The 53,070-nt window shown below is 62.9% G+C and carries 65 protein-coding genes (1 of these 65 only partly in view); 38 read left to right on the top strand and 27 right to left on the bottom strand.

Annotation, left to right across the window (positions count from 1 at the left end):
• The 5 genes from ACE3PR_RS18015 to ACE3PR_RS17995 all read right to left on the bottom strand — a co-directional run.
• Positions 1-1,123: the 5' portion of a terminase large subunit domain-containing protein gene (locus ACE3PR_RS18015; protein WP_374374809.1), read on the bottom strand. The gene continues 182 nt to the left of window position 1, outside the view; 1,123 of the gene's 1,305 nt are visible here — the first part of the coding sequence; the start codon lies at positions 1,121-1,123; its stop codon lies beyond the left edge, outside the window.
• A gap of 123 nt (positions 1,124-1,246) precedes the next feature.
• The gene (locus ACE3PR_RS18010; RefSeq protein WP_374374806.1) at positions 1,247-1,483 is read right to left on the bottom strand and encodes a hypothetical protein; all 237 of its coding nucleotides are present in this window, start codon (positions 1,481-1,483) and stop codon (positions 1,247-1,249) included.
• Positions 1,480-2,013, bottom strand: coding sequence for a hypothetical protein (locus ACE3PR_RS18005; protein ID WP_374374804.1), 534 nt, complete (start codon positions 2,011-2,013; stop codon positions 1,480-1,482). Before ACE3PR_RS18005 ends, ACE3PR_RS18010 begins: the two co-directional genes overlap by 4 nt.
• Positions 2,010-2,231: a hypothetical protein gene (locus ACE3PR_RS18000; RefSeq protein WP_374374801.1), complete on the bottom strand. Its 222-nt coding sequence runs from the start codon at positions 2,229-2,231 to the stop codon at positions 2,010-2,012. Before ACE3PR_RS18000 ends, ACE3PR_RS18005 begins: the two co-directional genes overlap by 4 nt.
• 13 nt (positions 2,232-2,244) lie before the next feature.
• On the bottom strand, positions 2,245-2,442 hold the full coding sequence (locus ACE3PR_RS17995; RefSeq protein ID WP_374374798.1) for a hypothetical protein: 198 nt from the start codon (positions 2,440-2,442) through the stop codon (positions 2,245-2,247).
• A gap of 190 nt (positions 2,443-2,632) precedes the next feature.
• On the opposite strand from ACE3PR_RS17995, the gene ACE3PR_RS17990 reads away from it, so the two are divergent.
• From ACE3PR_RS17990 to ACE3PR_RS17960, 7 genes are all read left to right on the top strand, one after another.
• A complete protein-coding gene (locus tag ACE3PR_RS17990; RefSeq protein WP_374374796.1) occupies positions 2,633-3,319 on the top strand; it encodes a helix-turn-helix transcriptional regulator in 687 nt (228 codons plus the stop codon).
• A gap of 142 nt (positions 3,320-3,461) precedes the next feature.
• Positions 3,462-3,743 (top strand): hypothetical protein, encoded by a 282-nt coding sequence (locus ACE3PR_RS17985; protein WP_374374793.1) that lies wholly within the window; start codon positions 3,462-3,464, stop codon positions 3,741-3,743.
• A gap of 158 nt (positions 3,744-3,901) precedes the next feature.
• Positions 3,902-6,364 carry a TonB-dependent siderophore receptor gene (locus ACE3PR_RS17980; protein ID WP_374374791.1) on the top strand — a complete coding sequence of 821 codons (2,463 nt, stop codon included), beginning with the start codon at positions 3,902-3,904 and terminating at the stop codon, positions 6,362-6,364.
• Between the two features lie 18 nt (positions 6,365-6,382).
• Entirely contained in the window at positions 6,383-7,678 is a 1,296-nt protein-coding gene (locus ACE3PR_RS17975; protein ID WP_374374788.1) for a PepSY-associated TM helix domain-containing protein, read from the top strand.
• Positions 7,679-7,801: 123 nt separating this feature from the next.
• Positions 7,802-8,473, top strand: coding sequence for a hypothetical protein (locus tag ACE3PR_RS17970; protein ID WP_374374786.1), 672 nt, complete (start codon positions 7,802-7,804; stop codon positions 8,471-8,473).
• Between the two features lie 6 nt (positions 8,474-8,479).
• Entirely contained in the window at positions 8,480-8,722 is a 243-nt protein-coding gene (locus tag ACE3PR_RS17965) for a hypothetical protein (RefSeq protein WP_374374783.1), read from the top strand.
• A gap of 175 nt (positions 8,723-8,897) precedes the next feature.
• Entirely contained in the window at positions 8,898-9,224 is a 327-nt protein-coding gene (locus tag ACE3PR_RS17960; protein ID WP_374374781.1) for a hypothetical protein, read from the top strand.
• 12 nt (positions 9,225-9,236) lie between these two features.
• Here the strand turns inward: ACE3PR_RS17960 and ACE3PR_RS17955 are convergent, their stop codons facing one another.
• Both ACE3PR_RS17955 and ACE3PR_RS17950 read right to left on the bottom strand, forming a co-directional pair.
• Positions 9,237-10,223 carry an MDR family oxidoreductase gene (locus ACE3PR_RS17955; RefSeq protein WP_374374778.1) on the bottom strand — a complete coding sequence of 329 codons (987 nt, stop codon included), beginning with the start codon at positions 10,221-10,223 and terminating at the stop codon, positions 9,237-9,239.
• A 32-nt stretch (positions 10,224-10,255) separates the two neighbouring features.
• The gene (locus ACE3PR_RS17950) at positions 10,256-11,599 is read right to left on the bottom strand and encodes a dihydroorotase (RefSeq protein WP_374374776.1); all 1,344 of its coding nucleotides are present in this window, start codon (positions 11,597-11,599) and stop codon (positions 10,256-10,258) included.
• A 248-nt stretch (positions 11,600-11,847) separates the two neighbouring features.
• On the opposite strand from ACE3PR_RS17950, the gene ACE3PR_RS17945 reads away from it, so the two are divergent.
• Positions 11,848-12,048 (top strand): YdcH family protein, encoded by a 201-nt coding sequence (locus ACE3PR_RS17945; protein WP_374374774.1) that lies wholly within the window; start codon positions 11,848-11,850, stop codon positions 12,046-12,048.
• A 19-nt stretch (positions 12,049-12,067) separates the two neighbouring features.
• On the opposite strand, the gene ACE3PR_RS17940 is transcribed toward ACE3PR_RS17945, so the two are convergent.
• The 3 genes from ACE3PR_RS17940 to ACE3PR_RS17930 all read right to left on the bottom strand — a co-directional run bounded on the left by ACE3PR_RS17940 (position 12,068) and on the right by ACE3PR_RS17930 (position 13,852).
• A complete protein-coding gene (locus ACE3PR_RS17940; protein WP_374374773.1) occupies positions 12,068-12,901 on the bottom strand; it encodes a sterol desaturase family protein in 834 nt (277 codons plus the stop codon).
• 127 nt (positions 12,902-13,028) lie between these two features.
• Positions 13,029-13,529: a hypothetical protein gene (locus ACE3PR_RS17935; RefSeq protein ID WP_374374770.1), complete on the bottom strand. Its 501-nt coding sequence runs from the start codon at positions 13,527-13,529 to the stop codon at positions 13,029-13,031.
• 14 nt (positions 13,530-13,543) lie between these two features.
• On the bottom strand, positions 13,544-13,852 hold the full coding sequence (locus tag ACE3PR_RS17930) for a hypothetical protein (RefSeq protein ID WP_374374769.1): 309 nt from the start codon (positions 13,850-13,852) through the stop codon (positions 13,544-13,546).
• 159 nt (positions 13,853-14,011) lie between these two features.
• Between ACE3PR_RS17930 and ACE3PR_RS17925 the strand changes: the two genes are divergently transcribed.
• Together ACE3PR_RS17925 and ACE3PR_RS17920 are read left to right on the top strand one after the other, a co-directional pair.
• Entirely contained in the window at positions 14,012-14,725 is a 714-nt protein-coding gene (locus ACE3PR_RS17925) for a response regulator (RefSeq protein WP_374374767.1), read from the top strand.
• A 4-nt stretch (positions 14,726-14,729) separates the two neighbouring features.
• Positions 14,730-16,070: an ATP-binding protein gene (locus ACE3PR_RS17920; protein ID WP_374374766.1), complete on the top strand. Its 1,341-nt coding sequence runs from the start codon at positions 14,730-14,732 to the stop codon at positions 16,068-16,070.
• Here ACE3PR_RS17920 and ACE3PR_RS17915 read toward each other — a convergent pair.
• The 7 genes from ACE3PR_RS17915 to fabD form a co-directional block, all read right to left on the bottom strand.
• On the bottom strand, positions 16,057-17,571 hold the full coding sequence (locus tag ACE3PR_RS17915) for an endonuclease/exonuclease/phosphatase family protein (RefSeq protein WP_374374763.1): 1,515 nt from the start codon (positions 17,569-17,571) through the stop codon (positions 16,057-16,059). The genes ACE3PR_RS17920 and ACE3PR_RS17915 overlap by 14 nt on opposite strands.
• Positions 17,572-17,727: 156 nt before the next feature.
• On the bottom strand, positions 17,728-18,174 hold the full coding sequence (locus ACE3PR_RS17910; RefSeq protein WP_374374762.1) for a hypothetical protein: 447 nt from the start codon (positions 18,172-18,174) through the stop codon (positions 17,728-17,730).
• 28 nt (positions 18,175-18,202) lie between these two features.
• On the bottom strand, positions 18,203-19,201 hold the full coding sequence (gene mltG, locus ACE3PR_RS17905) for an endolytic transglycosylase MltG (RefSeq protein ID WP_374374761.1): 999 nt from the start codon (positions 19,199-19,201) through the stop codon (positions 18,203-18,205).
• Between the two features lie 26 nt (positions 19,202-19,227).
• Positions 19,228-20,490, bottom strand: a complete 1,263-nt coding sequence (fabF, locus tag ACE3PR_RS17900) for a beta-ketoacyl-ACP synthase II (protein ID WP_374374922.1) — start codon at positions 20,488-20,490, stop codon at positions 19,228-19,230.
• A gap of 204 nt (positions 20,491-20,694) precedes the next feature.
• Complete coding sequence (locus ACE3PR_RS17895) at positions 20,695-20,931, bottom strand: acyl carrier protein (RefSeq protein WP_133613758.1); 237 nt, start codon at positions 20,929-20,931, stop codon at positions 20,695-20,697.
• Positions 20,932-21,156: 225 nt separating this feature from the next.
• On the bottom strand, positions 21,157-21,894 hold the full coding sequence (gene fabG, locus ACE3PR_RS17890) for a 3-oxoacyl-[acyl-carrier-protein] reductase (protein WP_374374920.1): 738 nt from the start codon (positions 21,892-21,894) through the stop codon (positions 21,157-21,159).
• 14 nt (positions 21,895-21,908) lie between these two features.
• Positions 21,909-22,856, bottom strand: a complete 948-nt coding sequence (gene fabD, locus ACE3PR_RS17885) for an ACP S-malonyltransferase (RefSeq protein ID WP_374374758.1) — start codon at positions 22,854-22,856, stop codon at positions 21,909-21,911.
• A gap of 191 nt (positions 22,857-23,047) precedes the next feature.
• Between fabD and ACE3PR_RS17880 the strand changes: the two genes are divergently transcribed.
• From ACE3PR_RS17880 to ACE3PR_RS17825, 12 genes are all read left to right on the top strand, one after another.
• On the top strand, positions 23,048-23,512 hold the full coding sequence (locus ACE3PR_RS17880) for a DUF1348 family protein (RefSeq protein WP_374374756.1): 465 nt from the start codon (positions 23,048-23,050) through the stop codon (positions 23,510-23,512).
• 23 nt (positions 23,513-23,535) lie between these two features.
• Positions 23,536-23,880 (top strand): GFA family protein, encoded by a 345-nt coding sequence (locus tag ACE3PR_RS17875; protein WP_374374754.1) that lies wholly within the window; start codon positions 23,536-23,538, stop codon positions 23,878-23,880.
• Between the two features lie 230 nt (positions 23,881-24,110).
• Positions 24,111-24,620 (top strand): 30S ribosomal protein S6, encoded by a 510-nt coding sequence (gene rpsF / locus ACE3PR_RS17870; protein ID WP_374374752.1) that lies wholly within the window; start codon positions 24,111-24,113, stop codon positions 24,618-24,620.
• Positions 24,617-24,937 carry a 30S ribosomal protein S18 gene (rpsR, locus tag ACE3PR_RS17865; RefSeq protein ID WP_374374750.1) on the top strand — a complete coding sequence of 107 codons (321 nt, stop codon included), beginning with the start codon at positions 24,617-24,619 and terminating at the stop codon, positions 24,935-24,937. The genes rpsF and rpsR overlap by 4 nt, the downstream gene beginning before the upstream one ends.
• A 13-nt stretch (positions 24,938-24,950) precedes the next feature.
• Entirely contained in the window at positions 24,951-25,529 is a 579-nt protein-coding gene (rplI, locus tag ACE3PR_RS17860) for a 50S ribosomal protein L9 (protein WP_374374748.1), read from the top strand.
• A 329-nt stretch (positions 25,530-25,858) separates the two neighbouring features.
• A complete protein-coding gene (locus ACE3PR_RS17855) occupies positions 25,859-26,986 on the top strand; it encodes a hypothetical protein (RefSeq protein ID WP_374374746.1) in 1,128 nt (375 codons plus the stop codon).
• A 54-nt stretch (positions 26,987-27,040) separates the two neighbouring features.
• Positions 27,041-27,322 carry a hypothetical protein gene (locus ACE3PR_RS17850; RefSeq protein WP_374374744.1) on the top strand — a complete coding sequence of 94 codons (282 nt, stop codon included), beginning with the start codon at positions 27,041-27,043 and terminating at the stop codon, positions 27,320-27,322.
• 7 nt (positions 27,323-27,329) lie between these two features.
• Positions 27,330-27,887 carry a chloramphenicol phosphotransferase CPT family protein gene (locus ACE3PR_RS17845; RefSeq protein WP_374374742.1) on the top strand — a complete coding sequence of 186 codons (558 nt, stop codon included), beginning with the start codon at positions 27,330-27,332 and terminating at the stop codon, positions 27,885-27,887.
• Between the two features lie 67 nt (positions 27,888-27,954).
• Entirely contained in the window at positions 27,955-28,347 is a 393-nt protein-coding gene (locus ACE3PR_RS17840; protein ID WP_374374740.1) for a hypothetical protein, read from the top strand.
• A 64-nt stretch (positions 28,348-28,411) separates the two neighbouring features.
• Complete coding sequence (locus ACE3PR_RS17835; protein ID WP_374374737.1) at positions 28,412-28,987, top strand: SCO family protein; 576 nt, start codon at positions 28,412-28,414, stop codon at positions 28,985-28,987.
• Positions 28,988-28,998: 11 nt separating this feature from the next.
• Positions 28,999-29,502 (top strand): copper chaperone PCu(A)C, encoded by a 504-nt coding sequence (locus tag ACE3PR_RS17830; protein WP_374374734.1) that lies wholly within the window; start codon positions 28,999-29,001, stop codon positions 29,500-29,502.
• A gap of 13 nt (positions 29,503-29,515) precedes the next feature.
• On the top strand, positions 29,516-30,082 hold the full coding sequence (locus ACE3PR_RS17825; protein WP_374374731.1) for a cytochrome c: 567 nt from the start codon (positions 29,516-29,518) through the stop codon (positions 30,080-30,082).
• Here the strand turns inward: ACE3PR_RS17825 and ACE3PR_RS17820 are convergent.
• Together ACE3PR_RS17820 and mutY are read right to left on the bottom strand one after the other, a co-directional pair.
• A complete protein-coding gene (locus tag ACE3PR_RS17820) occupies positions 30,071-30,910 on the bottom strand; it encodes a hypothetical protein (RefSeq protein WP_374374728.1) in 840 nt (279 codons plus the stop codon). The two genes, ACE3PR_RS17825 and ACE3PR_RS17820, sit on opposite strands and share 12 nt — an antisense overlap.
• Before the next feature lie 8 nt (positions 30,911-30,918).
• Positions 30,919-32,001 (bottom strand): A/G-specific adenine glycosylase, encoded by a 1,083-nt coding sequence (gene mutY / locus ACE3PR_RS17815; RefSeq protein ID WP_374374726.1) that lies wholly within the window; start codon positions 31,999-32,001, stop codon positions 30,919-30,921.
• A 25-nt stretch (positions 32,002-32,026) separates the two neighbouring features.
• Between mutY and ACE3PR_RS17810 the strand changes: the two genes are divergently transcribed.
• The 3 genes from ACE3PR_RS17810 to smc all read left to right on the top strand — a co-directional run bounded on the left by ACE3PR_RS17810 (position 32,027) and on the right by smc (position 36,983).
• A complete protein-coding gene (locus ACE3PR_RS17810) occupies positions 32,027-32,590 on the top strand; it encodes a DUF721 domain-containing protein (RefSeq protein WP_374374723.1) in 564 nt (187 codons plus the stop codon).
• A 226-nt stretch (positions 32,591-32,816) separates the two neighbouring features.
• Complete coding sequence (locus ACE3PR_RS17805; protein ID WP_374374721.1) at positions 32,817-33,485, top strand: DsbA family protein; 669 nt, start codon at positions 32,817-32,819, stop codon at positions 33,483-33,485.
• 33 nt (positions 33,486-33,518) lie between these two features.
• On the top strand, positions 33,519-36,983 hold the full coding sequence (gene smc / locus ACE3PR_RS17800) for a chromosome segregation protein SMC (RefSeq protein ID WP_374374718.1): 3,465 nt from the start codon (positions 33,519-33,521) through the stop codon (positions 36,981-36,983).
• Between the two features lie 13 nt (positions 36,984-36,996).
• Here smc and ACE3PR_RS17795 read toward each other — a convergent pair whose 3' ends face one another.
• A complete protein-coding gene (locus ACE3PR_RS17795; protein WP_374374716.1) occupies positions 36,997-37,314 on the bottom strand; it encodes a hypothetical protein in 318 nt (105 codons plus the stop codon).
• Between the two features lie 377 nt (positions 37,315-37,691).
• Here ACE3PR_RS17795 and ACE3PR_RS17790 point away from each other — a divergent pair, with 377 nt between their 5' ends.
• The 5 genes from ACE3PR_RS17790 (at position 37,692) to ACE3PR_RS17770 (ending at position 40,181) form a co-directional block, all read left to right on the top strand.
• Positions 37,692-38,015: an AtpZ/AtpI family protein gene (locus ACE3PR_RS17790; RefSeq protein ID WP_374374713.1), complete on the top strand. Its 324-nt coding sequence runs from the start codon at positions 37,692-37,694 to the stop codon at positions 38,013-38,015.
• 60 nt (positions 38,016-38,075) lie between these two features.
• A complete protein-coding gene (locus ACE3PR_RS17785; protein WP_374374710.1) occupies positions 38,076-38,822 on the top strand; it encodes a F0F1 ATP synthase subunit A in 747 nt (248 codons plus the stop codon).
• Positions 38,823-38,884: 62 nt separating this feature from the next.
• Positions 38,885-39,109 (top strand): ATP F0F1 synthase subunit C, encoded by a 225-nt coding sequence (locus tag ACE3PR_RS17780; RefSeq protein WP_374374708.1) that lies wholly within the window; start codon positions 38,885-38,887, stop codon positions 39,107-39,109.
• Between the two features lie 80 nt (positions 39,110-39,189).
• Positions 39,190-39,681: a F0F1 ATP synthase subunit B' gene (locus tag ACE3PR_RS17775; RefSeq protein ID WP_374374706.1), complete on the top strand. Its 492-nt coding sequence runs from the start codon at positions 39,190-39,192 to the stop codon at positions 39,679-39,681.
• A complete protein-coding gene (locus tag ACE3PR_RS17770) occupies positions 39,681-40,181 on the top strand; it encodes a F0F1 ATP synthase subunit B (RefSeq protein ID WP_374374704.1) in 501 nt (166 codons plus the stop codon). The genes ACE3PR_RS17775 and ACE3PR_RS17770 overlap by 1 nt, the downstream gene beginning before the upstream one ends.
• 678 nt (positions 40,182-40,859) lie before the next feature.
• On the opposite strand, the gene ACE3PR_RS17765 is transcribed toward ACE3PR_RS17770, so the two are convergent.
• Entirely contained in the window at positions 40,860-41,366 is a 507-nt protein-coding gene (locus ACE3PR_RS17765) for a phasin family protein (protein WP_374374702.1), read from the bottom strand.
• A gap of 440 nt (positions 41,367-41,806) precedes the next feature.
• Between ACE3PR_RS17765 and ACE3PR_RS17760 the strand changes: the two genes are divergently transcribed.
• The 3 genes from ACE3PR_RS17760 (at position 41,807) to ACE3PR_RS17750 (ending at position 45,474) form a co-directional block, all read left to right on the top strand.
• The gene (locus ACE3PR_RS17760; RefSeq protein WP_374374700.1) at positions 41,807-43,369 is read left to right on the top strand and encodes a D-aminopeptidase; all 1,563 of its coding nucleotides are present in this window, start codon (positions 41,807-41,809) and stop codon (positions 43,367-43,369) included.
• A gap of 70 nt (positions 43,370-43,439) precedes the next feature.
• Positions 43,440-44,417, top strand: a complete 978-nt coding sequence (gene gcvA / locus ACE3PR_RS17755; RefSeq protein ID WP_374374698.1) for a transcriptional regulator GcvA — start codon at positions 43,440-43,442, stop codon at positions 44,415-44,417.
• Between the two features lie 58 nt (positions 44,418-44,475).
• Positions 44,476-45,474: a succinylglutamate desuccinylase/aspartoacylase family protein gene (locus tag ACE3PR_RS17750; protein WP_374374696.1), complete on the top strand. Its 999-nt coding sequence runs from the start codon at positions 44,476-44,478 to the stop codon at positions 45,472-45,474.
• Between the two features lie 74 nt (positions 45,475-45,548).
• On the opposite strand, the gene pspC is transcribed toward ACE3PR_RS17750, so the two are convergent.
• Genes pspC through ACE3PR_RS17730 form a run of 4 tightly spaced genes read right to left on the bottom strand, consistent with a single transcriptional unit; the run spans position 45,549 to position 47,081 of the window.
• Positions 45,549-45,944: an envelope stress response membrane protein PspC gene (gene pspC, locus ACE3PR_RS17745; protein ID WP_374374693.1), complete on the bottom strand. Its 396-nt coding sequence runs from the start codon at positions 45,942-45,944 to the stop codon at positions 45,549-45,551.
• Positions 45,945-45,949: 5 nt separating this feature from the next.
• Positions 45,950-46,174, bottom strand: coding sequence for an envelope stress response membrane protein PspB (gene pspB / locus ACE3PR_RS17740; protein ID WP_374374690.1), 225 nt, complete (start codon positions 46,172-46,174; stop codon positions 45,950-45,952).
• A 41-nt stretch (positions 46,175-46,215) separates the two neighbouring features.
• On the bottom strand, positions 46,216-46,881 hold the full coding sequence (gene pspA / locus ACE3PR_RS17735) for a phage shock protein PspA (protein ID WP_374374688.1): 666 nt from the start codon (positions 46,879-46,881) through the stop codon (positions 46,216-46,218).
• Positions 46,882-46,901: 20 nt separating this feature from the next.
• The gene (locus ACE3PR_RS17730) at positions 46,902-47,081 is read right to left on the bottom strand and encodes a hypothetical protein (RefSeq protein ID WP_374374685.1); all 180 of its coding nucleotides are present in this window, start codon (positions 47,079-47,081) and stop codon (positions 46,902-46,904) included.
• 192 nt (positions 47,082-47,273) lie between these two features.
• Here ACE3PR_RS17730 and pspF point away from each other — a divergent pair, with 192 nt between their 5' ends.
• Positions 47,274-48,263 (top strand): phage shock protein operon transcriptional activator, encoded by a 990-nt coding sequence (gene pspF / locus ACE3PR_RS17725; RefSeq protein ID WP_374374682.1) that lies wholly within the window; start codon positions 47,274-47,276, stop codon positions 48,261-48,263.
• Here the strand turns inward: pspF and ACE3PR_RS17720 are convergent.
• Positions 48,260-48,811 carry a GNAT family N-acetyltransferase gene (locus ACE3PR_RS17720; RefSeq protein WP_374374680.1) on the bottom strand — a complete coding sequence of 184 codons (552 nt, stop codon included), beginning with the start codon at positions 48,809-48,811 and terminating at the stop codon, positions 48,260-48,262. The genes pspF and ACE3PR_RS17720 overlap by 4 nt on opposite strands.
• Before the next feature lie 301 nt (positions 48,812-49,112).
• Here ACE3PR_RS17720 and ACE3PR_RS17715 point away from each other — a divergent pair, with 301 nt between their 5' ends.
• From ACE3PR_RS17715 to ACE3PR_RS17700, 4 genes are all read left to right on the top strand, one after another.
• Positions 49,113-50,468 carry an ammonium transporter gene (locus ACE3PR_RS17715; RefSeq protein WP_374374678.1) on the top strand — a complete coding sequence of 452 codons (1,356 nt, stop codon included), beginning with the start codon at positions 49,113-49,115 and terminating at the stop codon, positions 50,466-50,468.
• Between the two features lie 33 nt (positions 50,469-50,501).
• Positions 50,502-50,675 (top strand): hypothetical protein, encoded by a 174-nt coding sequence (locus ACE3PR_RS17710; RefSeq protein ID WP_374374676.1) that lies wholly within the window; start codon positions 50,502-50,504, stop codon positions 50,673-50,675.
• A gap of 131 nt (positions 50,676-50,806) precedes the next feature.
• Positions 50,807-51,418, top strand: coding sequence for a LysE family translocator (locus ACE3PR_RS17705; RefSeq protein ID WP_374374674.1), 612 nt, complete (start codon positions 50,807-50,809; stop codon positions 51,416-51,418).
• Between the two features lie 38 nt (positions 51,419-51,456).
• Positions 51,457-52,152, top strand: a complete 696-nt coding sequence (locus tag ACE3PR_RS17700; RefSeq protein ID WP_374374672.1) for a dienelactone hydrolase family protein — start codon at positions 51,457-51,459, stop codon at positions 52,150-52,152.
• Here ACE3PR_RS17700 and ACE3PR_RS17695 read toward each other — a convergent pair.
• Entirely contained in the window at positions 52,149-52,979 is an 831-nt protein-coding gene (locus ACE3PR_RS17695; RefSeq protein ID WP_374374670.1) for a sulfite exporter TauE/SafE family protein, read from the bottom strand. The two genes, ACE3PR_RS17700 and ACE3PR_RS17695, sit on opposite strands and share 4 nt — an antisense overlap.
• Positions 52,980-53,070: the final 91 nt, after the last annotated feature.

The following is a 53,070-nucleotide window of genomic DNA, read 5'->3' as shown; positions in this document are numbered from 1 at the left end:
CGTCGAGCCCCCGTGCGCATTTCTCCGCGTCGAACCAGCAGCGCGGCAGGAGAGCTCGCACCGCCTCGATTCCATCCTCCAGGGCGGATGCTTTCAACACCTTCGCCCGGACTCCCAATTGCCGCAGCGTCTCCAACCGTGTGGTCCCGGTACCGAGTTCGCGGACCGCGACGTCATGGGGCAGCAGATGCTCGCCATAGACATAGGGCAGCGAATCCAGATGCTTCACGTAATGGCCCAGGGCCACGCCACTCGCCTCGAAATAGTCGATGATGCGGATCTCGCTGCCGACCAATTGCGCGAACCAGATTGCCGTCGCATCGCCGATGCCCAGATCCCAGGCCGTGATGACGGGAAGCCGCGGCTCCCAGGGCACGCGGGAGAGGCGCCCATCTCGTTCCGCGACATCGAGCAAAGTGGCGTAATAGGCACCCGGCACGCCGGCGGAGAAGCTGCATTCGAATTCCTGCGCGAATTGCTCCGGTGACATGGCGCGCTGCGCTGCCGCCAACTCCACCTCCGGCAGGATTCTTGTGCTGCTCGCCGGAAAGCGCGCCGCCAGCCAATCGTCGTCGCGTGTCGCCCGGTCATAGAGCGCATGGAAATGATTGCGCCCCATCGGCGTGCCGATGAAAAGCGCCCAGCCAGCGCGGTCGGCCAGCATCGGCCGCACGATCTCCGGCCAGACATGCGGACTCATCTGCGCATATTCGTCCAGCACCACGCCGTCGAAATAGAGCCCGCGCAGCCGGTCCGGATTATCTGCACCATAGAGCCTGATGCGCGCGCCGTTCGGCAATTCGACCCACAATTCGGTCTCGCTCACGGTGATTTTCGGAATGGGTGCCGTGAAGCGCTTCAGATAGGTCCAGGCGATGTCCTTGGCCTGTGTCAGCAGGGGCGCCACATAACCATAGCGCGGTTCGCGCGCCTTGCTGGCAGCGGCGCGGGCAATGAGTTCATTGATGCAGAAGACCGTCTTGCCGAAACGCCGATGCGCCACCAGCACGTTGAAGCGCTTCAGCTTGCCATGGAGCTCAGCCTGCGCCGGTCGCGGCGCATAGAGATGCACCTGCCGCACCGACCGTTTTTTGGTCGGTCTCGGCAGAGGCGTCTGCTGCATTGATCCCGGTTCTCCTAAAAGAAAACCCCGCGATCCAGTACCTGGGCCGCGGGGCGCAATATCGCATTCTATATTTAAAGATTAGCAAATTATTCCTATTTTGTCAAGCTCTTTTTTTGAGGCTTATTCATTTCCCCAGCAGAGCCGCACGATCTGCTCGCTCTTCTCCGCCGGCGCATCTTCTTTCTGCCCCGCATTCGGCTTACCGAAGCCCCATTGCAGCAGCGTGTTCGCCGCGGTGATGCGGGCTGCCGGCGGCGCGCTCTCATCCGCCATCACTGCGGCCAGCGCGGCGATGGCCGCCCGGGATTGCTGCTGCGCGAGTCGCTCCAGGCTCTTCCGCGCATCCTTCACCGTCATGCGTGCGCCGCGAAGCTGTCATTGAGCGCCGCCAACCCGGCACGCAGGCGATGGCAATCGCCATCCTCTTGTCCCGCCGCGTCGAAGATCCAGCCTGGCCAGATGCCGAAGACGCTCACCCGCTCGGTGACCAGCACCACCTTGAGCCCGGCGCGAAGCAGATCCCGTTTCGCCCGCTGGAAACGTACTTCGACCACAGCCAGGTCCTCCTCATCCATTGCAGCGGTAACCGAGCGCCCGCTTGTTCCGGCAAGACCGTCATAGAAGCGCCCATAGCTTACATCGGTCCGTCCGATGACACGGCGATAGAGAGCGGCGTAGCGGAAGCCGGCGCGTTGTTCGGCGGTCGTCAGCCAGCCCTTTGCCAGCAGCAGATCCAGCGGATGCGCGCTGGCCACGGGGTCAAGACCGCGTGCCAACTGCGCCCGCTTCATCTGCAGTTCCGCCGTGCCCGGATCCAGCTTCTGGTTGTCGTTGGCGGCGGCGCCTTTCGGGCGGCCACGTTTCACCGCGGCAAAGGCCCGCATCATTCGCTCTCCACTTCATCGAGCCCCATCGCCCAGCGCTCGGCCCATTTCACCAGCCACAGCGCGCGCTCGGCGGTCATGTCGCTGTTGACCACTTCGAACTCGCCCTCTTCGGTAATGCCGATCCCTAAGAACTGGCTCCAGCGAGTCTTCTGGCAGGTACCGACCGCCTGCTCGGGGCGCAGATTTGGGCTTGGCGGAAAATCGACGATCTCACCCATGGAATCCTCCTCGTCAGAATGCGTCATTGTCATTGGCGGCGATCGGGTGAAGAGCGATGTCGCAATCGCCGCTCTGCCATTCCTCGCTTTCCTTACAGAGCGGACAGACCCGCAGGAACGGAGTCTCGGCGATGAAATCCTGGCCGCAGGCCAGGCATTTCACCGCACGCGGCCGCCAACGCGCCTTTCTTTTGTTGCCTTTTTGTTCCATAATTCGCCTCCCTTGCGGCATTGCGCGTTATATCATTAGGCGATTATACGCAAATTTTTGTTACGCTGTCAAGCTTTAAAAACGTATTCTGCGGCTATATCTGTCAGGTCGCCGCCAGACGAGCCGCCCATCGGCCCGAACAACACCGCGTCCAGCCAACGGACGCGCGGCGAGATAAGGAGTGTTCCGCATGACTGAAATTTCCGAAGCCGCCCGACGCCTGAAGGAATTGCGCGAACAGGCCGGCCTCACCATGCGGTCGGTCTCCGAGGCGCTGGGCTGGAGCCTCACCCGCTACCAGCATTACGAAGACCGCTACAAGCGCCGCTTCCTGCCCTTCGAACTGGCCCGCGAACTGGATCAGCTTTTCAGCCAGCACGGCACCGAGCCGGGCGCGGTGCTGCAATTGGCGGGTATTGAGCAGGGCCAGGGCGTCACCCATCGCCGCGAACCCGTGCCGACTCGTCCCAGCAACACCAATCTGGGCCAAAGCCAACGCGATCTGCCCGTTCTCGGTGCCGTCAAGGGCGGCAGTGAGGGGTTCTATTTCAATGATGGCGAGGCCAAGGAATTCGTCGAGCGGCCAGCCAATCTCAAGGGCGCCTTCAACGGTTTTGCGCTCTATGTCGACGGCGATTCCATGGAGCCGCGCTATTTCGCGGGCGAGCTCCTCTACGTCAATCCCAACCGGCCGGTGACCAAGCATTGCTTCGTCGCAGTGGAACTCGCCGACGGCCAGGGCCTGATCAAACAATTCGTGCGCCGCACCGACCAGGAGGTCGTCCTCCACCAATTCAATCCGGCCCGCGACATCGTGCTCAAGGCGGATGAGGTGAAGCGGATCTACCGCATCACCGGCGCCGGCGAAGCCGGCTGAAAACACGCCGCGCGGAACCCTGCCCGACCGCAAGCTTTAGCCGGCTTGCCTGGAAACGGGTCCCGATATTATTATTTTTGCGTTGACATCTTTACGCTGGTTCCCTATATGTTCCGTACACCCCGCGGACAGGAGGCGATCGATGAGTTTCAACGCCCAGGATCTCAGCGTGCTGGCTTATGCCAATGGCTTCACCCACTGGCATTACCGAACCCGGGATTCACTCGAACAGATCATGTCCGGTTATTTTGCCGGGGCCGCGGAATTGCTGCGCGCCGGCGACCAGATCACGATCACCCTTCTCGGCCCCGATCGTGCCGATCTCGCCAGTTTTGCTGTTACCGGCCTGCCTGTTTCCGGGGCACCGCGCCTGGCCTTGCTGGCGAACAGCTGTTCTCGCCCTCCGGCCGCCATGGCCGCTTGATATCTGCCAGCCGCCGGCGGTGACGAGATAAAAATCTCAAATTGTGCGTTGCACCCGTCGCCGGTTCTGCATATTGTCCCCGCGACTGCGACTTATTCTCATTATCAGAATAATTGTTCGCATCTGAAATCGTCGCTTCTCGAGGGATGACACCGCACATGACCGTATTTCTGGCCGCCCGGCCGCAGGGCCGCCGCTTCGCCCATCTTCGCCGCCTAACGCTGGTAACGGGAACGGCGCTGGCCACCCTCCTCGCTCTCTCCGCGCCGGCCGCGGCCGAAACAACGGCCGCTACCGATCCCCAGGCAGCCCAGGCCGAAGCCCGGAATTTCGAGATCGCCCCGCAGCCTCTGGCCGGCGCCATCGCCGCCTTCCGCCAGCAATCGGGCTGGGTCATCGATATCGATCCCACCTTGCTGGCCGGCAGGGCGAGCCCCGGCGTCACCGGGGCGATGGCACCCGATACCGCTTTGGCAAAGCTTCTCGCTGGCACCGGTATCGATATCGGCGAAGTGAATGCCGGCCGCGCCACGTTGGTCGTCTCGGGCGTGCCCACCGAGGATGTCGGCATGCTCGATCCGCTCACCGTCACCGATACGGCCACCAACGAATTGGGCGTCATCGGCAATGTGCCCGAAGCCTATGCCGGCGGCCAGGTCGCAACCGGCGGCCAGCTTGGCATGCTCGGCAATCGCGACATCATGGACACGCCTTTCAGCGTCACCGCCTATACCGACGAGGTGGTCAAGAACCAGCAGGCCCGCAGTCTTTCCGACGTGGTCGACAACGACCCTTCCGTGCGCGTGATCTCGTCCCGCGCCGGCTATACCGATCAATACATGATCCGCGGCTTCCCAGTTTACAACGACGACATCGCCTTGAACGGCATGTACGGCCTGTTGCCGCGCCAGATCATCTCGCCGGAACTGGCCGAGCGCATCGAAATCTTCAAAGGCCCCTCGGCACTTCTCAACGGCGTCTCGCCGGGTGGCACGATCGGCGGCGGTCTCAACCTCTCGCCCAAGCATGCCGATGACGACCCGCTGACCGAGCTCACGGCGACCTATGCCTCGAACACCCAATTCGGAACCCAGGTGGATGTCGGCCGCCGCTTCGGCGACGACAAGGAATTCGGCGTCCGCTTCAACGGCGCCTTCCGCGACGGCGAGTTGTCATCGGACGATCAGGACCAGTTGATGGGCCTCGCCTTCCTCGGCGCCGATTACCGCGGCGAGGATCTGCGCCTCTCACTGGATGTCGGCTATCAGCGCCAGGAATTCGACCGCGCCTATTCCTTCATCAATCTCGCCAGCGGCATCGACGTGCCGGATGCCCCCGATGCCGACAAGAACCATCAGGAAAAATGGACCTATAACGAGACCGAGGATCTCTTCGGTGTGGTGCGCGGTGAATACGACATCATTGATGATCTCACCGTCTTCGCGGCCTTCGGCGGCAGTACCACGGATCAGGTCTCGATCGGTCGCGGCGTCACCATCAACAACGAAGACGGCGATTTCACCGGCTCGGCGACCAATTTCCCGTTTTATCGCGATACCATCTCGGCACAGGTCGGTCTGCGCGGCCAGGCCGAGTTTCTCGGCATGAAGCATGTGGCGACGGTGCAGGCCACCACCTTGCGCTTCGAGGAAGGCTTCGGCTTCGGCTTTGCCAGCGTCAATGGCAGCAATATCTACGATCCCATCCATGTCGGCGAACCGGATTTCAGCGACAATCCGATCGGCAAGTCGAACGAAACCGAGCTCAACAGCATCGCCATTGCCGACACGATCAGCGTCTGGGACGAACGCGTGCAATTGACGCTCGGCGGCCGCCTGCAGCAGGTCGTGGTCGATGCCTACAGCTTCTCGACCGGCGCGCACACCAGCTCATACGACGAAGATGCCTTGACGCCCTCGATCGGCCTGGTCATCCGCCCGATCGATGAAGTCTCGCTCTTCGCCAATTACATGGAGGGGCTCGCTCCGGGCGAAACGGCGGGCGCCACCACCAGCAATGCCGGTCAGGCCTTTTCGCCCTACCGCACCGACCAGATCGAATTCGGCGTGAAGGTCGATCTCGACACCTTCATGGCAAGCCTCGCCTTCTTCGAGATCAACCGGCCGACCAACGGCTTCGTCGATGCCTCCAACACCTTCGTGGTGGATGGCGAGCAGCGCCATCGCGGCATCGAACTCATGATGTCGGGCGAACCGGTCGAGGGCTATCGGGTCCTGGGCGGTATCACCCTCATCGACAGCGATCTCTCCGGCACCCTTAACGGCAACAATGACGGCAATCGCGGTGTCGGCGTGCCCAAAGTGCAGATGAATATCGGTGGCGAGGTGGACGTGGCCCAAATCCCCGGCCTCACCATCTCCACCCGTGTCATCTATACCGGCGAGCAATATTACGACGCCGCCAATACCCAGGAACTCCCCGATTGGGTGCGCTGGGATCTGGGCGCCCGCTACGCCTTCGAGACGCATGGCACGCCGATCACGATCCGCGCCAATGTCGAGAACGTGCTGGGCGAGGAATATTGGTCCTCGGCCGGCGGCGGCTATCTCGCTCTGGGCGCCCCGCGCACTTTCCTGGTCTCGACCTCCTTCAACTTCTAACCCTCAGGGCATCGCCGCTTGTCTTCGCCACGCGCCCTCTTCATCCATCTCCATCGCTGGGTCGGCCTCTCCATCGCGGCCTTCCTCTTCATGTCCGGGATCACGGGGGCGATCGTCTCCTGGGATCACGAACTGGATGGCTGGCTCAACCCGGATCTCTTCGAAGCGACGAGCGAGGGGCCGGTAAAATCGGCCCTCGAACTCGCCGCCCTTGCCGAGGCCGCGGATCATCGCGTCTGGTCCACCTTCGTCTATCTCAATGTCGAGGTAGACCACGCCTACGAGGTCTACATCTTCCCCAAGGTCGACCCGGAAACCGGCGAATCCTATGCGGTCGATTACAACCAGGTCTTCATGGACCCGGTGACCGGCGAGATCCTGGGTCGCCGGCTCTGGGGTGCGGTGGAATTCACCCGCGCCAATCTGATGCCCTTCATCTACAAGCTCCATTACAACCTGCACCTCCCCGATCCCTGGGGCATGTGGCTGATGGGCGGCATCGCCTGTCTCTGGACGCTGGATTGCTTCGTCGGCTTCTATCTCACCTTGCCGGTGCGGCGGCGGCCCGATCCCACCCGCGCTCTCTCGGTCGGCCGCGCGCTGGCGCGCGGCTGGTGGGCGCGCTGGAAACCGGCCTGGCTCGTCAAATGGCAGGGCAGTTCCTACCGCATCAATTTCGATCTCCACCGCGCCTTCGGCCTCTGGTTCTGGGCTTTCCTCTTTACCCTTGCCGTGAGCTCGGCTTCGCTCAATCTCGATACCGAGGTGGCAAAGCCTCTCGTCTCGCTCTTCTCCAGCTTCACGCCCACACCCTTCGACACGCGTGTGGCCGTGCCCTTCAACCAGCCGATCTATCCGAAGCTCACCTATCCGGAGATCATCGAGAAGGCGCGCGCGGATGGTCTGGCGCGCGGCTGGGATGAGCCGCCTGGGGCGATCTATTACGCGCCGCATTACGGCACCTATTCGGTCTACATGTTCCATCCCGGCGACGAGCACGGCACGACCGGCGGCGTCGGCCCGGCCATGCTCTATTACGACGGTCTCGACGGCCGCCCGATCGGCAGTCTCACCCCCTGGGCCGGCACGGCCGGCGACATCTTCCTCCAGGTGCAATTCCCGCTCCATTCCGGCCGCATCGCCGGCCTCCCCGGCCGCATCATCGTCTCGCTCTCCGGAATCGCCGTCGCCCTGCTCGCGGTCACGGGTGTCATCATCTGGTGGAAGAAGCACTGCGCCCATCTCAAGAGCCTCAAGGCTCGCGCGTCTGATCGGGAGCGTTTCCCGAAAACGCATTCAAAATACGCAGGATAGAGAGAAGTCTAGCGGCCCCTTTCTCTCTTTAGCCTCTTTCAGATCAGTAGTTCCTATTTTGTTCTTTACAAAAGGCGGTTTATGTGTTATGCATAATACATAACCTTTTGGAGAGAGAATTCGATGGCATCTACCTCCTACGGTCCGCAGCACCGGCCGCCGTTACGCCCCCAGGCAGATCAGCAGGAACCGGCAGCCGGACGTTGGGTGGACGGCCAATTCACCTTCGCCACACCGGAAGCCGAGGAAGCCTGGCAGCGCAGCGCCTATCAGCAAGCCGTCAACGAAAAGACCTGGCATCTCGGCGACAAGATCGACGACCAGACCCGCGATGCGATCCTCGCCGGCATCGGCGGCGCCACGCGCCCGATGTATCAGGGCCCCGATGGCCAGTACTATTTCCAGAACGCCCGCACACTCGAAGACCCCAGCGCGCGCAGCCACCGCGCCCAACACGTCGCCGGCAAAACCATCGACCAGATCGCCGCCGCCGGAAAGATCCCGGGCGAAGACGAATACGTCGCCGCCCGCCGCGCACCACCGCCCAAGCCCGCGAATAACAATGAGAGAACCTCATCTCCAGAAAATGAGATTGCTGGGTCTGCACTGGAAGTTATAGGGCGCACGTTGGGTTCCGAAGAACTGACATGGATTACCGCCGCTGGAGTGCCGACCGAGTGTATTGAACGATGCTATCGAATTCTGGAGAGACCACGCACCTCCGCTGGGAGTGACAAAAACCAATATGACTTCTATAAATGCCTAGCAGATTGTGAGCGAAGCCTCATGGGATGAAGTCATATGGAAAAGGCACTAGCGAAGCATGTTGTTGTGCAATCTTTTCGAGCCGTGGATAAAATTACTTCGCTAGTACCCTTACTTAAGGAACATTGCAGCGAAGAAGAATACCGCGCTCTCGCCTTAGCCATCGCACGTTCGGCGGCCAACATAAAATCCGAAATGATCGACCTAGTTTATGCGCGGTATCCCGAAATCGAAGAAGAAGTGGACCGTGACATCGAGCGTTATGAACGCGTGTTATGAAAGCGTTTATAAGGCATGACCAAAGTATTGATTTCGGCAAGACCTCGCTCCAGGCAGCCATAAGATTCCATAGCGACATTGCAGCGCAGCATCATCAACCTGATCGCCCGGACTCGAAACTCCCGACGAGCTAGCTCAGCGCATCAACGTTCTTTTGCCCAAGAGGAAAAAAGCGATGACTGAGATAGCCAGCCCCGCATTGCGATATACCAACCCGAATTCGGATGGCCTCAACTTTATCAAGTTCGATCGAGCGGAATCCAATGAGCATGGCAGCGCGGTCGATCTGATCGTGGCTGCGAGTCGCCTGCCGTTATGGACCGAGAGTGGGCGGCGTTGCACGCAACGGATGATGGCACGCATCGCCGAGGCACTCCGTCAGAATCCAGGCTACGAGGCGGTCTTCGTCTTCCCAAACCTTCCCGCCGTATCCGAGGCTCTGGGGTTCATCGAAGAATGCGGCCACAAAGGCAAGATCAGCGCTGGCCTCCACGCGCCGTAGACACGGCGCTCATCACACTCCCAGATCCACCACCACGCGGCCTTTGACCTGGCCATCGAGGATTGCCTTCCCCAAACGCGGCAGGTCTTCAAGGGTCGCGCGTTCGATCATGCCGTCGAGCTTTGCCATGGGCAGGTCTTTGGTGAGGCGCGCCCAGGCGATCTTGCGGCGGAAGATGGGGCAGGAAACGGAATCGACACCGAGCAGCGAGACGCCGCGGATGATGAAGGGGATGACGCTGGTCTCCAGTTTGGTGCCGCCCGCCAAGCCACAGGCCGCGACCACCCCTTTGTACTTCATCTGCGGCAGGATCGCGGCCAGGGTCGCCCCGCCCACGCTGTCTACCGCCGCCGCCCAGCGCTCGCTTTCCAGCGGCTTGCCGCTGGGTGTCGCGATGGTGGCGCGGTCGATGATCTCGGCGGCACCCAGGCCTTTCAGATAATCATGCGTGTCAGCGCGTCCCGTCGAGGCGACCACACGGTAGCCGAGCGAGGCGAGGATTGCGGTGGCGACACTGCCGACACCACCCGCGGCCCCCGTCACCAGCACATCGCCCTGATCGGGGCGGAGGCCGTGTTCTTCGAGCGCCATCACGCAGAGCATCGCCGTGAGGCCGGCCGTGCCGATCGCCATGGCGCGCTCGGTCGAGAGGCCCTGCGGCAGCGGCACCAGCCACTCGCCCTTTACCCGCGCCTTCTCGGCATAGCCGCCCCAATGGATCTCGCCCACGCGCCAGCCGGTCAGGATCACTTGGTCGCCGGCCTTCCAATCCTTGTGGCTGCTCTCCAGCACCGTGCCCGCAAAATCGACGCCACCCACATGCGGGTAGGTCTTCACCAGCCGGCCGAGCCCGTTCAGCACCAGCCCGTCCTTGTAATTGAGCGTCGAATTATGCACGCGCACCAGCACGTCGCCCTCGGGCAGCTTGTCGTCGGGCAGATCCTCGATCGCCGATGTGACCTTGCCGTCCTTCTCGCTCAGCACCAATGCCTTGAACATGCAACGCTCCCGGATGATTTTTTAAAGAGGGATCAGTCTTGCGGCTGGATGGTTTCCTGGAACCGCACCGGCGCGCCGTCGGGGCGCCCCAGCAATTCCCCGTCGCGCATGACGATGCTGCCGCGGATGATGGTCGCCATAGGCCAGCCGGTGATTTCCATGCCGTGATAGGGGGTCCAGCCCGCCTTGGTCGCCATCCATTCATTGGTGATGGTCTTCTTCGCCTTGAGATCGACCACCGAGAAGTCGGCGTCATAGCCCAAGGCGATGCGCCCCTTGCCGCGGATGTTGTAGATCCGCGCCGGACCCGCGCTGGTGAGGTCGATGAGCCGCTGCAGCGTCAAGCGCCCCTTCGCCATGTGATCCAGCATGACCGGCAGCAGGGTTTGTACACCGGGCATGCCGGAAGGCGATTGTGGATAGGGTCGCGCCTTCTCTTCCTTCGTATGCGGCGCATGGTCCGAGCCGATGCAATCGACCACGCCGCTGCGCAACGCCGCCCAGATTCCGTCCTGATGATGCTGATCGCGCACCGGCGGATTCATCTGCGCAAAGGTGCCAAGGCGCTTGTAGCAATCGGGGGCCGCCAATGTGAGGTGATGGGTCAAAACCTCGACCGTCGCGATATCCTTGTGCTCGGCGAGGATCGCCATCTCGTCGGCGGTCGAGACATGCAGCACATGGATGCGCCGCCCCGCCTTGCGCGCGATCTTCAGCACACGCCTGGTGGCGCGCACCGCCGTCTCGACATCGCGCCAGACCGGATGCTGGTCCGGATCCGCCCCATCCTTCACCAGGGCGAGGCGTTCGCGCAACCGCATCTCGTCCTCGGCATGGATCGCGACACGCCGATGCCCGTGGCGCAGCACCTCTTCCAGGGTTTCGTCATCGGCCACCAGCAGGCTCCCCGTGGAGGAGCCCATGAAGATCTTCACGCCGGCGCAGCCCGGCAGCATCTCCAATTCGCCGAGCTTCCCGGCATTGGCATCCGAGGCACCCATGAAAAAGGCATGATCGACCCAGGCCCGGCCCTTGGCGCGGGTCAGCTTGTCGTCGAGCGCTGCCTTGTCCAGGGTATTGGGGGTGGTGTTCGGCATTTCGAAGATCGCGGTGACACCGCCCAAAGCCGCCCCGGCCGTGCCGCTGGCAAGATCTTCCTTGTGCTCCAGGCCAGGCTCGCGGAAATGCACCTGGGTGTCGATGACGCCAGGCAGCACAGTCAATCCCGTGGCATCGAATTCCTGTTCCGCCCGCCCGGCGGCGATCTTTCCCAGGGCGACAATCCGCCGCTCGGCAATGCCGATATCCAGCGACTCGATCCCGTTGGGGGTCGCCACCGCGCCGTTGCGGATCACCAGGTCGAAATGCTCAGTCATGGGGCCCTGTCCTTCGCTTTCACCCCTGATCTCTATCCCCTTGGCCGCAAAGGGCGCAAGGCCCGGAAAAAGCATGGCGCGGCAGCCGATTCGCTGGCGCGGTCACGGAAAACGCCCCTTCCAGGGCCGTGACGGGGCGGCGGGATTGGAGTAGTATCGCCAAGTCAGCGATACCGGCACAGAATCCGGGCCAAAAATCGGTAGCGCCAGCCGGCGACATCGTCAGCCAGGGAGATGGTCATAACGTGATGATCGGCGTGAATGAGCTGCGCGTGCAGCTGGAAGAATTACGCTCGGAACACCGCGACCTCGACGAGGCGATCCGCGCCATGGCGGAAGCCTCGCCCTTCAACCAGATCCAGATCCAGCGCCTGAAGAAGCGCAAGCTCTCCCTCAAGGACCAAATCATCCGGCTCGAGAGCAAATTGCTCCCGGATATCATCGCCTAGGGACATCATCGCCTAGGGGTTACGGGCGGCCGAAAACGGCGGCCAGCCGGCCCCGCCATCCTCGCGCGACTGCCACCCCGAGTGCCAATCCCACCCAGCCGGCAAAGGCGATCCGGAACGGGTTGTAGCTGGGCCGATCCCCGATCACGCCGAATCTCAATTTCTCGTCTGCCGGCGCCGCAGCGAAGGTCCCGAACAGCCGGTCCCAGATGATCAGGATGCCGCCGAAATTCCGGTCCAGGCAGGATTCGTTGGTGGCGTGATGCACCCGGTGATGGCTTGGGGTGTTGAAGACCCCTTCCAGCGGCCCCAGCTTGCCCACGACATTTGTGTGCAGGAAAAGCTGGTAACTGAGATTGGCGGCAAAGATTGTGGCGACCGCGACCGGCGGAAAGCCCAGCCAGACCAAAGCCAGGATAAACAGCCAGCCACCGGACAGGAGGCCGGTCCAGCCCAGGCGATAGGCCGCCGTGAGGTTGAAGCGGGTCGAGGAATGATGCACCGCATGCGTCGCCCACATCAGATGTATCTGGTGGCTGCAGCGATGGAACCAGTAATAGATAAAATCCACCAGCACCGCGAGGGCGGCCCAGGCCAAAGGACCGTCGAGGGTCAAATCGAACAGGCGCCATTCATGGGCAAGCAGGAAGAGAGGCGCCAAAATCGCGCCAACCCATCCCCGCAACGCAATCTGCCCCGCCATGATGCCAAGCGTCGCGGCGCTTTCCTTGAGGTCGTAACCATCCTCGGCGCGCAGGCGGTGCCACAAATATTCGGCGACGATCAGCGTTGCGATGAAGGCCAGCCAGGCCGGGCTGCGCTGCGGCCCATCCACGGCCAGATCGGTGATCATTGCATTGTCCTTCTCTCGCCCGTCGCTTGCAGGGAGAACGGGCGGCAGGGCCTGATCGGCATGGGGATGAGGGGGAAATGCCGCCCGGCGCCTGCCGCCACCGGGTCTTGCCCGGTTCCGTTCCTGGTTATTCGACCGTGATCCAGCGCTGTCTCGTCACCGTCTTGCCATTGGGTCCGGTCGCCGTCGCGGTGCTGTTGCAGCTTTCGCCGCCGGAACAGGAACCGCTCACCGATTTCGTCGCCGTCGCGCCATCGGCGCCGGTCACGGTCTTGCTGCGCGACCAGCTGCCGTTTCCACTGCCGTCGCTCTCGACGCTCCCCGTCGACGTCACGTGCCGGGTCTCGCCATTGAAGCCGGTTACCGATTTGCTGCAGCCAGATCCGGCGACACAGGAGCCCTCGACCGATTTGGTCACCGTCTCGCCATTGGGACCGGTCACCGTCTTGTTCCGCGACCAGCTCCCGTCGCCATTCCCCTGCACATCCCCTTCCTTGGTGACCGTGCCGCCATTGGGCAGGATCACGCTGCCGTTGACCTGCCGGCTCTTGGCTTCCGCCATCGATCCCAGGGACAGGCCCAGCACCAAAGCCAAGGCGCCGATTTTCAGCATCTCTTTGCTCCACATCTTGTCATCTCCCATCAGGGCCGCAGGGATTTCACATGGGCGCGGATCTCGTCGCGGGTGATCTTCTGGTCGCCATTGCTGTCGAGCTGCGCCAGATTGGCGAGACGTGCGTCGATGAACTCGGCCTCCGAAATGCTGCCGTCGCCATTCTTGTCGAGGCGGGAGAACTCGGATTTCATGGCACTTTCGGCCTCCGCCACCGATATGGCGCCATCGCCGTCGCTATCGGCCCGGCGCAAATTCTGAAGATCCTGGGCAAAGGCGACCGGGGTGAACATCAGGACACCGGCGGCGGCCAGCAGCGATCGGGCAACAAGGCTCATGGCGAATGTCTTCCTTCCGTTTTTCAGGCAACCGGTGCATCCCGGCCGCTGGAGACAATCTGGCATGGCCCGGAAACACGGGGATTTCCGGCCGGTTACCATGTGTAACGGGATGTAACGGCGCTTGAGCCGAGCCCGCCGCTCGGGCACAAAGGCGTCATGGGCGAGAAACAACGCATCCTCATTGTCGAAGACGACCGCGAAATCGGCACGCTGATCGAGGGATTGTTGAACCGTGAAGGTTTTGCGGCCGAACTGTCCCGCTCCGGCGCCGAGATGGACCGCGCCCTTGCCACCCGCGCCGCCGACCTCATCGTCCTAGATTTGATGCTGCCCGGCGAGGACGGGCTGTCGATCTGCCGCCGGCTGCGGGCGCGCGGCAACCTTCCCATCCTGATGCTCACGGCCAAGAAGGACGATATCGACCGCATCATCGGCCTCGAACTCGGCGCCGACGATTATCTGGGAAAACCCTTCAACCCCCGCGAATTGGTGGCGCGCATCCGTGCCGTCCTCAGGCGCACGGCCCCGGCCCCCAAATCCCCATCCGACCTGGGCGAGAAATTGCGTTTCGCCGATTTCATCTTCGATATCGACGCCCATCGATTGTTTAGGGATGGCGCCGAGATCGAACTCTCGACCGGCGATTACGACATCCTCGCCGCTTTGGTGCGGCATCCGCAGCGCGTGCTCTCTCGCGATCAATTGATGGACCTCATCAAAGGCCGCTCCTGGGAGGCTTTCGACCGCTCGATCGATGTCGCCCTCTCGCGCCTGCGGCGCAAGATCGAAAGCGAACCCACCCAGCCGGTCCTTATCAAGACCGTCCGCAATGCGGGTTACATGCTGGCGGTGCCGGTAGAGCGGGTCTGAACCCATGCGCATCGGTTTCCGCATCACCCTCATCGCCAGCCTTGTCATCGCTCTCATCATCCTCACCACCATGCTGGCGCTGATCTGGCGCGAAGGCAGCGAAAAACACGGCTTCCGCCTGCCTCTGCCGCATCAGATCGCGGCCTTGGTGACCCTGGTCGAACCGGCGACGCCAGATGATCTGGCACTGCTTCTACAGGCCATCAATTCCGACACCCTGCGGGTCGAGATCCTTGATGTGCCCCCACCCGCTGATGACCGTCTGATCAACCCGCCCTTGCGCGGCCTGGTCGCGCGTTACATCTCGGAGATGAGCGGCCGGCCGGTTACCCTGATGGTGGCCAGCGACGACACCCCGGCAACCGCGGATCTTGCCCATGTGGCCTCGGGTGGCGCATCGCCGCTGCCCTTGCGCCTGATCGTCACGCTGCGCGACGGTCGCTTCCTGATGGTCGAAACCGAATCCGCCGCCATCACGCGCTTCACCGGATTGCGGCTCGCGCTTCTGGTGCTGCTGGCGACATTGATCATCAGCGCCGCCGGTCTCTGGGCTTTGCGGCGGCAGTTGCGCCCGCTGGAAGCCCTCGCCCGCTATGTCGAGAGCATCGGCGGCGATCTCAACCACGCGCCAGCGGCAAGCTCCGGTCCGCGCGAGGTGCGGCAATTGTCCGAAGCGATCGCCCGCATGCAGGCGCGCATCCGCGATCTCATGCTGGGGCGTACCCGCATGATCGCTGCCATCAGCCACGATCTTGGCACTTATCTCACGCGTTTGCGCCTGCGGGCCGATTTCATCAGTGATCCCCTCCAGCGCAATGCTGCCGACCGCGACATCGCCGATATGGATGCCCTCATCGCCGATACATTGCTGATGGCGCGTCTGGAACAGGAAAGCGAGGCGTTACAGCCGACCGATCTTGTGGCGCTCACCCGGCAGGTGATCGAGGGTTTCGCCAGTACCGGTGCTGCGGCATCGCTCACCGCAGCACCCGACGCGTTGACAATCGGCCTGCAACCTTTGGCCTTCCGCCGGGCCCTGGGCAATGTCGTCGCCAATGCCCTCCGCTATGGCGGCGATGCGGAAATCGAGATCACGCAAACAGAGAACGAGGTCTCGGTGGCCGTGCTGGATCACGGCCCGGGCATCCCGGAGGAAGAGCGCGAATTGGTGCTGGAAGCCTTCTATCGCGGCGACCGGGCGCGCAATCTCGACCAGCCCGGCTCCGGCCTCGGTCTGGCCATCGTCGCCGACATCCTGCGCCGGCATCGCGGCAGCATCACATTGGGCGACCGCGCTGGCGGTGGCCTCCGCGTGACCCTCACTCTGCCGCTTACTTCACCGTGAAGCTGGCCCCGGCCAAGCGCATATAGGCGTCGTCGCGCATCAGGCGCACGTCGTAATCGCCCGGCTCCAACTTCGCCCCCAGCATCGCCTCGTCGAGGGTCAGCGTGCCGCTGGGCACGCCACCGCCGGTATAGAAGAAGTGGGGATAATTATCGTCGGCCGGATCATCCTTGGCAAAAATGCCGATCCAGTCGAAGCGGTTGCCCGGGCCATTCACCCAGGTGACGTTGACCACCTCGCCGCTGGCATATTCGGCCTTGTCGGTGGCCACACCCGGCAATTGCCCCGCTTCCTTCAGCCAGAATGGCGCGCGGGCCAATTCCTTGCCCTCGGCGTCGATCAGGGCCGCCATATAGGCGCCGGGCGCCAGGCCGTTGCTGCCGAAGCTCGCAAGATTGCTGCGATCGGTGCCGTCATTGCCGGGCAGCGAGACCAGCGGTGCTGCCGGATCGCCGTCGCCCGCGAAGATCACCACGCGCGCATCCTCGAGGCGGCCATCCTCGGTCGCCGCATGGAATCGCACGTCGATCGCCTCGCCGATGGTGAATATTTTTTTGAGCGGCGAGACCATGGCGGGTGCCGGGCCGGGCTCGACTTCGAGCGTCGCCACCAGGGCGCGGTGATCCGACGGCCAGGGACGGATCGCGATATCGGTATCCGGCATCGCGGGATCGCCCAGGATTTCGGCATTCTTGACCGTCACCGGCCCCACCACATGAATCATGTCGATACGGTCGAGCGCCTCATTGGCATCGAGATGTGGGTAAGGATAGCCATAGGACCAGGTGATGCCGGGCTTCGATTTGGGGTCCGTGTGAATGGCGCGGTAGCTATCGGTGAAACCGGCATCGGCCAGCGCCTTGGTGGCGGGCCAGGGCATCGCATTCTTGATGTAATCCTGTCGCCCGATCGTCGCTTCCGTCCAATCGAGCCAGGAGGGCGTGTTGAAATCGCCGAGGATGATCGCCGGCGTGCCGCCATCGGCCGCCTTCTTCAACGGCTCGATATAAGGCTGCAAGGCGACGAGCTGCGTCTCCGCTTCCGTCGCCAGAACCTCTTCCGCCGCTTTGCCGTCGCGCAGATCGTAAGGACCATAGGGCGAGGACGGCAGATGGATATTGGCGATGGTCACGAACTTGCCGGGCTGGATCTCGGCATAGAGATAATTGAGATCGTTGCCGTCGCCGGCATCGCCCGTGGGTGGGGCGAAGAGCGGAAACTTCGCGATGATATTGCGGTGGCCCGCAACCTGCGACCAGCCGAGACGGTCGGCGATTTCTGCGCTGCGCCCCTCCGCTTCCTGCAAAGCGACGATATCGGCGCCTGAGGCCTTGATCGCTTCGATTGTCTTTTCGAAATTGACCTGGTCGCCGCCCAGCCAGATGTTGAAGGTCATGATCTTCAGCGGCTCGGCAGCACCTGCGGAGCCCGGCAGCGCGCTGAGCGCGGACAGAGCAATACCGAAGACTACCGACAAACGGCCGCGTGACAGATTCCGCATCGTGTTCCCCCTGAAAGACGCCTGACGCTCAATCTAGATGGGGAAATCTTGCCGTATGATGACGATTAAGTAAATGATTTCAGTTTATTAACATCACTATACTGAACGAACGTTCAATCACATTCCATTGAATCAAGGACTTGGCAGGCAATCCAATCAGCAATCCTGCGCCAGCGTCAGGCTCTGCCGGGTCATGTCGATACCGAAGGTGCATTCATAGGGCGGCTCCGCGGGGCTGCCATCACCATTGTCGCCATAGCAGACCATGCCGTTACCGAACTTCGAGAAGCGGCCGACGCATTCATCCTCGACCGGCTCCATCGGAAAGGCATCCCACATTTCCTTGGCCGGGATCCCCGTCACGTAAAAGGTGGCGATGGTCTTCGGCGCAACGTCGCTCTCGGCATCCAAAGGCGCCAGCATGGTGAAATCGCCGCTGAGCGGATGCAGGCTGTCGTCCTGCGCCTCCGCGGGCGTGCGGTTAAGTGGTGCTATGAAGGCGACACCGCCCGCCAGCAAGGCGACGAGCCCCAAATAGAACGCGCATTGGCGGCCCACATTGGTGAGGGGCTCGATCCGATTCGCGGGTTGTTCCAGTTTCATCTCACGCCTCGTCGTACTCTTACAGGTTTCACTGTCCCTGACTTTGCTTCTGCAGCTTGCGCCATTTGGCGACGTTCTTGTTGTGCTGGTCCAGGGTCTCGGCAAAAGCATGCCCACCCGTGCCATCCGCCACGAAATAGAGTTCCTTGCTGGTGATCGGGTTCAAAACCGCATGCAGCGCCTCGATGCCGGGATTGGCGATGGGTGCGGGCGGCAGACCAGGGATCACATAGGTGTTGTAATCGTTGACGGCCTTGAGATCGGCATAGGTGAGATTGCGGCCGAGATCTTGCCTGCCCAGGGTGATGCCGTAGATCGCGGTGGGATCCGATTGCAGCGGCATGCCGATCTTCAGGCGGTTATGGAACACCGCCGCCACCCGCGCGCGCTCGGCTTTGACACCGGTCTCCTTCTCGACGATCGAGGCCAGGATCACCGCTTCTTCCGGGCTCTCCAGCGTCGTCAGCTTGGTATCCCGCTTCTCCCACAAATCGGCCAATTGTGCGCGCATGTTGATCTGCATGCGCTCGACAATGGCCCCGCGCGCATCGCCGCGCACGAAGAAATAGGTCTCGGGCAGCAGGCTGCCTTCGGGGGGTAGCGGCGGCAGCGGGCCTTCCAGCAAAGGCGTTCCCTGCAGCACGCCAAAGATCTCGCGCACGGTGAGGCCTTCGGCGATGGTGATGCGGTGAAGGACCGATTTCCCCTCGATCAGCACCTGCATGGCACCGCGCGGAGACGCGGCGGCGGGAAAGCGGAACTCACCCGCCTGCAGCGGCTGTTCCTTGCCGAACAATTGAACACCGATCTTGAAGACCAGAGGCGAGCGGATGACCCCTTCTTCCGCCAGCAACGCGGCGATGGTGGCGACACCGCTCCCCTTCGGCACAACGACGGTTTTCTCTTCCGCCAGCGGGCCATTGCCGTTGAAAGCGTTCCAGAACCAGATTGAGGAACCGCCGATCGCCAGCAAGGCCAGCAGCAGCAAGCCACCGGCCAGTTTGGCGAGGGATCGCGACAGCGGCATGATGCGAGCGGCCTAGGCCGTCACCCTCAATTCGGCGCCGTGAAGATCACGCTCGCATTGGTGCCGCCAAAGCCGAAGGAATTCGACAAGGCGTTGCGGATCTTGCGTGGCTTCGCCTGCTTGGGCGCAAGGTCGATATCGCAACCTTCCGACGGGTTGGTGAGGTTGAGTGTGGGCGGCGCCACCTGATCGCGGATCGAGAGGATCGAGAAGATCGCCTCCACCGCGCCGGCCGCCCCGAGGAGATGCCCGGTCGCCGATTTGGTCGAGGACATGGTGAGCTTGTAGGCATGTGGCCCAAACAGGCGCTTCACCGCATTGAGCTCGATCTCGTCGCCGAGCGGCGTCGAGGTACCATGGGCGTTGATGTAGTCGATATCCTCGACATTGAGCTTCGCGCGCTTCAGCGCGGCAACCATGGCACGGAAACCGCCATTGCCGTCTTCCGAGGGCGCCGTGATGTGATAGGCATCGCCCGACAGGCCATAGCCGATCACCTCGGCATAAATCTTGGCGCCGCGCTTCTTGGCGTGCTCGTATTCCTCCAGCACCACCATGCCCGCACCTTCGCCCATGACGAAGCCGTCGCGGTCCTTGTCCCACGGGCGCGAGGCCTCGGTCGGGCTGTCGTTGAAACTGGTCGACATCGCGCGCGCGGCGCAGAAGCCGGCATAGCCGATACGGCCGATCGTGGCCTCGGCACCGCCGGCGATCATCACGTCGGCGTCATCCAGCATGATCATGCGCGCGGCGTCGCCGATGGCATGGCTGCCGGTGGCACAGGCGGTCACCACGGAATGATTGGGGCCGCGGAAGCCGTATTTGATCGAGACATGGCCCGAGACGAGATTGATGAGGCAGGACGGCACGAAGAACGGGCTGACGCGGCGCGGCCCCTTTTCCTTGAGGATGAGAGCCGTGTCGTAGATGCCGTTGAGGCCGCCGATGCCCGAACCGATGAGCACGCCGGTACGATCGAGATCTTCCTGCTCGGTAGGCGCCCAGCCGCTGTCTTCCACCGCTTCGGTGGCAGCACCGATGCCCATGATGATGAACGGCTCCATCTTCTTCTGATCTTTGCTGGAGACGTATTCATCGGGATTGTAATGACCGGCCGCCTTGTCGCCCAGCGGCACCTGGCCGCCGATCTTGCACGGCAGATCCGAGACGTCGAAAGATTGAATGCCACTGATGCCGGATTCGGCATTGGTCAGCCGCTTCCACACATTCTCGACACCCACACCCAAAGGCGACACGACGCCCATACCGGTGACGACCACGCGACGCATGATGTCCTCGCTCACTCTTTATCCATCAATTCACCGGGCCGGCAGGACGCAAACACACGCTCCGCACGGCCGGCCCAAAAATCGCACGGGCCCCAGAATGTGGGGCCCGTCCGCAAAACTTCAACGCTGGACCGCCTCGACCGGGATGCCGCCTGTACAATGCCGATTGTACACTGGCAACTGGCCGGGCAATCGTCCGCCGTCTCAGGCCGATTTCGACTTGATGTAGTCGATCGCGTCTTTGACGGTCAGGATCTTCTCGGCGGCATCGTCGGGAATTTCGCAACCGAATTCTTCTTCGAAGGCCATGACCAGTTCGACGGTATCAAGGCTGTCCGCGCCCAGATCGTCGATGAAATTGGCACCTTCCGTGACCTTGGCTTCTTCAACGCCGAGGTGCTCGATGACGATCTTCTTCACGCGCTCAGCAACGTCGCTCATCTCAATTTTCCCTTGTTTGCGCCGGCCTGGAGATGGCCGGCTGTTCCTTGCACTTTTTCTAACCGAACTTTGGCATCCGAACCGCGAGCTTACCCCAGGGTTCCACCCCAGTTCAGCAACGATTCCGATGACTCGCCACGATGGTTTCAGCGGTCACTTATCACAACTCAGCCGGATTTGGCCAGTAGCCCCGGCCAGACCCGGCTTTTGTGCGATAAAATTCAATTAAATCATAGCCATACCGCCATTCACATGAAGTGTCTGTCCGGTCATGTAGGCGGCCTCGTCGCTGGCAAGATAAGTGACGGCGGCGGCGATGTCGTCACTCGTCCCCATGCGGCCCATCGGAATTCTGGGCAGCAATTGGCTATGCTGCTCTTCATTGAGAGCCTCGGTCATGGCGGTGGCGATGAAGCCGGGCGCCACGCAATTCACCGTGATGTTGCGCGAGGCAAGCTCGGCGGCCAATGCCTTCGACATGCCGATCATGCCGGCCTTGGCCGCGGCGTAATTGGCCTGACCGGGATTGCCGGTGACGCCGACGATCGAGGTGATGCCGATGATGCGACCGAAACGGCGCTTCATCATGCCGCGCATGGCGGCACGGGCCAAGCGGAAGCCGGCGGTGAGATTGACGTCGATCACCTTCTGCCATTCCTCGTCCTTCATGCGCATGGCGATGTTGTCGCGCGTGAGGCCGGCATTGTTGATGAGGATGTCGAGCTTGCCCATGGCCGCCTCCGCATCCTTGGCAAGCGCCTCGGTCGAGGCGGCGTCGCCGAGATCGGCCGTCACCACATGGACCCGCTCCTTCAGCTCGGCAGCGAGGGTATCCAGCGCCTCGCGCCGGGTACCAGAGAGAGTCACCACGGCACCCTGGCCGTGCAGCGCCTTGGCGATGGCACCGCCGATGCCGCCCGAGGCACCGGTGACGAGGGCGGTCTTGCCGGAAAGATCGAACATCATGTCTTGCTCCGTTAGGCGAGGATCTTGAGGGCGGCTTCGATATCGGCTGGCTGGCCCACGGATTGCGCCTCGATTTCCTTGTCGATGCGCTTCACCAGACCGGCCAGCACCTTGCCGGCACCCAGCTCGAAAACGCGATCGACATTGAGATTCTTCATCGTTTGCACGCTCTCGCGCCAGCGCACCGTGCCGGTCACCTGTTGCACCAGAAGAGCGCGGATGGTGGCGGGATCCGAGACCGGCTGCGCCGTTACATTGGCAATGACCGGCACGCTGGGCATGTGGATCGTGGTCTTCTCCAAGGCGGCCGCCATCGCCTCCGCAGCCGGCTGCATCAGCGGGCAATGGAAGGGAGCCGAGACCGGCAGCATCACCGAGCGCTTGGCACCGGCTTCGAGCGCCAGCGCACCGGCGCGTTCCACCGCTGCCTTGGCACCCGAGACCACCACTTGCGACGGATCGTTGTCATTGGCGATGGCGCAGACCAGCTTGGTTTCCTCGGCCGCCTGCGCCGCCACCTTCTGCGCGCGATCGAGATCGAAATTGAGGAGGGCCGCCATGGCACCTTCGCCGACCGGCACCGCCTTCTGCATCGCCTGGCCGCGCAGTTTCAAAAGCCGCGCCGTATCGGAGAGCGTGAAGGCACCGGCGGCTGCGAGAGCCGAATATTCGCCGAGGCTATGCCCGGCGACATAAGACACCTTGTCGGCAAGCTTGAAACCGCCTTCGGTTTCGAGCACGCGCAGAACCGCGAGCGAGACCGCCATCAGCGCCGGCTGCGCATTCTCGGTCAAGGTGAGGTCGCCTTCCGGGCCCTCGAACATCAGATGCGAGAGCTTCTGGCCCAAAGCATCGTCGACTTCCTCGAAGACCAGCCGCGCCGAGCTGAACGCCTCAGAGAGGGCCTTGCCCATGCCGACGGCCTGCGACCCCTGCCCCGGAAACACGAAAGCGCGCATTTACTTGCCTCCCAGATATCGAGTGCCGGGCTTAGAGCGCAGGTGACTGGCCGCCGTCAAGGCGCTTCCGGCGACTGCGGTAACAATCATTATGTTGTCACATGTTGAAATTCACAGATTTTATTGGCGCGTCCCGGATTGGCCGGGATACGACTTGGCAGCCCCTATCCCCATCTCAATCGAGGTTTCCCATGAGCCGCCCGCCTTTGCCGCCCTTCACCGCCGAAACTGCCGCCGAGAAAGTGCGCCTGGCCGAGGACGGCTGGAACAGCCGCGATCCCGAGCGCGTTTCCCTTGCCTATACGCCGGACAGCGAATGGCGCAACCGCGCCGAATTCCCGCATGGCCGGGCCGAGATCGTCCAGTTTCTCACCCGGAAATGGACCCGGGAACTGGATTACCGCCTGATCAAGGAGCTCTGGGCCTTCACCGGCAATCGCATCGCGGTGCGCTTCGCCTATGAATGGCACGACGATTCCGGCCAGTGGTATCGTTCCTATGGCAACGAGAATTGGGAATTCGACGCCGACGGCTTGATGCGGAAACGCTATGCCTGCATCAACGATTTGCCGATCAAGGAATCCGAGCGCAAATTTCACTGGCCGCTCGGCCGCCGCCCGGACGATCATCCAGGCTTGAGCGATTTGGGTTTGTAGGAAGCATTTAGGGGGACCCCGTCATGCAGCACGGCAGTTGCCATTGCGGCCAGATCCGCTTCACCGTCGAGGGCGATTATGGCGAGGTCATCGAGTGCAATTGCTCGCATTGCTCCCGCAAGGGCTATCTCCTCTGGTTCGTGCCCCGGGAGAAGCTGCGCCTCTCCTCGCCAGAGGCGATGATTTCGACCTATAAATTCAACAAGCATGTGATCGACCACCATTTCTGCCCGACCTGCGGCTGCGCCCCCTTCGGCTTCGGAAAGGCGCCGGACGGCACGGCCACGGCCGCGGTCAATATCCGCTGCCTGGAGGGGGTGGATCTCGCGGCCGTCAAGCGCATCCCCTATGACGGCCGCAGCGCCTGATTCCGGGCCGAAATCAGGCCCCGGCTTGCATTTCCGGGTACCCTGTGTATAACCCGCCCGTCCATAGCCCTGCCGACCCTCCGACCAGCTTGCTGGCCATCGTCATCGAACGGTGCGAGGGGATCGGCTAGGCCCGTGAAATGATTGGGTTTTCCTCTCATTTCGGCTGATGCGCTGCCGATCCCCGGCAGACCAGCGCCGGGCCAGCAAGAGCCAGAGGGAGCTTTTAAATGCCGTTCTACGAGAACGTCTTTATTGCGCGCCAGGACGTCACTGCCCAGCAGGTCGACGCCTTGGCCGAAACCTTTACCGGCATCGTCACCGCCCAGGGCGGCCAGGTGCTGAAGAAGGAATATTGGGGCCTCAAGGGCCTCACCTACCGCATCAACAAGAACCGCAAGGGCCATTACGTGCTCTTGAACATCGAAGCCCCGGCCGGCGCCGTCGCCGAACTCGAGCGCAACATGCGCCTGAACGAAGACGTGCTGCGCTACCTGACCGTGCGCGTCGACGAGCTCGAAGCCGGTCCCAGCGCGATGCTGCAGTCGAAGGGCCGCGATCGTGACGAGCGCGGTGGCCGTGGCGACCGCGAAGGTGGCCGCGAGGGTGGCCGTTTCGGTGGCCGTGACCGCGACGACCGTTTGCGTCCCGGCCGTGAAGGTGGCCGCGAAGGTGGTTTTGGTGGCCGTGATCGTGGCGAACGCCCCGCCGCCGCCGAAGGTGAAGGAGACCGCGCATGAGCGAGTTTGATCGTGGTGGCCGCGAAGGTGGCCGTGAGGGTGGTCGCGACGGCGGCCGTGAAGGTGGCCGTCCCGCCGGTGGTGCCGGTGGTGGCCGTCGTCCGTTCTTCCGTCGCCGCAAATCGTGCCCGTTCTCGGGCCCGAATGCCCCGAAGATCGATTACAAGGATGTGAAGCTGCTTGGCCGCTTCATCTCCGAACGCGGCAAGATCGTGCCGAGCCGCATCACGGCGGTCAGCACCAAGAAGCAGCGCGTCCTCGCCCAGGCGATCAAGCGCGCCCGCTTCCTTGGCCTGCTGCCCTACGTGGTGAAGTAAGGAGGACGGAAAAATGGAAGTCATCCTGCTCCAGCGCGTCGAAAAGCTGGGTCACATCGGCGAGATTGTCAACGTGAAGCCGGGCTTTGCGCGCAACTACCTGTTGCCGCAGAAGAAGGCGCTCCGGGCGACCGAGGACAACAAGAAGCGTTTCGAAGCGCAGCGCGCCCAGATCGAAGCCAACAATCTGAAGCTCAAGGAAGAAGCGCAGAAGATTGCCGGCAAGGTCGACGGCCTCAAGGTGGTGCTCATCCGCCAGGCTTCGGAAACCGGCATCCTGTTCGGTTCGGTTTCGACCCGCGACATCGCCGACGGCGTCACCAAGGCCGGCTTCACCGTGGAACGCCGCCAGGTGGTCCTCGACAAGCCGATCAAGACCCTGGGCCTGCATCCGGTCCGCGTCGCCCTCCACCCGGAAGTCGTCGTCACCGTCACCGCGAACGTCGCGAAGTCGGAAGACGAAGCGGCGATCCAGGAGAAGACCGGCGGTTTCGTCGCCAAGACCGACGACGACGCCACCCCGGACCTCGACAAGCTGCTGGCCGAGGCGGAAGCCGCCACGGGCACCGGCGAGGAAGCTGCCGAAGCCTAAACCGCTTCGACGCATCGACGTCACGAAACGGCCGCCCTTCCGGGCGGCCGTTTTGCTTTCAGCCCCAGATAAGCGGCTTCCACCATATGTTCTTCATTTGTTCTTTACAAGTGCAGTTGCGTATGTTATGCTTTATACATAATTCTTTGTTTGATCCATATCGAACCGGAGCCCCCATGCCAAAACCGCCTCTGCCACGCGGGCAGCAACCGGATCATGCCGTCCCGAAGCCCTCATCGACCGAATCTGCCCCTCTCCTGTCTCGGCCTCATAAGCCGGCGGCCAATAACAACCGACCCGCTTCCCAGCAAAGGGATGATGCCGTTCCCTTGGGCAAAGGCAGCGGCAACAACTTCACTTTCGCCTCGTCGGCTGCGCAATCGGAATGGCGACGTCGCGCCTACGCCCAGGCAGTCCATCCCGACAACTGGCATCTTGGTGACGCAGCGGATTCGGAATCAGCGCGCGCGATCATGGCAGGCATCACCGGGCCGACCGCCCCCCTCTATCGCGGACCCGATGGACGGCATTATTTCGCGAATCCAAAAACGATCGAGCCGGAGGCATGGCGTCAGATCCGCAGACAGCATTTCAAAGACCGCACCGTCGCCGATCTGTCGTTGGAATTCGACCGAACCGGCCGCATGCCGGGAGAGGCAGAGGCGCTGCTGGCTTTGGATTCGGCAGCAGAAGGAATTGTGCCGGAAAACACCTCGTCATCCCCATCAATCCGCCCCGACACCGCCACCTTGTCTCCCCATGGCCGCGCCATCCTTGCCGGCATGGAACACGCGGGGCAGACGGATCCGCATGTCGTCGCGAAGATGACGCAAGCCACAGACCCGGCGGCAACCGATACCAGGCCGGACGTGAACCCGATTCCGGTTGACGAAAGGAACCCTGCATCGGCCTCTCTCACACAGGCATCGCCGCGGGCAGTGGGGAGGATTCAAGAGACCAAGAAAAAGCAGCCAGTCGCACCGATTGATGCCGAGCGACGGGCAGAACTCCTGGTCTTTGAGCCGGTCGGCAAGGGCGCTTCTTCCTTCGGGCATGTCGCAATCAGTTTCGGCGATCTGGTTTTCTCTTGGTCGCCGGAGGGCCTGCACCTAGCGCGCAAAGCGGATTACTTGGCCGCCAACGGCTTCCGCGACGGCAAGGGTTATCCGCTCCGCCTCACCGAAACCGAAGCAAAAGAACTGGAAGCGCATATTTTACGTTTCGCCAATACCGCCTCCTACAATCCGATCTTCGCGAATTGCGTGGACCCGATCGAACTGGGTTTGGAACATCTGGGTTATGACGTTGGGCTGACCGTGTTGCCGGCCCAGCTTCAGGATGCCTTGTTTGCAAGCGGCCTGGCGTCGGAAGACAGATCCTCGCAATATTTGGCCGACTCCAAACGGAAAGCTCCTGACCCGGCCATGCCGTGGTCGAGTTGGTCGGGCCCTCGCTGATATGATAGTGAACCCCTGGCAGCGTCACCTCCACTGTATGAAAGCCGGCACGGCATGAAAGTCGCTTTCGCATTCCTGGTCGGAATCCTTCTCGGCGGTACCCTGGTGTATTGGGGTGGCAAATTCGTTCTGCAGTCGGGTTATACTCTCCACGAAATGGACTGGAACGATGATGGCGAGACGACTTTCGGCGAAATGCTGCATGCGGTAGATGTCGGCATGTCTCCCGTGACCGGCAAGCCGGGATGCCGGTACTTCTTCGAATACAAAGATGGCAGGCCGATCAAGACCGTCTGTGAGGGCAAGACTGTTTCCCGCGGTGTGGTGTCCTGGTGAGCAGACCATGACGGCCACCATCATTCTCTTGAACGGCATCGGCAGTGCCGGCAAATCCTCGATCGCGAAGGCGCTGCAGCAGATCACGGCCGAGCCCTTCCTCCATGTCGCCATGGATGATTTTCTCAACATGCTGCCGCCCCTTTATTTCGATCATCCCGACGGCCTGGTCTTCGAGACATTGAGCGAGGACGGCAAGCCTTCGGTCGCCATCCATACCGGCCTTGTCTGCGAGCGGCTGCTTTCCGGCATGCGCCGCGCCGTGGCGGCCCTCGCCGAATCCGGTAACAATCTCGTGGTCGACGAGGTCTTGATGGGTGCCGGCGAGGCGAGCGCCGAATATGCCCGCCTTCTCGCCCCCTATCGCCTGCATTGGGTGGGCGTGATGGCGCCCCTCGACGTGCTGGAAGCCCGCGAGCGCGAGCGGGCTGACCGCATGATCGGCCTCGCACGCTGGCAATTCCCCCGTGTCCATGCGGGTCTTGGCTACGATCTTGAGATCGACACCAGCCAAATCTCCCCGATCGAGGCCGCCACGGCCATCAAGGAGAAATTCGGCCTTTAAGGACCGGATCGTCGCAGGTCCCCGCGCCGCCTTGCAGCACCACGGGCGCGGCGGGTAGATTGCCCGCATGCGCCGCTCCCTGCCGATCATGCTCCGCCGGTCCCGGCTCGCCTTCCTGGCGGGATTGCTGGCGCTGTTCCTGCAGGTCCTGGTGCCTGCATTGCCGCCGGCAGCCATGGCCGGTGCCATGGACCTCGCAGCCGCCACCCCTGAGGAAGCCGCGAGCTTCGCGGCCACCTGTCTCGGTCAAACCGATCCTGGCATCCCCGCCCCCCTGGGCCAGCACGCGAAATGCCCCATCTGCCTCAGTGTCGCGCAGGCCCACGGCTTTGTGCCGGCACCCGTCCTGGCGATGCTGCCGATCGCCTGGCCGCAGCCCCGTATTCTGCCCCCGGCCACCCCCGTGGCCGCGACGATTGCCGCCAGCGCCTTCGCCTCGCGGGCACCACCGGCCGCCTGAGTCATACGGATTTCGTCGGGCTCAGTGCAGCCCGTCTCTCGTTCTCAAGATCAGGAGTTCTTCCATGAACCGGCGTGTGATGCTGGTTTCCGCTTTGGCCCTCGTGGCCGCGGCGGGAATCGGCGCCAGCTACATTTTCAACGACCGCAAGATGGCCGAGACCCTGTCGGTCGGCGGTCCCTTCAAGCTGATCGGCACCGACGGCCAGGAAGTGACCGAGGCTGCCCTGAAGGGCAAGTATTCGGTGTTCTTCTTCGGCTTCACCTTCTGCCCAGATGCCTGTCCCACCGCCCTCAACACCTTTTCGCTGATGATGGCAAAACTGGGACCCGAGGCCGAAAAAGTGCAGCCGGTCTTCGTCTCCATCGATCCCGCCCGCGACACGCCGCAGGTGATGAAGGAATATCTCGCCTCCTTCGACCCGCGCATCATGGGTTTGACCGGCACGCCCGAGGCGATCGCCGAAACCGCCAAGATCTTCCGTGTCTATTACAAGAAGACCGGCGAGGACGAGTATTACCTCATGGACCATTCCACCGCGATCATCGTCATGGACCCGGACTTTCAATATGCCGGCGTCATGAACGGCGCCATGGGCGTCGACGAGATGATTACGCGCCTCAAAGACATCATGCAGTAAGGCAACCAATCATGACCAAATTCATCATCCGCAGTCTCACGCTCGTCTTCGCGATGGCCGCATTCATCATGACCGCCACCGCCCATGAACAGACCCATGGCGATCTCGTCCTCCATCATGCCTGGGCGCGGGCGACGCCGGGCGGCGCCAAGACCGGTGCCGCTTATGTCCGCATCGAAAATCACGGCATGCAGGCCGACAAGCTGATCGGCGCGGCCGCCGACATCGCCGCCAAGGTCGAGATCCACAACATGTCGATGGAGAACGAGGTCATGGTGATGAAGCCGGCGGGCGATTTGGAAATTCCCGCCCACGGCACGGTCGAATTGAAGCCGCATGGCCTCCACATTATGCTGATGGGCTTGAAGCAGCCGCTGAAAGAGGGCGACACCTTCCCAGTGACGCTCACCTTCGAGAAAGCCGGTCCGGTCGATTTGCAGGTCGTGGTCGAAGCGACCGACAGCACCGGCACCGGCCATGACGGACCGGAAGACGGTGAAGAACATACGCATTGAATGAGGCGCGGGATTGAGCTCGGCCGATGACCCACTGGCCCACGATGGCCAAAAGCCCCAGACCAGCTCAACCCGCCAAATATGGATCTGGGCGGCGGCGCTTGCCGGCACCGCCGCCCTTCTCGCCGCTCTCTTTCCGCTGGCCACGGCGATCGACAGTTACGGCGCGCAGCAAGGGGCGGCTCTCTACGAGGCCCATTGCGCTTCCTGCCATGGAGCGAAACTCGCCGGGCAGCCCGGCTGGCAGAGCGCAAGATATTCCGGCCTCGCCAATTGGCCGGCACCCCCGCTCGGCGCCGCAGGCCATGCCTGGATGCATGACGATGCCGCGCTCTTCCTCTTCACCAAGCACGGCGCTCCCGGCTCGCCCATGCCGGCCTTCGGCAATACGCTTACCGACAATCAGATCTGGCAGATATTCGCCTATGTGAAATCGCATTGGCCGGAAAGTGTGCGCGTCTTCCAGCAGGTGGGCGATCCTTACGCCGATCTCCCGTCGGACCTTCCGATCGACTGGACCTACCCGCCTTCCTGCGAACCGGGCGACGCGCCCGGCGGCAATCTCAACTTACTCCGGTAGCGCGTGCCATGGCCTGAGATTGGCGGGTAGCCGTTGCCGTGCCGCTGCGACCACATCTTCTTCGAGGTCAAGGACCTCCCGTTCGGCGCCCTTGATGCCGGGACTTTCGATTGCGGCTTCGGCCGCCTCGATCCAGGCATTGAGGGAGTCGTTAAGTATGAAGAGGTTCTCCTGCAGCCAGTCCAGCATGGGCCCCGAACCCGGCCCCTGATCGACGGCGAGGGCGAGCGCCTCCAGTGCGTTTCGGCGACCCGCCTCCTTGGGCACATAACTGTTCTTGGGCAGAGTCAGAGCCGGCAGACCGAGTACCAGCGCGCGATCCAGCAACCGGGAAAGATTGAAGCGCAATTCGCGCCATCTTTCGAAAATGCTGAACTCGCCATCGACGCCAATGGCGATATCCAGCGTCATGCGCGTGGAATCCACTACCTCATCGAAGAGGGTGCGAAGCTCTCGGCCCAGCGAACGAGCAAAGGCCACCAGCCGAGCCTCCTCATCCCGCGGAGCACGTGCGGCGTCGACCTCTGCCGTGCGGCGGCGGTACGAAGCGATGTACCAGGGCGAGCGGCGTATCTCGTCACAATAAACGTTGACTAGGTTGTCGACCGCAACGCGCAATGCGGCGGCGATCTGATCCAGTTGCCGCGCCGGCCCCTCATCTACATCGGGTTCATCAATGTCTTCTCGCAGGAAATCCCAGAAACCCGCTTCCGGCTCCGCCCTCACCGGCGGCGCCGGACGCAGGCGCGCTAATTCCCGCTGCGCGTAGCGATAGCGGTCGAACAATTCCTGTGCTCGCTGCAGATATTGGGACGAGAGCGACGACATGTGCACTTTTAACCTGAAAGCAGGACCTTCTCTACCACCTTGCGCATGACGCTGGGCAGGGCGACGTCGCCCAGTTCCTCGGCGCCGACCCAGCGATAGGTGGGGTCTGCCTTCACGCCACTCACCACGAATACGGTGAGCGACAAAGCAAAGTGCGTGAAGACATGTGTCACTTGCCCGTCGAGCTGACGCCACCTGCCATTCACCGGCGCCGTCACTTCATCCTCGGCAAAGGGCGACCCGCGCCATTCGCTGGTCGGCACCTGCATCATGCCGCCCAGCAATCCCTTTTCCGGCCGCCGCTCCAGGGCGATGCGGCCGCGCCTGTCGATCATTGCAAAGCAGATGCCGTAACGCTGCGGCCGCGCGTTCTTCGGCAGCTTGCGGGGATAGGTCTCGGCATCGCCCGCAGCATAGGCCGCGCAATCCTCGGTCAGCGGGCAGAGGAAACATTTGGGCTTGGTCGGTGTGCAGATCGTGGCGCCGAGATCCATGATCGCTTGCGCGTAATCGCCCGGCCGCAATGCCGGCGTATGGCGGGCTGCCAGTGCCCGCAATTCTTCCTTCGCCTTGGGAAGCGGGTTGGCGACCCGGTAGAGCCGCGCCATCACCCGCTCGACATTGCCGTCGAGAATGGTCGCAGGCCGGTCGAAGGCAATGGCGGCGATGGCGGCCGCCGTATAGGGGCCGATCCCCGGGAGTGCCAGCAGCCCGGCCTCGGTATCCGGGAACACGCCGCCATATTCGGCGGCCACCACTTCCGCGCATTTCTTCAAATTGCGGGCACGGGCGTAATAGCCGAGGCCCGCCCAGGCGGTGAGGACATCGTCCAAGGGGGCTGCGGCAAGATCGTGAAGGCGCGGCCAGCGCGTCAGAAAATCCCGGAAATAGGGCCCGACCGTCACCACGGTGGTCTGCTGCAGCATGATCTCGGATAGCCAGACGTGATAGGGGTCCGCCCGCTCACCCGGCGCCGCCCGCCAGGGCAGGATGCGCCGATGCCGGTCATACCAGGCCAGCAGGCGGCCGGCCAAGCCCGCCAGGGGAGGGGCGTCGGGACTGGCTTTCGAGCTTGGCTGTTTGCGCGGCATGGCGCGGGACCTTAAGTTAAGCCGCATGAGCGCCAAAGAAGAAAAAGCGAAGATCACCCGGCCGGCCGGCAAAGCTGCCCCGGCGAAGGCAACCGCACCGGCCGAGCCGCCGGCGCGGCGCAACCGTCTTTCGGCGCTCGCCAGCGATGTCCCCCACCTCACCAAGCTCGCTTTGGGCAAACGTGGCTTTGCCGAGGCCGATCTCGTCGGCCAATGGGCCCGGATCGTCGGCGCCGATCTCGCGCGCCTGGCGCTCCCCGTTAAACTACGGCTGCCGCGCGGGAAATCCGATCCAATTGCCGGCGGCATCGCCCCCAATGTCGCCGGTGGCACCCTCACCCTGCGCACCTCGCCGGCCGCCAGCCTCGAGATCCAGCACATGAAGCCGCGCATCCTGGAGCGCATCGCCACCTATTTCGGCTATCCGGCGGTGACCGAAATCCGGATCGAGATCGGCGACCGCCGCCGCCCGGCGCCCAAGCGGCCGGTGGCGAAACCGGCTGCCCCGCCGGACCTCGGCAAGGTCACCGATCCCGATCTCCGCGCGGCCCTCGAACGACTCGGAGCCGCCCGCGCCCGGCGCGGCTAGGCGCCCTGGCTAGCCCCCGGGAAAAGCATGGATTTTCTCAGATTCCGGCTGGACAGGGTGCGACTCGCCAGAATCCAACGGCTTATCCAACGACTCATCCGGACCGCGCTCCGCAAGGCCTGCCAGATCACGGAGGCGTCGCTTGCAGTCCCCTCTGAATCCTGCCAAATAGCGGCGAAATACATGGCCTAAATCAGGGCCGCATGGACAGCATCGGAGGTTTCGCGTGAACCCACGCAATATCGTGATCGGCGTTGCGGTTTTGGCCCTCATCGGCGTCGGCGGCTTCTATGCCTGGACCCATTACGGCCCGAATGCCGCCTCGGGCGTCGCCATCGAGGGCCTACCGGCCCCGATCGACAATCCGCTCGCCCAGGCCCAGGAAGGCGACATGGTGATGGGCGATGCCAATGCTCCCGTCACCTTCATCGAATATTCCTCGCTTTCCTGCCCGCATTGCGCCCGCCATCACGCGACCGTGCTGCCCGAGATTAAGAAGGCCTATATCGATACCGGCAAGGTCAAGCTGGTGATGCGCGACTTCCCCCTGAACCGCCCGGCGGTCGAGGCGTCGCTGCTGGCCCATTGCGTCTCGCCGATGGCCTATTGGGGCATGACCGACCAGCTCTTCGCCACCCAGGCCAGTTGGGCGACCGAGAATTCGGCGCCCGCTTTGGCCGCGATCGCCGCCGCCGCCGGCATCAATGGCCAGGACTTCCAGCAATGCCTGAGCGACGAGGCGGCGAAGCAGAAGATCATCGCCTCGGCCGAACAAGCGAGTGCGGTCTTCAAGGTCGATTCCACGCCGACTTTCGTCGTCAACGGCATCGTCGTCACCGGCGAACGCTCGTTCGAGGAATTCTCCAAGATCTTCGATCAGCTCGGCGCGCAGTAAAGATCTCCGCATAAGTTCTAAGGAAGGCGTTTCGTGGTCCAGTTCAACAAGCTCCGCCTGACCGGCTTCAAATCCTTCGTCGAGTCCACCGAACTCTCTATTCAGGCGGGCATGACCGGGATCGTCGGTCCCAATGGCTGTGGCAAGTCGAACCTCGTCGAAGCCTTGCGCTGGGTGATGGGCGAAACCTCGGCCAAGCGCATGCGCGGCGGCGAAATGGACGACGTCATCTTCGGCGGCTCCGGTAATCGTCCGGCCCGCAATGTCGCCGAAGTGATCCTCACTTTGGACAACAGCGACCGCCGCGTCCCCTCGATGTTCAACGACAGTGACGACATCGAAATCTCGCGCCGCATCGATCGTGGCGAGGGCTCGACCTACAAGGTCAACGGCAAGGAATCCCGCGCCCGCGACGTGCAGCTCCTCTTCGCCGACATTTCTGCGGGCGCCCATTCGACCGCGCTGGTGAGCCAGGGCCGCGTCGGTGCCATCGTCAACGCGAAGCCGACCGACCGCCGCTCGCTCTTGGAAGAAGCCGCCGGCATCACCGGCCTTCATTCCCGCCGCCATGAGGCGGAACTGCGGTTGAAAGCGGCGGAAGCCAATCTCGCGCGCCTCGACGACGTCATCATCACCCTGGAAAGCCAATTGGCGGCGCTGAAGAAGCAGGCGCGCCAGGCCTCGCGCTACCGCAACCTGCAGGACCATATCCGCCGCGCCGAATCGATCATCTTCCATCTGCAATGGCAGGATGCGAAGCAGCGCCTGGATTACGCGGAACAGACCCTGATGGCCGCCGAGACCCAGGTCGTCTCGCTCACTTCGGCGGCCGCCATTGCCGCCACGCGCCAGACCGAGGCCGCGACCATCCTCCCCGCCCTCCGCCAGGCCGAGGCCGAGGCAGCCGCCGAATTGCAGCGCCTCACGATCGCCAGGGGTGCGCTCGACAAGGAAGAAGAGCGCATCCAGCAGGCCCGCGCCGATGCCGACCGGCAATTGCGCGAGAATGAAGGCGACCAGCAACGCGAATCCGCCTTCACCGCCGATGCCGCCGCCGCCGCCGAGCGCCTGACCGAGGAACGCCTCGCCATCGAGGAAACCGCCGGCGAGGAAGCGGCCATCGCCGAGGAAACCCAGCGCCGGGTCGAAACCGCGCAGGGCGAGGTGGATGAGAGCGAAGCCGAGCTCGGCCGCCTCACCCAGGATTTCGCGGCCGCCGAGGCCCGCGCGCAAGCGCTGACCCGCCGTCTCGACGAATTGCAGCAGCGCCGCCAGCGTCTCTCCAACCGCGCCCAGGAAGTCGATGCCGAGCGCCAGCGTCTCTCGGCCGAGATCGAGAACGATGCCGAGACCCAAGCGGCCCGCGCTGCCGTCGCGGAAGCCGAGGCGGCTCTCGAGGAAGCGCAGGCCGCGTTGCACGAGATCGAGGCCGCCCGCGCCAGCGCCGGCGAGACCGAGGCCCAGGCCCGCATTCAATTGCAGCAGGCCCAGGATGCCCGCGCGCGCCTCAAAGCCGAGGCCGACGCGCTTTCTGCCATCTTCGCCACCTCCGACGAGGATATGTGGCCGCCGCTGATCGACAGTCTGACCGTGGCGCCGGGTTACGAAACCGCGATCGCTGCCGCCTTGGGTGACGATCTCCAGGCCTCGACCGATCTCGGTGCCCCCACCCATTGGCGCGACGGCGATGTGGCGGCGGATGCGCCGGCCCTCCCCGGCAATGCCGAACCTCTCTCGCTGCATGTGACCGGCTCGGCCGCTTTGATGCGCCGCCTCTCGCAGATCGGCGTGGTCGCCGACGAGGCCACCTGCCGCGCGCTGGGGCCGCAATTGAAGCAGGGCCAGCGTCTCGTCTCCAAGGACGGCGCCATGTGGCGCTGGGACGGCTTCACCATCGCCGCCGGCACCGAGACCGCCGCGGCGACACGGTTGAAGCAGCGCAATCGCCTGCGCGAACTGGATACCTCCCTCGCGACGGCCGAGGCCAGTTTGACCGAGGTGGAAGCGCGTTTCGGCACCGCCCGCGACGAGGCCCAGGGCCTCATCGACCGCGAGCGCAACCAGCGCCAGGCTTTGCAGAACGCCTATAATTCCGCGCGTCAGGCGCGCGACAATGCCGCCCGCGCCGAGCAGAAGGCGACGCAGATGCAATCGCGCTTGGCCGCCATCGCCGAACAGGCGGAAGCGGTCGCCGGCGACATCGCGGAACTCGAAGCGCAACTGGAAGCAGCGGCCACCGAACGCGCCGAGCTCCCCGATCTTGATGAAGCGCGCATCCGCATCAACGAACTCCGGCCTGAAGTGGCCGAGCGCCGCACGCGTCTGGTGGAAGCCCGCTCGGCGCTTGATCGCCTGCAGCGCGAGGCACAGCAGCGTCAGCAGCGTTTGCTCGCCATCGCCGACGAACTCCGCTCCTGGGAAGCGCGTGGCGCCCAGGCCCGCGCCCATCTCGACGAACTCGTGGAACGCCGCGAGCATCTCCTCGCCGAGATCGAACGCCTCGCCGCTCTTCCCGAAGAAATCGCCCAGCAGCGCCGCGACCTCATGGACCTCCTTGAAGTCTCGGAAGCCAAGCGCCGCGACGCCGCCGATGCCTTGGCCTCGGCCGAAACCGCTCTCACCGAGGCCGATCGCGGCTTGAAGGGCGAGGAATCGAAACTGGTCGAAGCGCGCGAGAACCGCGTCCGCGCCGAATCCGCCATCGCCCAGGCCAAGGAAGCGGCCGAGACCCTGACCGAGCGCATCCGCGAGAAGCTGGAATGCTCGCCCGATGAGGTCCTGACGCTCGCGGAACTCGATCCCAGCGAGGCCCTGCCCGGCCGCGACGAAACCGAACAGCGCCTCCACAAGTTGCTGCGCGAGCGCGAGAATATCGGCCCCGTGAATTTGCGTGCCGAAACCGAATCCAACGAGCTCGATCAGCAATTGGCCGGCATGCAGACCGAACGCTCGGATCTCATCAATGCCGTCTCACGTTTGCGCCAGGGCATCGCCAGCTTGAACCGCGAAGGCCGCGAACGCTTGCTTGCCGCCTTCGAATTGGTGAACGGGCATTTCACCTCGCTCTTCACGCGCCTCTTCGGCGGCGGCAAGGCGCATCTGCAATTGACCGAGGCTGAGGACCCGCTCGATGCCGGCCTCGAGATTTTCGCGAGCCCGCCGGGCAAGAAGCTCCAGGTCCTCTCGCTGCTCTCGGGCGGCGAGCAGGCCCTGACCGCCCTCGCTCTCCTCTTCGCCGTCTTCCTGGTCAACCCGGCCCCGATCTGCGTCCTCGACGAGGTCGACGCGCCGCTGGATGACGCGAATGTGGAGCGCTTCTGCAATCTGGTGGAAGAGCTCGCCAATTCCTCCGGCACGCGCTTCCTGGTGATCACCCATCACCGCCTCACTATGGCCCGCATGCATCGCCTCTACGGCGTCACCATGGCCGAACGCGGCGTCTCGCAACTGGTCTCGGTCGACCTCCAGGCAGTGGGCGAGCTCCGCGCGGCGTCGTAAGGACGCCCCACCCTCATTGCCAATGCATCGGCGTGGTGAAGAAGTCGTAGAGTCCGTAGCTCCACAGGCCCAGGATCACCAACGCCGCCGCCCAGGCGCCGAATTGCCAAAGCTTGCGGTCGGGATGCTGGGGGTAAAGCCGGGTTACCACCTTCCCCATCAGGTATCCGGCCAGCCCGATGGCGCCAATCGCCAGCGGCGCGAAGAAGGGCAGGAACGGGTAAAAGGGATCTGTCGCCAATGCCACCAGCAGGCCGATTAATGCCAGGGCGATGAACCCGCCCAAAAGAATGACACCCGCCAGCAGCAGCGCCCCGATTTTTCGTGCCATCTCCCCCCCTTTGCAGCGTGATTCGCCCCTGAAACAAGCCGATTGGTCCAGATTTCCAGGCAGAATCGAGATCCGTCCAGCAAAACCGCCTGGAAACGCCCATGGTAACCTCGCCTGAGCAGCCGTTCCGGCCAAGTCCGGGCGCGATAGATTTGTTCACATAAGCGGGCTCTTAACGTCTCCTTTACCGGCCCTGCGACGAAACCGCTGCGACATGGGAACCAGTGACTTTTTCCGTTGTTATTTCAAATAGTTAATAGGAGGCAATTGACCTTGACAGTCCCTACCCCCTTGCCTATGTTGCGCGCGCTTCCGGCGATCCTCCGATCACTGGGGGCAGCGGTTTGTTGCTCGGGGGACACTCGAGGATCGGCGACATGACCGAACAGCGACCCGAAGATCTCGATCAATTCGGCGCGAAGCTCAAGGCGGCGCGCGAACGGATCGGGGAAAGCGGGACCCAGGAACTGGCCAATGAAGGCACGCATCTGGGTTATGGCTTCCGCCTCAGCGTCGAATTGCTGGCGGGGCTGCTGGTCGGTCTGGGGTTGGGCTATGTCATCGATGGATGGCTCGGCACACGCCCCTGGGTGATGCTGGTCCTGATGATCCTCGGTCTGGGTGGGGGCATCCTCAATGTGATGCGCGTGACCCGGATCATGGAGCAGCGAGCCGCGGCAAAAGACGCAGAGAAACGTTAAAGCGCCACCCGCACCGTCCCTGTTCCTGGGCCGCCGGGCGCGCCAGCCGGGGATGACATCGTGGCCGCCGACGCGCACTCACCGCTTGCCCAGTTCGAAATCAAGACGATTGCCGAACTGACGCCCTTCGGAATTGACGCCTCCTTCACCAACGCCTCTCTGATCATGGTGGTGGTGGTTGGCCTTATCACCCTCTTCATCGTCGCCGGCATGAACAAGGCAACCATCGTACCCGGCCGTTTCCAGGGCATGGTGGAATTCTTCTACGAATTCATCGCCAACCTGCTCCAGGAAAACACCGGGCCCAAGGGCAAGCAATTCTTTCCGCTGGTCTTCTCGCTGTTCATGTTCATTCTGGGTGCCAACCTCATCGGGCTTTTCGGCGCCTTCACCTTCACCAGCCACATCATCGTCACCTTTGCGTTGGCGATGCTGGTCATCACCGTCGTGACCTTCGTCGGGTTCGCCCGGCACGGACTCCACTTCACCAGCTACTTCGTGCCGCAGGGTGCGCCGATGTGGCTGATGCCGCTGATGATCCCCTTGGAAATCATCTCCTACCTCATCCGTCCCATCAGCCTCTCGGTCCGTTTGTTCGCCAACATGGTGGCGGGCCACGTCATGCTGACGGTGATCGGTGGGTTCGTGGTCGGCCTCGGCGGCCTGTTCTTCGCCCTGGGCGCCATTCCGCTGGCCGCCATTCCGCTGATCTTCGCGCTTGAAGTTCTGGTGGCGCTGCTCCAGGCCTATGTTTTCGCCATCCTGACCTGCATCTATCTCAACGACGCGATTCACCTCGCGCACTGATTGGGATTCGGGCAGACCGTTTTCAACACCCACACGACTTACCTCCAAGAAAGGATTTCATCATGGAACTCGAAGCAGCGAAGATGATCGGTGCCGGTATTGCCGCTCTCGCCCTCGGCGGCGCAGGCGTCGGTCTCGGCAACCTGTTCGGCAGCTACATGCAGGGTGCGTTCCGCAACCCGGAAGCCCAGTCGAAGCTGAAGGTCAACCCGATGCTCGCCTTCGCGCTGATCGAAGCCACCGGTCTGTTCGGCTTCGTCGTCGCGATGATGATCCTGTTCTTCTAGTTCGCTCGAACAGTTGAAGTTCTGCTTTCGGCCGGTGTCACCTGTGACGCCGGCCGATCGATCATCCGGGAGACGGGCCCATGCCCCAATTCGAGCCATCCATCTTTTCGCCGCTACTGGTCTGGCTGGTCCTGACCTTCGGTGCTCTCTATCTGCTGATGTCGAAATTCGCCTTGCCCAAGGTGGCGGCGATCATCGATGCCCGCGCCGAGCGCATCGAGGGTAACCTTGCCAAGGCCGAGGCGATCCGGGCGGAGGCGGCCGGCGTGCTGGCTGCCTATGAAAAGGCCATCGCCGACGCCAAGGCCGCCGCCCAGGCGGAAATCGCCAAGGCTCAGGCCCAGATCGCGGCCGATACCGCCAAGCGCGAGGCCGAGTTTGCCAAGCGCCTCGCCATCCAGACCGAAGCCGCCGAAGCCAGCATCAAGGCCACCAAGGCCGAGGCGCTGGCTCAGGTGAAATCGATTGCGACCGATCTCGCCGGTGGCATCGCCGCCAAGCTGACGGGTGCGGGAATCGATGCCGCAGCCGCCGGTGCGGCGGTGGATGCCGCTTTGAAGGAGCGTGCGTGATGGAACATGAAGCCAGCATGTTCGCCGATCCCCATTTCTGGGTGAATGTCGGCGGCCTCATTTTCCTCGCTTTCGCCGGCCCGAAGATCTGGAAGGCCCTGGCTGGCATGCTCGACCAGCGCGCCATGAAGATCAAAGCCGATCTTGATGAGGCGCAGAAACTCAAGGACGAAGCCCAGGCTCTCCTCAACGAGTATCAGCGCAAGCAAAAGGATGCCTTGAAGGAAGCCGCCGAGATCGTCGAGACGGCGAAGACCGTGGCCCAGCGCCAGGCGCGCGACGCAGCGACCGCCCTTGATGCTGCCTTCACGCGCCGCGAGAAGCTGGCCCTCGAGAAGATCGCCCAGGCGGAAGCCGCGGCCCTCGCGGAAGTCCGCCGTGAGGCGGTGGATGTCGCCACCCTCGCCGCCAAGGCGCTGATGATCCGCCAACTCGACGATGCCCGCGGCAGCGCCCTCATCGACGCCGCCATCAAGGACGTCGACAAGCGCCTGCACTGAGATCGCCCATAAGGCGTGCAGCCTCGCTTTAGCGAAGATGTAAAAACCCCCGGGAAGGAAACTTCCCGGGGGTTTTGTTTGGCGCCAAGCTCAGGCACCCTCCCGGAACATTGACCACGGTAAGCGGTGTTCGCCCGCAACCTATTGGGATGGGGCCGGATAGAAAGTATCGGTCTGAGGATCGTAACAATGTAGAACGTGTTTGTGAGCCGTCTCGACGATAAAAGGCAGGGCCTCATCATACCTGGACCAGACGAGGGACATGTTGATGAAATCCCAGAGGATGTTTCCAATCAGCGGGCCATCGCCCCAAACGGTGTCCTCCGTTTCGGTGAGATCGGGATATCGCGCAAGTAGTGCCTCAACGAAGGCGATGAGCTTAGTAGAGCGTGGCTGTTCTGGCGACCGGTGGAGCGCATCCACGCGCTCGTGAAAATCAGCATCTTCCGGATGAAGAGTGAGGCTGGGAGCCCAACAGTACAAATAGGCTGTCATACACTCTGCGCTTTCTTTCACCCGACCTGTTCTCCGCCACGTTTTAGCGAGCGGATGCTCTATTGATAGCCCCACTTTCCCAAAAACAAAACCGCCCGGCATCTGGTGATACCGGGCGGCGTTCGGGGATCGATCAGTCGGCGGGAGGGGACCTTGGACTGATCTACCTCGATCTCGAGATATTTACTTCTTCACGGCCTTGGCGACGGCGGCCTTCACTTCGTCGATCTGGGCGGCAACGCGGCCCTGGATCAGCTCGGCCACTTCCGTGCTCGACTTCTGCACCATGTCGGTGATCTCGCGGAGATTCGACACGGCCTGCTCGAAGCCGGCCTTGGCGATCTCGGCCTGCTTCACCAGCTTTTCTTCGGCGCTGGCCGGCTCGGCGAGTTCCTTGGCAACCTTGCCGAATTCCTCGACCGCCTTGCGGGCGATCTCGGCCTGGCGCTGGGCCACGGCCTTGACGCCTTCGAAGGCGGCCTGGTTGGCGGCGGTCAGGACTTCGAAATTCTTGCGCTGGGCGGCGAAGATGGCGTCGAAATCGACAACGCCGGACTTGCCGTTGAACGCCTTCGTATAGTCACCGAACCACTTGCCGAAATCGGCCTGCATCTTGGTGAAATCGGGGGTCTTGGTGAAATCGGGGAATTTCACGGTTTCGGTCTCGATGGTGGTCTGGGCTTTCGCCATGGGGTGTCTCCTCGGGGTTCCAGATACTTTTCACCCAGTTACTTTCACTGGGTACGCATGTGTCCGATTCACTCCAGGGGTCGCGGCCCAAGGGCCCATCTCGCTGGGATCGGATCGTTGTGCACTGCACAATCTGAAGGGTATATGAGCCACATTCAGGCGGAAATCAAGGGCTTTTTTGTGCAGTGCAGCAACATACATCAAATTCATGACAGGACAATGACTTAACAGGCTTTTTCTCAGGCCTATTTGTCAAACAATTATGGCTGTTGCGAGATGCTCGCAATTCCTGGCCGGCAAGAATATCGAAATGCGATGGCGAAGGGCCAGGCCAGAGGGTATCCCTCAGAGGTTATCCCTTTGTCCCGGCAAAGCGTCGCGACCTGCCTCACGCCCCCCATCCATCTAGAAGCTCCAGGATGAGATCCAAGGATATGACCATGTCCCTTTCCGCCCGCCTCGACCGGGTCGTCGAAACGCTGCCGCAGATTTATGCCGGGCCCGGCGGCGCCATCGCCGTGCTGAAGGACGGCAAGCCCCTCATCCGCCATGCCTGGGGATTTGCCAATGCCGAGCGGCGCCTGCCCTTCACGCCGCGCTCGCTGTTCCGCATCTGCTCGATCACCAAGCAATTCACCTGCGGCCTGGTGCTGGACCACTTCCCCGACACGACCGACCTCGATGCCGACGTCAAGGCACGCCTGCCGCTGCTCGGCGAACGGGCGCCCGGTGCCATTCATCTCTGCCACAATCAATCCGGCCTGCAGGATTACTGGGCCGTGGCGATGCTGCTGGGCGGCCTCGCCGAAACGCCCTTCGGCAACCGCGAGGCCGCGCGCCTCATCGCCAATACAAGGTCGCTGCATTTCACGCCCGGCACGCGCTATTCCTACGCCAACCAGAATTTCCGCATCCTCTCGGACATCCTCGAAACGCGGACCGGACGCGGCTACGGCGAATTGGTGCGGCAGCGCATCTTCGATCCCGCCGGCATGGAAACAGCCTTCATCGCCGCCGATACCCGCGCGATGCCCGATGGCAGCGAAGGCTATGAGGGAACGCTTGCCGGCGGCTTCCGCCCCGCCATCAATGGCATGTTCTGGCCGGGCGGCGATGCCTCGATCGGCGCCAGCCTCGATGACATGATCGCCTGGGAAGCTTTCATCGATGCGACACGCGAGGACGAGGGCGGCCTCTACCGCCGGATTTCGGCGCCGGTGACCTTCAGCGACGGGAACGCTGCGCCTTATGGCTTCGGCCTGGCACGGGGAACCTTGTTCGGCCGCGCCGTCACCCGCCATGGCGGTGCCTTGCGCGGCTGGCGCAGCCAGCGCCTCCACATGGCTGCGGAGCGTCTTTCCGTCATCGTCCTCTTCAATCACGATGCCAGCCCGGGTGCCGCCGCCGAAGATCTGGTCGCAGCCATGCTCGGTGCCGAGAAGCCGACGCCGCCTGCCGGCCTGCCGAAGCCGGACTGGCTCGGCACCTATCTCGAACCGGAAACGGGATTGTCCGTGCGCCTAGATGCAAGTGGCGACGGCGTCACCCTGCGTTACGGTACGCTCCCCGATTCGCTCGCTCTGCAGGCGGATGGGCGTGCCGCCAAGCCGGATGCCGGGGCAGGCCTCACGCCGACACCGTTGGGTTTGCAATTCGATCTGCCGGATGACAACCAGCATTCGCTCCTGGTCCCGCGCCATGGCGCGGCCGCCCGCGATATCGCCGGCACCTTCCACTGCGCCGATCTCGATGCCGACCTCACCATCGCCGATGCCGGCGGCCAGTTCTACGCCGCCTGCTCCGGTCTGTTGGGTGACGGCCGCATGGAAAAGCTGCAGCCGATCGGACAGGATCTCTGGGTCATGCCCTGTCCGCGCGGCATCGACCATCTGGCACCCGGCGATTGGACCCTCGATTTCATCCGTGACAACGCCGGTCGTGTCACCTCCCTGCGATTGGGCTGCTGGCTTGCGCGCCGCTTCACCTATCAGCGGGTCGCGTGACAGCCGGTCGCGCGACAGGTGGCGCCATGCTAGAACCGGTTTCAGCATCATCCTCCAGTGAGGTTTCGATTTGCGCCGCGTCCTGCCCTCCCTCCCCGCCTTGACCGTGTTCGAGGCTTCGGCCCGCCACGGCAGTTTCACGCGCGCCGCCGAGGAACTGAACCTCACTCAATCGGCGGTCTCGAAACAGGTGCGCGGGCTTGAGGATTTTCTGGGTGTGCAGCTTTTCGAGCGCGTGCGCCAGCGCATCGGCCTCACCGAAGCCGGCAAGGCCTATCTCAAAAGTGTGCGCGAGGCGCTCGAGATCATGGAAGCCGCCACCATGGAAGCCCTTGCCTTCCAGAGCGGCGGCAGCATCCTCAACCTCGCCACCTTGCCCACCTTTGGCACGCGCTGGCTGACACCGCGCCTCGGGCACTTCACCAAAGCCCATCCCAAGATCTCGCTCAACGTCACGGCGCGGGCCTGGCCCTTCGACCTCGTCGAGGAAAATCTCGACGTCGCCATCTATTTCGGTGCCGAACCCTGGCCCGGCGGCATCTGCGACTGGCTGATGGGCGAAACCGTGGTGCCGGTCGCCTCCCCCGCGCTGCTGGCGCCCAGGGGTCCGCTGCGCACGCCGCGCGATCTTGCCAAGGTCAATCTGCTCCATCACCGCGCGCGGCCCCGTGCCTGGCAGGATTGGCTGGGCGCCGTGGGTGCCGGCAGCGTCAACGCCTTTCATGGCCTCCGGTTCGAGCAATTCGAGATGATCATCCAGGCGGCCATCTCGGGAATCGGCATCGCCATGGTGCCGCGCTTCATGATCGAGGCCGAGCTCAAATCCGGCAGCCTCGTCATCCCCTTCGACCATGCGATGGAAAGCGCCGAATCCTATTACCTGGTCTATGCCGAGCGGAAGCGTTCCCTGCCGGCGGTGATCGCCTTCCGCGACTGGATCGTCGGCGAGGCGCAAGCCGATCTGGACCGGGTCACGCCCACAAGCAAAACAACTGGCAAAACAACTGGCAAGACCGGCAAGTCACCGCCCCATTCCGGCGCGGAATGAGATCAGGCGCAACGCGCGCTGTGCCGATGGCCATCCAAAAGCTACCGTCCGGTCCATCATGGCGACACAGATCTGGACCCCTCTCGATTACGACAAACCCGGCAAGCAGATCGGGCATCTCAACCTGCCCCATTCGGTGCATCGCTCCGCCTATGGCAACATCGTCATTCCGTTGGGCATCGTGGCAAACGGTACGGGGCCGACCCTGCTGCTTACCGCCGGCACCCATGGCGATGAATATGAAGGCCAGGTGGCGCTGACCCGGCTGCTGCGCGACATCGATCCCGCTGCGATCAACGGCCGTCTCATAATTCTCCCGATGCTGAACGCGCCGGCAGCCCGCGCCGGTTTGCGGGTCTCGCCGGTGGACGGCGTCAATCTCAACCGCGCCTTTCCGGGCGACCCCCTGGGTTCGCCCACTCAGGCGATTGCGCATTACGTCAGTTCGGTCTTGTTCCCGCTGGCCGATGTCTATCAGGACCTCCATGCTGGCGGTTCCTCGCTCGACTATCTTCCTTTCGTCTCGGTGCGCGCCAGCGTCGATGCCGATCTCGACGCCAAGGCCCTGGCCGCAGCGCGTGCCTTCGGCGCCCCCTATATCCAGGTCTGGGGCTATTCTCCGGACCCGCGCCTCTCCACCGCGGAATCCAACCGGCAGAAGATCATCTCGCTGGGTGGCGAATTCGGCGGCGGCGGCTCGGTCTCGCGCCGCGGCCTCGGCATCGTCGAACGCGGTCTTCAGCGCCTGATGGCGCATCTGGGCATGATCGCTCCCTTGGACGAAACGCCCCCCACGCCAGCGATCGAGGTCGAGGTGAAGGGCCGCGACCATTATGTCTATGCGGCGGGAAACGGTCTCTTCGAGCCGCTCTGCGATCTCGGCGATCATGTCGAGGCCGGCCAGACCTGCGGCCTGCTGCACGATCCCGACGACCCCACGCGCCCGGCGATCCCGCATCATTTCGCAACGTCGGGCCTCCTCATCTGCCGCCGCCATCCGGGCCGGGCCGAACGCGGCGATTGTGTGGCCCATCTCGCAACACCCCGGCGTAGGTAAAAGAAAGCCCTCCCCTTTTTGAGGGGAGGGTGAAGTCGGGAATCTCGGCAGTCGCAATCTCGAGCGATCGGGGGTTATCGCCCTTCAAGGTCCTTGAAGTCGCGGTGGAGTTTGTATTCCTTCGAGGTGACGTGCTTCTCCAGACCCGCCAGCCGCTCTTCCAGCGACCGGAAGCGATAGCGGAGATTGGAGAAGGTATCCGACGGCCGCATCGAGACCGACCGCCAGAACTGCGCCTCCTCGCCCGTGCCATAGACGGGCGACGGCTTCCGTTTCATGAAGATCGCCGCCAGCACGTAGAAGACCAGCACCTGCGGCAGGAAGAAGATCGCCGTGATGGCGGTGACGATCCGCAGGGTGCGCCGTTCCCAGCCGAAATAATCGGCAAAGCCCGCGCAGACGCCCAGGATCACCCCGTTATCGGGATCGCGGTAGAGATGATGCGGGTTGGGTGAGGGATCGAACGACATCTCGGTTATACCTTCTTTCTCCAATGCGGACTTTCGGAATCGAGGATGGCTTCCAGCGTCACCACCCTCTCCTCCATGCGCTTGGCGCTCTGCCACAGATCCGCCAGCATGCGCTCGTCCTCGGCCGAGAGGCCGCGGCTGCCGCGCCATTTGGTGATGTAATGCAGGATCAGCCAGAGCGGCAGAACGATGGTGATGAAGAGAATGCTGAGGACAAACACGAATTCCATCCGTTCATGCTCCGGGGTTGCAGATCTGGGGTCGCATCATCTTACGACTTGCGCCCCATTCTGGCTTTAAGCGCTTCGAGCTCGGCCGAGATCGCGGTCTCTGCTTCCAGTTCCGCGAATTCCTCATGGAGGCTCTTGCGCTTGCCCATGTCAAAGGCTTCGACCTGGCCTTCCATCCGGTCAAGCTTGCGCTCGATATGCTCATAGCGCGCCATCGCATCGTCGATGCGGCCGTCATGAAGCTGCGTGCGGATGCGGAACTGGTCGCGCGCCGCATTGTGCCGCACCTCGAAGCTCTTCTGCTTGGCCTTCGCTTCGGCCAGCTTGGCGTCGAGACGCGCCAGATCGTCATTGGTCTTGGCGAGCGTGTCGTCGATGAGGCCCATTTCCTTCTGCATGAGCGCCACGGTCGCGGCCGCCTCGGATTTTGCGAGCAAGGCACCCTTGGCCAAATCCTCCCGGCCCTTTTCGATGGCAAGCTCGGCCTTCCTCTGCCAATCGGCCTGGGCTGCTTCCAGATGCTCGATGCGGCGGCCCAATTCCTTCTTCTCGGCGATGGCGCGGGCGGCGGCGCTCCGCACCTCGACCAGCGTGTCTTCCATCTCCTGGATGATCAGGCGCACGATTTTTTCCGGTTCCTCGGCGCGGTCCAGCATCGCATTGAGGTTGGAATTGATGATGTCGCCGAGGCGCGAAAAGATACCCATATTGCTTACTCCGTTTCCGATCACATCAGGATGCCGCCGAGCACCAGCCCGGCTGCGAAGAAAACCCAGCTCTCGCTTGGGCGGGTCTTGACCCAGTTCAGCCAGCGATGGGCCGTATGGCCGAAATCGATCCGATCATGGGCGCGGAACGCGTAATCGCGCTGCCCGTCCCCTCTCGCCCGCTCATAGTCGAAGCTCATCTGTCGCTCCTTTGCTGCGGGACCATTCCCGCACCCCCTCCTTAGAGCAGGCGGCGTGCCAGAACCCGCTCAGTGATGAGATTTGTTGTTTTTCAATTAGTTGAGCTGTCCAGAATCCATTTTTCGCTTGAATCTTTCGATATGATAGGCGAATATTTCGCCGATCTTCAGTTATAATTCACGGAACCAGCAATGGATCTGCCCCCGCTCCTGGGCGAAGCCCCAGCCTTTCAGGCCTTGCTGGACCATGTCTCGGCGGCAGCCCCGCTCGACCGCCCAGTCCTCGTGATCGGCGAGCGCGGCACCGGCAAGGAGCTGATCGCCTCGCGCCTCCATTACCTCTCCAAGCGCTGGGACCGGCCCTTCATCAAGGTGAATTGCGCCGCCCTGGCGCCGGACCTTCTGGAAAGCGAACTTTTCGGCCATGACGCCGGCGCCTTCACCGGGGCGACGCGGCGCCATATCGGCCGCTTCGAGCGCGCCGATGGCGGCACGCTCTTCCTGGACGAAATCGCTAATGCCAGCCTCCGCGTGCAGGAACAGATCCTGCGCGTGGTGGAATATGGCGAGTTCGAACGGGTGGGGAGCGGCGAGACGCGCGCGGTCGATGTGCGTCTGATCGGCGCCACCAATGTGGATCTCCCCGCTGCCGTGGCCGCGGGAAGTTTCCGAGCCGATCTGCTCGACCGCCTCGCCTTCGACGTGCTGACCCTCCCGCCCTTGCGCGCACGGCCCGAGGACGTGGCCCTCCTCGCCCAGCATTTCGCCCATGCCATGGCGCAAGCGCTCGACCGGCCGGAATTCCCCGGCTTCACCGCCGGCGCGATGGCGCAGCTTCAAGAATACGACTGGCCGGGAAATGTGCGCGAGCTCAGGAACGTGATCGAACGCGCGGTCTATCGCGCCGCCCCGGACGCGCTGATCGAAACGATCAGTTTCGACCCCTTCGCCTCGCCCTATCGGCCGTTGCAAGCGCCGGCGGAAACGACCACCGCGCCAAAGATTCCGGCCCTCCCCTACGATTTCCGCGCCGAGATCGCCGCCACCGAGAAAACCTGGCTGCTGGCGGCTCTTACCGCGCAAGCTTGGCATCAGGGCCGCACCGCCCAGGCTTTGGGCCTCGGCTACGACCAGCTCCGCCACCTCCTCCGCAAGCACGGCATTCAGGCACCCGGCACCTAGCGGCGGCGAGCGCGCCATTCTTCGCGCGTGAGTTCCCAGGTTTCGGAGGGCAGGCGGCCGCCGACATAGTTGCTCTCGCCGGTGGCGATGACGCGCATGCCGCTCCGCATAGAAATGCGGCGCGAAGCCTCGTTGGCGATCGCCTTCGGGATGCGCAATGTCTCCTGGCCCAGCTCGCCGAACCAGAAATCGGTGACCATCTCGGCCGCCTCGCTCATCAGGCCCTGCCCCTGCCAGGCGGGATCCAGCCAGAAGCCGCGATTGTCCTCCTCGCCGAGCGACAGGTTGATGCAGCCGATCAGCCGCCCCGGCTCACCCCTCGGCCGGATCGACCAATGCCAGGCCTCGCCCGCCGCCACCGCAGGCAAGGCCAGATCGCGGATGAAGGTGAGCGCGCCATCCGCCGGATAGGGCCAGGGGATGCGGTCATTGAGAAAGCGCACGATCTCCCAGCGCGGGAACAGCGCCTGCACCGCATCGGCGTCGGCAAGTTCCAGGGGCCGCAACAACAGGCGCCTTGTTTCCAGGATCGGTACCGCTTTGGTCATGGCCGGGGCTTACGCAACCTTTCCAACAGGTCAGGGATGAAGGTTAACACCGCATCTTCGGGAATTTTTTGTTGCGATGCAAAAGAATCGCGTTAGGCTTTCCGTCGTGACATCTGGCATCGGTCGCCGGCCCTTGCTTCAGGGGGCATGGCCCGGGACCGGCCATCAGGAGAGGAGACGCATCGGCGCCGTCGGGGGATGGTCGCCACGATTGCACAACCAATCAAAACATCACATTCGGTGAGGGGACGACCCAACTGCGCTGCTTCCTAGAAGAATATCAAACAGGAGAGCTTCACAGATGGATATGACCGAAATGCAAGCCAAGATCGAGGCGCTTGAAAAAGCCTCGGCCATGGCGACCACCATCAATTCAGAAGTGTTCTATTGGTGGTGTACCGCGCTGATGATCGCGATTCACGCGGGCTTCCTCGCCTATGAAATGGGTGCCTCGCGCGCCAAGAACGCCCTCGCCTCGGGCATCAAGAACATCCTCGCTTTCGCTTTCATCACGCCGACCTTCTTCCTGTTCGGCTGGTGGATCTATCTCGCCTTCCCGACCGGCTTCACCATCTCCGAAGCGGGTGCGGGCGGCCTGCCCTGGAGCGCCAGCATGGGCCCCAACCTCGCCGACAATGCGTCGGGCATCTTCTGGGCCTGCTTCACGCTCTTTGCAGCAACCACCGCCTCGATCATGTCGGGCTCGGTGATCGAGCGCATCCGCATCTCCGGCTTCACCATCCTCGCGGTGATCCTCGGTTCCGCAGTTTGGATTCTCGGCGCCTCCTGGGGCTGGCATCCGGATGGCTGGCTCACTGCCGATTGGGGCCTCCATGACGCCGGTGCGGCGGGCTGCGTCCATATGGTGGCTGGTTTCTTCACCCTGGGCGTTCTCATCAATCTCGGCCCCCGCATCGGCCGCTTCAATGCAAACGGAACGGTGAACGACATGCCCGGTCACAACATGCCGATGTCGCTCATCGGCCTGATGCTGATCGTGATGGGCTTCTTCGGCTTCCTGGGCGGCTGCATCATCTATACCGGCGACACCTGGGTCACCATCTACAACACGCCCACCACCCTGTCGGCCTTCGCCTTCAACACCCTGATGGGTGTTTCGGGCGGCATGATCGGCTGCTATCTCACCACGCGTGATCCCTTCTGGATGATGTCGGGCGCGCTTGTGGGCGTCATCTCCTCGGCATCGGGCCTCGATCTCTATTTCCCGGCCTTTGCCTTTCTGATCAGCTTTGCCGGCGGCCTGGTGATTCCCTATATCAACACGCTGCTCCTGAAGCTGAAGATCGACGATGCCGTGGGTGCCGTTGCCGTCCATGGCTTCGGCGGTGTCTGGGGCATCCTCGCCGTCGGCATTTTCGCGGCCGGCTATCCCAATATCGCGGGGCCCGAGATATCCTTCATCGGCCAGTTCAAGAGCATGATCGTGTTTGCCGCCCTCGGCTTCATTCCGGGCTTCGTCTGCTCCTTCATCCTGAAGCAGCTCAAATTGCTGCGCACGGATCAGGCGGCGGAAGTGGCCGGTCTCGATACGGCGGAAGTGCCGGTTACGGCCTATCCGGAAAGCGGCCTGCCGGCCTATGCCCGGACGCCGTCCGGTATCGCCTCATCGCCGGTTGCGACGGCACCCGCTGAATGAAAATGATCTAGACAACAGGGAAAGGACAATCACATGAACTCGTCACCCATCACCAGTTGGGAAGGGGCGGAAGCCTATTTCACCTTCGCCGACAAGCCGGCTGTCCTGGTCTTCTTCGTCCTGGCGACTGCCGCCGTCTGCATCGGCGGCGTCATCAGCATGATTCGCCACGAAAGCTATTCGTATAAAAAGCTGAACGGCAAATAAGCTTCATAACAAGAAACCATCCGACCTGAAGATCGGCCGCCGGCGGCAATGTCGGCGGCCTTTTTTCATTGGCACTTGTTGTCGCCCGAGACCCGCCCTAGCATGCCGGACGAGACAGGAGAGAGGCGGATATGAGCATCGAGTTTCTGTTGACCACCCTCATTGTCGTCATCTCGCCCGGTACCGGCGTGCTCTATACGCTCGCCACCGGCCTCACCCGCGGCGCCCGGGCCAGCATGCTGGCCGCCTTCGCCTGCACGCTCGGGATCATCCCGCATATGGCGGCGGCCATCACAGGCCTCGCCGCCCTCCTCCACACCAGCGCCCTTGCCTTCGAGATCCTCAAATATCTCGGCGTCGCCTACCTTCTCTACATGGCCTGGATGACCTTGCGCGAAACCGGTGCCTTGGCCGTGCCGAAGGAGACCGCGCCGAAATCCGTACGCCAGGTGATCGTGACCGGCATCCTCATCAACATCCTCAATCCGAAGCTCTCGATCTTCTTTTTCGCCTTCCTGCCGCAATTCGTCAGCACGACGGAAGCCAACGCGCTTCCGCAGATGCTGGAACTGAGCTTCGTTTTCATGGCCGTCACCTTCGTCATCTTCGTGGGCTACGGTCTTTTCGCCGCCGCGATCCGCAACCACGTGATCTCGCGCCCGCGCGTGCTCACCTGGATGCGTCGCACCTTCGCCGCTGCTTTCATCGCTCTGGGAGCGAAACTGGCTGTGGCGGAGAGGTGACGACCAGATGATTTCCGGAACCAGAGGGAGCTTCAACCATGGGTGAATATACCAGCGTCACATCGCCGGACGGCAGCTTTGCCGCCTATCTCGCGCGGCCCTCGAAGATTCCGGCGGCGGCCATTGTCGTCATCCAGGAGATCATGGGTGTCAATCACACGATCCGCGGTGTCGCCGACGATCTCGCCCGCCAAGGTTTCCTCGCCATCGCCCCCGACATCTTCTGGCGCCTGGAGCCGGGTGTCGATCTTGACGACCGCAAGCCCACGGATTGGCAGAAGGCGATCGGCTTCTACCAGGCCTTCGATTTTGCCAAGGGTGTTGCGGATATCAGCGCCACGGTGGTGGCGGCGAAATCGCTGCCCGGTGCCAGCGGCAAGGTCGGCGTGGTTGGCTTCTGCCTGGGTGGCCTCCTCACCTTCCTCAGCGCCGCGCGCAACGAAGCGGATGCCTTCGTCGCCTATTACGGCGGCGGCACCGACCAGCACATCGCCGAAGGGGCGAAGATCAAGCGGCCGCTGCTGATGCATCTGGCCGGCGACGACGAATATATCGGCAAGGACGCGCAGCGGATCATCAACGATGGCCTGAAATCAAACCCGCAGGTCGAAATCCACACCTATCCTGGCCGCAATCACGCTTTCACGCGCAAGCAGGGTGCGCATTACCATGAAGGCGATTCCAAAATCGCCAATGACCGCACCTATGCCTTCTTCAAGGCCAAGCTCGGCTAGCTGAAGAGGGTCCAGACCATCTTGACGCCCGTCAGTCCCAGGAAGAGGGCGAAGCTCTTCCGAAGCCAGCCCACCTGCATGCTATGGGCGGCGCGGGCGCCATAGGGGGCGAACAGCATCGAGGTGGGAACGATCGCCGCGAAGCCGACGAGACTCACATAACCCAGCGAGAAAGGCGGCAGATCTTCCGCGCCCCAGCCATTGATGACGAAGCCGAGTGTCCCCGGCACGGCGATGATGAGACCGATCGCCGAAGCCGTGCCGACCGCACGGCGCAAGGGGAAATTGAACAGCGACAGGATCGGGACCGAAAGCGTACCACCGCCGATTCCCATCAAGGTCGAGACGCCGCCGATGAAGGTCGCGATCAGCGACCGCCAGGGCTGGCCGGGCAAGCCGTCCTTCAGCCTGGTGCCCTCCAGCGAGAACAGCATGTAGAGGGCGACAATGAGCGCCACGATGCCGAACACACCGGTCAGCGCCTTCCCATCGACGAAAGCCGCGATGACGACACCGATGATGACACCGAGGGCGATCATCGGTCCCCAGGATTTCAACAGCGCGTCATCCACCGCCTCGCGTTTCCGATGCGCGCGCAGCGAAATGATCGAGGTGGGGATGATGGTGGCAAGCGACGTGCCGACCGCCAGATGCGCGCGGATCGCCTCGTCGATGTCGAGAAAATCGAACACGTAGAACAACGCCGGCACGATGACGATGCCGCCGCCCACACCAAGCAGCCCGGCAAGGAATCCGGAACAGCAACCGACAACGGCAAGAGCAAGGGCCAGCGCCATCAATTCGGCGCCGCTCATGGTTTCGAACAATAGAAATCTCTTTTCAGGCGGCGGGGTTGGGGTGCCCCCCTCCCGACCTCCCCCCTGAAGGGGGGAGGAGAAGCTTGGAGCGACTTCCTAT

Source organism: Dongia sp., from assembly GCF_041909655.1.
Taxonomy (GTDB): Bacteria; Pseudomonadota; Alphaproteobacteria; order Dongiales; family Dongiaceae; genus Dongia.
This window is presented reverse-complemented; position numbering and strand designations above follow the sequence as displayed.

Coding starts and splice junctions, on each gene's coding strand:
- ACE3PR_RS17950 (WP_374374776.1), bottom strand. CDS start 11,599: ATGACTGAGCATTTCGACCTGGTGATCCGCAACGGCGCGGTGGCGACC.
- ACE3PR_RS17930 (WP_374374769.1), bottom strand. CDS start 13,852: ATGAGCCTTGTTGCCCGATCGCTGCTGGCCGCCGCCGGTGTCCTGATG.
- ACE3PR_RS17790 (WP_374374713.1), top strand. CDS start 37,692: ATGACCGAACAGCGACCCGAAGATCTCGATCAATTCGGCGCGAAGCTC.
- ACE3PR_RS17995 (WP_374374798.1), bottom strand. CDS start 2,442: ATGGAACAAAAAGGCAACAAAAGAAAGGCGCGTTGGCGGCCGCGTGCG.
- ACE3PR_RS17795 (WP_374374716.1), bottom strand. CDS start 37,314: ATGGCACGAAAAATCGGGGCGCTGCTGCTGGCGGGTGTCATTCTTTTG.
- ACE3PR_RS17875 (WP_374374754.1), top strand. CDS start 23,536: ATGCAGCACGGCAGTTGCCATTGCGGCCAGATCCGCTTCACCGTCGAG.
- ACE3PR_RS17850 (WP_374374744.1), top strand. CDS start 27,041: ATGAAAGTCGCTTTCGCATTCCTGGTCGGAATCCTTCTCGGCGGTACC.
- pspC (WP_374374693.1), bottom strand. CDS start 45,944: ATGTCGTTCGATCCCTCACCCAACCCGCATCATCTCTACCGCGATCCC.
- fabG (WP_374374920.1), bottom strand. CDS start 21,894: ATGTTCGATCTTTCCGGCAAGACCGCCCTCGTCACCGGTGCCTCGGGC.
- ACE3PR_RS17985 (WP_374374793.1), top strand. CDS start 3,462: ATGAGTTTCAACGCCCAGGATCTCAGCGTGCTGGCTTATGCCAATGGC.
- ACE3PR_RS17845 (WP_374374742.1), top strand. CDS start 27,330: ATGACGGCCACCATCATTCTCTTGAACGGCATCGGCAGTGCCGGCAAA.
- ACE3PR_RS17820 (WP_374374728.1), bottom strand. CDS start 30,910: ATGTCGTCGCTCTCGTCCCAATATCTGCAGCGAGCACAGGAATTGTTC.
- pspA (WP_374374688.1), bottom strand. CDS start 46,881: ATGGGTATCTTTTCGCGCCTCGGCGACATCATCAATTCCAACCTCAAT.
- ACE3PR_RS17810 (WP_374374723.1), top strand. CDS start 32,027: ATGAGCGCCAAAGAAGAAAAAGCGAAGATCACCCGGCCGGCCGGCAAA.
- ACE3PR_RS17980 (WP_374374791.1), top strand. CDS start 3,902: ATGACCGTATTTCTGGCCGCCCGGCCGCAGGGCCGCCGCTTCGCCCAT.
- ACE3PR_RS17915 (WP_374374763.1), bottom strand. CDS start 17,571: ATGCGGAATCTGTCACGCGGCCGTTTGTCGGTAGTCTTCGGTATTGCT.
- ACE3PR_RS17730 (WP_374374685.1), bottom strand. CDS start 47,081: ATGAGCTTCGACTATGAGCGGGCGAGAGGGGACGGGCAGCGCGATTAC.
- ACE3PR_RS17750 (WP_374374696.1), top strand. CDS start 44,476: ATGGCGACACAGATCTGGACCCCTCTCGATTACGACAAACCCGGCAAG.
- ACE3PR_RS17715 (WP_374374678.1), top strand. CDS start 49,113: ATGGATATGACCGAAATGCAAGCCAAGATCGAGGCGCTTGAAAAAGCC.
- ACE3PR_RS17830 (WP_374374734.1), top strand. CDS start 28,999: ATGACCAAATTCATCATCCGCAGTCTCACGCTCGTCTTCGCGATGGCC.
- ACE3PR_RS17760 (WP_374374700.1), top strand. CDS start 41,807: ATGTCCCTTTCCGCCCGCCTCGACCGGGTCGTCGAAACGCTGCCGCAG.
- ACE3PR_RS17775 (WP_374374706.1), top strand. CDS start 39,190: ATGCCCCAATTCGAGCCATCCATCTTTTCGCCGCTACTGGTCTGGCTG.
- ACE3PR_RS17710 (WP_374374676.1), top strand. CDS start 50,502: ATGAACTCGTCACCCATCACCAGTTGGGAAGGGGCGGAAGCCTATTTC.
- ACE3PR_RS18000 (WP_374374801.1), bottom strand. CDS start 2,231: ATGGGTGAGATCGTCGATTTTCCGCCAAGCCCAAATCTGCGCCCCGAG.
- ACE3PR_RS17765 (WP_374374702.1), bottom strand. CDS start 41,366: ATGGCGAAAGCCCAGACCACCATCGAGACCGAAACCGTGAAATTCCCC.
- ACE3PR_RS17935 (WP_374374770.1), bottom strand. CDS start 13,529: ATGTGGAGCAAAGAGATGCTGAAAATCGGCGCCTTGGCTTTGGTGCTG.
- rpsF (WP_374374752.1), top strand. CDS start 24,111: ATGCCGTTCTACGAGAACGTCTTTATTGCGCGCCAGGACGTCACTGCC.
- ACE3PR_RS17770 (WP_374374704.1), top strand. CDS start 39,681: ATGGAACATGAAGCCAGCATGTTCGCCGATCCCCATTTCTGGGTGAAT.
- rplI (WP_374374748.1), top strand. CDS start 24,951: ATGGAAGTCATCCTGCTCCAGCGCGTCGAAAAGCTGGGTCACATCGGC.
- ACE3PR_RS17990 (WP_374374796.1), top strand. CDS start 2,633: ATGACTGAAATTTCCGAAGCCGCCCGACGCCTGAAGGAATTGCGCGAA.
- ACE3PR_RS17925 (WP_374374767.1), top strand. CDS start 14,012: ATGGGCGAGAAACAACGCATCCTCATTGTCGAAGACGACCGCGAAATC.
- pspF (WP_374374682.1), top strand. CDS start 47,274: ATGGATCTGCCCCCGCTCCTGGGCGAAGCCCCAGCCTTTCAGGCCTTG.
- pspB (WP_374374690.1), bottom strand. CDS start 46,174: ATGGAATTCGTGTTTGTCCTCAGCATTCTCTTCATCACCATCGTTCTG.
- ACE3PR_RS17840 (WP_374374740.1), top strand. CDS start 27,955: ATGCGCCGCTCCCTGCCGATCATGCTCCGCCGGTCCCGGCTCGCCTTC.
- mutY (WP_374374726.1), bottom strand. CDS start 32,001: ATGCCGCGCAAACAGCCAAGCTCGAAAGCCAGTCCCGACGCCCCTCCC.
- ACE3PR_RS17705 (WP_374374674.1), top strand. CDS start 50,807: ATGAGCATCGAGTTTCTGTTGACCACCCTCATTGTCGTCATCTCGCCC.
- fabF (WP_374374922.1), bottom strand. CDS start 20,490: ATGCGTCGCGTGGTCGTCACCGGTATGGGCGTCGTGTCGCCTTTGGGT.
- ACE3PR_RS17970 (WP_374374786.1), top strand. CDS start 7,802: ATGGCATCTACCTCCTACGGTCCGCAGCACCGGCCGCCGTTACGCCCC.
- mltG (WP_374374761.1), bottom strand. CDS start 19,201: ATGCCGCTGTCGCGATCCCTCGCCAAACTGGCCGGTGGCTTGCTGCTG.
- ACE3PR_RS17945 (WP_374374774.1), top strand. CDS start 11,848: ATGATCGGCGTGAATGAGCTGCGCGTGCAGCTGGAAGAATTACGCTCG.
- ACE3PR_RS17940 (WP_374374773.1), bottom strand. CDS start 12,901: ATGATCACCGATCTGGCCGTGGATGGGCCGCAGCGCAGCCCGGCCTGG.
- ACE3PR_RS17895 (WP_133613758.1), bottom strand. CDS start 20,931: ATGAGCGACGTTGCTGAGCGCGTGAAGAAGATCGTCATCGAGCACCTC.
- ACE3PR_RS17965 (WP_374374783.1), top strand. CDS start 8,480: ATGGAAAAGGCACTAGCGAAGCATGTTGTTGTGCAATCTTTTCGAGCC.
- rpsR (WP_374374750.1), top strand. CDS start 24,617: ATGAGCGAGTTTGATCGTGGTGGCCGCGAAGGTGGCCGTGAGGGTGGT.
- ACE3PR_RS17910 (WP_374374762.1), bottom strand. CDS start 18,174: ATGAAACTGGAACAACCCGCGAATCGGATCGAGCCCCTCACCAATGTG.
- ACE3PR_RS17780 (WP_374374708.1), top strand. CDS start 38,885: ATGGAACTCGAAGCAGCGAAGATGATCGGTGCCGGTATTGCCGCTCTC.
- ACE3PR_RS17720 (WP_374374680.1), bottom strand. CDS start 48,811: ATGACCAAAGCGGTACCGATCCTGGAAACAAGGCGCCTGTTGTTGCGG.
- ACE3PR_RS17960 (WP_374374781.1), top strand. CDS start 8,898: ATGACTGAGATAGCCAGCCCCGCATTGCGATATACCAACCCGAATTCG.
- ACE3PR_RS17835 (WP_374374737.1), top strand. CDS start 28,412: ATGAACCGGCGTGTGATGCTGGTTTCCGCTTTGGCCCTCGTGGCCGCG.
- ACE3PR_RS17920 (WP_374374766.1), top strand. CDS start 14,730: ATGCGCATCGGTTTCCGCATCACCCTCATCGCCAGCCTTGTCATCGCT.
- fabD (WP_374374758.1), bottom strand. CDS start 22,856: ATGCGCGCTTTCGTGTTTCCGGGGCAGGGGTCGCAGGCCGTCGGCATG.
- ACE3PR_RS18005 (WP_374374804.1), bottom strand. CDS start 2,013: ATGATGCGGGCCTTTGCCGCGGTGAAACGTGGCCGCCCGAAAGGCGCC.
- ACE3PR_RS17955 (WP_374374778.1), bottom strand. CDS start 10,223: ATGTTCAAGGCATTGGTGCTGAGCGAGAAGGACGGCAAGGTCACATCG.
- ACE3PR_RS17880 (WP_374374756.1), top strand. CDS start 23,048: ATGAGCCGCCCGCCTTTGCCGCCCTTCACCGCCGAAACTGCCGCCGAG.
- ACE3PR_RS17700 (WP_374374672.1), top strand. CDS start 51,457: ATGGGTGAATATACCAGCGTCACATCGCCGGACGGCAGCTTTGCCGCC.
- ACE3PR_RS18010 (WP_374374806.1), bottom strand. CDS start 1,483: ATGACGGTGAAGGATGCGCGGAAGAGCCTGGAGCGACTCGCGCAGCAG.